The organism is Hymenobacter negativus (genome assembly GCF_017571495.1).
GTDB classification, from domain to species: domain Bacteria; phylum Bacteroidota; class Bacteroidia; order Cytophagales; family Hymenobacteraceae; genus Hymenobacter; species Hymenobacter negativus.
The window spans coordinates 113,744-171,414 of record NZ_JAGETZ010000008.1 but is presented as its reverse complement, the minus strand read 5'-3'; the positions used below and the strand labels follow the sequence as shown (position 1 = coordinate 171,414).

Below are 57,671 nucleotides of genomic sequence, written 5' to 3'. Positions count from 1 at the left end.
CGGCGGTAAACAGCAGGCCGGATAGCAGTAGGAATGGAATGGCTTTCATGCGAAAAGGAGGAATGGGAAAGGTGAAAACGGGATGATATAATGATTACTTGGGAAGCCGGTTAAGTTGACCGCACGCGGGCTCGCAGCGCTACTTTGAGCGTTGAATGGCATCGTGCTGGCAGGCCGAAGCGGAGGTTGGGATATGCTTGTTCTGCTGTGGTTTAGCGGGTGGCCTGGGCCACCAGGGCGGCGGCCGACCGGGCACCGCCCTGCTCCAGCGCGGCAAGGCGGGCGTCGAGGGCATTCTGGCCGGTTTGCTCGGCTTGCAGCTGCTGGCGGAGTTGGGCGTTTTCGGCCTTCAGGGCATCGCTTTGCCGGGCCAGCTCCTGCACGCCCACGAGGGCCATGCCGGCCGGGTCGATGGTGCTCACGCTGGTATCGTTCAGTCCGAGGTGGAGGAGGCGGTAGAAATCCTGGGCCATGGGGCCAAGGTGAATTTCGTCATTCGTGCCCTCGTAAGTCCAGCGCGAGAGGGGCAGCTCGCGGATGAGGCCGAGTACCTGCGCGCCTTCTACGGGCTGGATATTTTCCTTAAGGTTGATGTCGGAAGCATTGGTCCAGGTGCCGCCGTCGCTGAGGTAGGCGCCGTTGCCGTTACTACCGTTGGTGCCCACTTGCAGGGCAAAGGCGGAGCTGCCGATGGTGGAGCGGCCAAAAATCCAGGTATTGGTGCTGGTTCCGAAGGCCATCAGGTTGTTGCCGCCTACCCGCGAGTTGGCCCCGATGGCAGTAGCGTTGGTAATGTTCCCTTGGGAAGCATCGGCTCCAACTCCCAGAAACAGGTTGTTTGAGCCACCCGAGACCGTCGTGCCAGCTTGGTTGTCGAGGGCCGTATTGTCGGCCCCGGTGGCCACATTATGGCCCACCAGAAAGCCCAGCAGCGTGTTGCCTCCGCCCGACGTGCTGTTAATGCCCGCCTGAAAACCCACGAAATAGTTGCCATCGGCGGTGGTGTTGGAATGGCCCACCTGAAATCCGCTAAACTGGTTGTATTTGCTAGTCGTTTTCAGGCCGGCCTGGTAGCCCATGAACGGGTTGTTGAAGGAAATTGTAGGGAGCTTTTTGCCGGCCTGGTAGCCTATCAGCAACTGGTTGTCGGGAAAAGAGGCGGAGCCGAGGGGGTCACCGCCCAGCCAGAATGCGCTATTCGTGTGCAGCCGGGCTTTTTCCTGGCCGTTGATGCCCAGCCGAACTGGCTTCACATCATTCGTAACCAGAAAGTTAGCTATGGAGTCGGTGGCGGCGTTGCCGGTCAGGCTCCAATCACTGCCAGTTGGAGCCGTACCGGTGCTGAGTTTTGTCCAGCTGGGCGCGGCGGCTGTGCCGGCGTTGTAGTAAAAACCCACCCCGCCGCTGATTGCGGCGTTACGGTTGAAGACAAGAAGACCAGTTCCAGGTGTTGGTATTGTGTTTCCATCAGTGAGAGAGGTTAAGGTGACTTGAGGAATGAGTAGACCTTTGTTGGTGGCTCGGATTTCGAGGGCAGCCGAAGCATCCGGCGTAAGGGTGCCAATGCCTACTTGCGCGGCGGCCTGGTGGGCCGCCGCGCTTATCATCAGCAGGAAAAGGCTGCGGAAAATGGTTTTCATAAGGCAGTCGGAAAGAAAGAAGTGGTGGGAATTGAATGGCGTAGCAGCACTTCCGTTTCGGCCGCCTGCCGGCAGCCTTCCGGGCTTAGAACTTGGCCGAAAGCCCGACTTTGAGGTAGGTCTGGTCGTAGCCTAGCTCGGCGAAGGCCCCGATGCTTTCGGTGAAGAAGTAGCGCCCACCCACGAAAAGCCCCGCGGCAAACTCCGTGGCGCTGGCCGAGCCCAGGGAGCCGTAGATGCTGCTACCCGAGAAGGAAACGCCAGCGTGGCGCACACCCAGACCCAGGCCGCCGTAGGCATCAAACTTCTCATTTACAGGGTAATGAAATGCGCCACGCAGCATCACCACGATGTCGGTATACTTCCATTTGTCGCCACCGCCCAGGTCATAGCTGGCACCCTGGTAGGCTACCAGGCCACCCAAGCCCAGCACGCCCGGTCCCAGCGGCATGAAGCCCCGCTCGTACGACAAGCTAATGGCCGGCGATACCGACGAGCTGCCACCAAAAAAGCCAGAGCCGTAGTTATAGCGGCTGCCCAGCCCAATGCCCAGGTTCAAGGCATTGGTGCCCACTCCGAAAGGCCCACTGGGCGAGGATGTCTCCGCCGTGCGGGCGGGCGCTGGTGCTGGGGAGGGCGCAGGTGCTGGCGCAGCAGTACGAGCCGGGGTGGCTGGGGCGGGCTTAGCGACCGGTTTGGGGGCTGGTTTCGCAGCTGGTTTGGGGGCCGGCTTGCGGGTCTGGGCCTGCATGGTGAGCGGCAGGGTGGCTACGCACGCGGCCACGAGTAAAGTGCGGAAAACAATTTGCATTGGGTTGAAAGAAAGAATGATGAAGTAATAAGATAAGTCAATGGGCACGTCAGCATGCGCCATCTTAATGGCAAAACTAAGGTTTGTAAGTCACGAAGTTGAAGGGCCGGTCGGCGGAGCTTCCCGACGAGTCGTAGGTGAATACCCGCAGTTGTAAAGCGCCAATGCTGTTGACCGAAATCTCCCCGCCTACCCCGTTTAGCGTGGCTACGGTGGTGTAGTCTGTGTAGAAATAGCTTTCGTTCGTGATGGAGATATCGTAAACGCCCAGGCTAGCTCTGGTCACGGTGAAATTGGGCGTGCTACCCGCAGTATTGATGGTGGCGCTGGCGTTCACGTTGCCGTAGCAGATGGGCAGCAGGTTGGCCGCACCGGTCTGGGCACGGTTCACTTCATTGGCATTTGAGCCCGACATGGTGATGGTGCCGTCCACATCCAGCCGCGAATCGGGCGAGGTGGTGCCAATGCCCAAGCGGCCGTTGACGAGGCGCATGCCTTCCAGCGAAGCCGTTTTGTTGGCTGTGCCGGTGCCGTTGGTGTAAAATGCCAGTCCGCCCGTGAAGCTACCTGCGTCGATGGAGCGCAGAAACGAGGGCCGCCATTCCGAGGCCGACCCCTCGGGGTCAGAATAGAAATCGAGGCCGGCTGCGCCAAATGCCGCGCTGCTGTGCACCCGCAGCACCGTAGGGCTGCTGGGCGAATACACGTGCAAGGCGCTGGCCGGGGCCGCCGTGCCAATGCCTACCGCCCCGGAGTAGCTGCCCGAAGGCGAGGGGAGAAAGCTGAAGGTCTTGGCACGCAGCTGCATGCGGTCGTCGCCGCCGGCTTCGCCCACGGTCACATAGTCGTTGTCGCCGAACCGGAGCAGGCCATCGTCGGCCGTACTCACCCACGAGGAGGTTTTGCCCAGGTGGCCGTCGCCATCGGCCAGCACGCTCAGGCCGCGGGTACTGCCGTTGCCCAACACCTCATTGGTGCCCAGGTTCAAGTTTTGGGTGGCGGTGTGGTTGCCCAAGTTGTCGCCGCCGGGGCTGAGAAATACCCAGCCGCTGGTGCCACCATAATACCAGAAGCCAGTTTGGGTGCCGCCGCCAGTTGTGCCGTCGGTCTGGTATACCATCAGGCCCTGCGGCGGCGAGGCAATGGCCAAGCGCTGAGCCGCCGTGAGGCGTGGAATAAGTACGCCCGTGTTATTGGCCGGGCTTTGAATGTCGAGGGCTGCCTTCGCATTGGGCGTAGTCGTGCCAACCCCAATCTGGGCCCGGCTGACGCGAGCCAGAAACAAGGCGGCAATGAGGAGTAAGAAAACGAAGATGTTTTTCATAATGCTTGGTATTCAGAATTTTGACTCAGGTTTAGAAGTAGTTGCCCCATCAAGCGCGTCCTTCGCGCATCAATCCCCAATTGGTGGGGGCCGCGGCATCATTGCCGGTGGGGCATTGGCCCATCATCCGGAAACCCAAGCGCTGGAAGAATCCCAGCTGGGCCGGGTGCTGGGCGTCGATGTAGCAGGGGGCATGCGTGGCCTGCATGGCTACCAGTGTGGCCTGGAGCAGGCGGCGGCCCAGCCCACGACCGCGGGCCGTGGGCCGCACGGCCAGGGCCAGCAGGTAGTATTGCGTGGCGGCGGCATGGCTGTGCCGCCGCAGCCATGCTGTGGCCATTAGGTAGTGCCGAAGCCGCTGAAACCCGCTCCAGTTCAGCCGCCAGAGTGCAGTGGGCAGCAGCCCCGTACGCAGCATCTTATACAGGGTGGCAGCTGGGTGGCCCGGCCCCAGCCACACGGCCACCGCGCTGGAATCGGTGTTGGTGTATACCCGGCCGAAGCGGAGGCCGAAACGCAGCAGCTGCTCCAGCAGCCACAGGCGCTTGCTCTGGGCATCGGGGCCGGTGCAGCAGTACGCCAGCACGGGGTGCTCGGCACAGGATGCTTCGAGCAGAGCCGTAGCCCACACCAGGTCGGCAGGTTCTAGGCGGCGGGCGGGCAGAGCGAGCATAAACGTGCTGGTAATGAGGAAAGGAATGGGCAGTGGCTTATTCGCGGACCAGCTTCAGCACCTGGCTGGTACCAGTAGTTGTCACGCGCAGCAGGTACACGCCACTGGCCAGGGCGGCCGTTTCGGTTGCGAACAGGCCCTCGCTGAGGCGGGACGTGGTGTGGTACACGGCCAGCTGGCGGCCCGTGGCATCGGTAAGGGTGGCGGTGAGGGCATTCTCGCCGGGCTGCTCTACCCGGATGTGTGGCCCGGCTCCGGCCGAAGGATTGGGCCAGGCGCTAACCAGCAGGGCCGAAGCGCTTTCCACGGCTACCGTGCGTACCGTTGAGTAGCTAACAGTGCCCTCCTTATCCACCTGGCGTAGGCGGTAGTACAGGGTCGGCACGCCGTACTGCGCCACCTTGGGGTCGAGGAAAGAATAGTCGTGGGCTACCGTGCTGCTGCCCTGGCCCGCCACGCGGCCGGCCGGCTCAAACTCCAGCCCGTCGCGGCTGCGCTCCACGTCGAAGTAGTCGTTGCTTTTCTCCGATGCCGTGTTCCAATCCAGGCGGGCATTCACACCCTCGCGCCGGGCCGTAAAGGCGGTAAGCTCTACCGGCAGTGGCGTGGCCACATCCGACATCGTGAAGCGACCCACCACATCTTCGGTATTGGCCGCCCCAGGGTTGTACTGGCGCGGGTTGGACGCCGAGACGTTGGTAGTAGGGCCATCGGCCTGCGTCCATACCGTATAAGGTGCATCACTCCGCCACGGCGTGGCCTGCGCCATGTTGCGGCCATTATCCAGCGCGCTCAACCAGCTGAAATACATCTTGCGCTTGGGGTTGCCGCCGGCCGAGGAAGCCACCGTCCAGTATACGGCCGCCGACGAATTGCCCCCGACCGTGGTAATGCCCGTTGGCCCGGTCACCCGCGTCAGGGTAATGCTGCCCACGTTGCCCCCACCGGCAGGCATGGTCAGGCCCAGAAAGGGTCCGAAAGCTCCGCCGCCCACGCTACGGGCAGCCATTGTTACGGGTCCCACCAAGCGTGCGCTGTTGGTTTCAACGGGGTCGGTGGCGGTGGTGAGCAGGGTAATGGGTGTGCTGCTGCCAATGGTGACCAGGCCGTTGGTGAGCGTGATGGTGCCGGCCACATTAATAGGAGCGGCTACTGCCACGCCAGCGGCGTTGTTCACCGTCAGGTTCTGCACCGGGAGGGTAGCCGAACCAGTCAGGTTTTGGAGGCCGGCCGCGCCCATGACCCGCAGTTGCGCCGCCGACGTCACGGGCGCAGTCACGATGCCGTTGTTGGTCAGGTCACCGCCAAAATCGAGCTGGCCTTCATTAGTAAGTGTAGCGCCCGTGCCCACGGTCAGGTACGAGGGCATCGCCATGAGTCCACCCGGTCCGATGTACAGCGTTACAGGTCCGGAGATAGTGAGTTGGGCCTGTACTACGGTTGCCGGCAAGCCAATTCCCAGGCCTGTGAGCAACAGAATCCAATAGAACTTTTTCATGACTGGTTATAAAGGCTAAACGATGGCTGATTGATATTGCCAAAGCACGCCTCCCCCCTGTCGAATGCCATCTGCTGGTGTTGCGAATGCGTTAGTGAACGTTGCACCACTTGCGCAAACCGCGCATTTGCTTTCGTTTTTGTGCCATTGCCCCCAGATTTCATTGTCTCAAGCACAAAAAAGCCGGTGAGCAAGGAAGCTCACCGGCAAGGCTTAAGCAGCACTATTTTAGTATTTATCCCCTTCCGGCTTATTGACTTTGTCGCTGGACTTTTCATTATTCTGACGGGCAGTTGCGCTGGGCGGGTAGCCAAATTGCCGGGAGAAAGCGGTGGAGAAGGCCGCCGGGCTCCCAAAGCCCACCTGGTAGGAAACCTCCGCGACCGTGCCGACCTGGGCCCGCAGCAAGGCCCGCGCCCGGTGTAGCCGCGTACCCCGGATGTAGTCGCCGGGGCTCTGCCCGGTGAGGGCTTTTAGCTTGCGGTGCACCTGCGTTCGGCTCAGGCCAATGTCGTTGCCCAACTGGTCTACGCCGAATGCTTCGTCGGCCAGATGCTTCAATACGGTCTCGCTCACGCGCTGCAAAAACTCCTGGTCGAGTGAGGGCAGGCCAGCCACGGCCGCCTCGTGTGGTGACTCCGAAGTGGGCAGGGACGTGGTGGGCTCTACAGTTGCTTTGGCCTCCGCTACGGCTGGTATTCGGTCGTTGTTGCCGGGAGCTGGCACGGGGGTGAAACGCGCCTGCACCCGCTCGCGCAGAGCCAGCAGGTTGCGCACCTGAGCCCGTAGCGTGCGCGGGTCAAACGGCTTGGCCAGGAAAGCGTCGGCCCCGGTTTCCAGCCCTTCGAGCTTGGCTTCGGAACCGGATTTGGCCGTGAGCAGCACCACTGGAATATGGCTGGTGGCCACATCGGTTTTGAGCTGCTGGCAAACCTCGTAGCCGGTTAGGCCGGGCATCATCACGTCGCTCACCACGAGGTCGGGCACTTCGGTTCGGGCCAGGGCCACGCCAGCGGCCCCGTCGGGCGCCAACAGCAGGTGGTAGCCGAGGGGCGCCAACGTAGCCCGCACAAACTCGCGCACTTCCTCATTGTCTTCGATAATGAGCACCACGTCGGCATCGGTGCTGGCGGGGGCACCGACCTCGGGTGGCAGCGCGGGCTCGCTCGCCACCCGCGCCACAAACGACTTGACTGGCAGCCGTGCATCGGCCACCGACAGCAAACCTTTGGGCAGCTGCACCGTGAACGTGGCTCCCTGGCCCGGTTCGCTGGCGGCACTCACCCGGCCGCCGTGCAATGTGGTAAGCTCGCGCACCAGCGCCAGCCCAATGCCGGTGCCCATGCGCTGCCCATCGGTAGCGGCATTGCTAGCCTGATAAAAACGGTCGAACAAATGCGGCAAGTCTTCGGGGGCAATGCCAGCGCCGGTATCGCGCACGGTTATTTCGACGCTGCCCGCCGGGGCATTGGCCGTTGGGCCCAACTCAACGACGGTGACGGTGACGGTTCCGCCAGCTGGCGTGAAGCGCAAGGCATTGGCCAGCAGGTTCGTCAGAATTTCATCCAGCTTGGCTGCATCAAATACCAGCGGAATGGCAGGCGGTGCTTCGCAGGACAGGCATATGGCGCGGCTACCGGCCAGCGACGAAAACGCGGCTACCAACTGCCGCACCGCAATAGCCGCATCCCCCGAGGTGGGCATCAGCCGAAGGGCTCCCGCTTCCAGCTTGCTCAGGTCGAGCAGCTGGTTGATGAGGTTGAGCAGCTTGCGGGCGTTGCGCAGCACCAAGCCCCCACGCTGACGTACTTCGGGGTCCACCGGGTCGGTGGCCAGCAGCTCGGCCGGGCCCAGGATGAGGGTGAGCGGGGTGCGCAGTTCGTGGCTGACGTTGGTGAAGAAGTCGGTTTTCACCCGGTCCATCTCCTGCAGGTGCCGCAGGGCCTGGTGTTCGAGCTGACGGTCGGCCCGCTCCCGCTCCCGGTCGCGGGTGTAGGTCCGCACCCCATAAATCACCAGGCCAAACGCACTTGCATACAACACATAAGCCCACCACCGCCGCCACCACGGCGACTGAATGGTAAAGGCATACGTGGCTGGGCGGGCATTCCAGACGCCGTCATTATTGGCGGCCCGCACCTGAAAAGAGTAGTCCCCGGGCGGCAGGTTAGTATAAGTGGCCGAAGTTGCTTTGAGCGGCCCCACCCAGTCGGGGTCGAACCCGGCCAGCCGGTATTGGTAGCGCACCTTGCCGGGATTGGTCAGGCTCACGCCAATGTAGTCGAACGTGAGGTGGTTGAGCTGGTGCGGCAACGTCAGACCGGACGTTAGCGCAGTATCCTTCAGAAAGATGCGCAGGCCCGCCACCGACGTGCGTGGGGCGACGCGGTTGGGCCGGGCCAGGGCGGGGTTATAGTGCATCAGGCCGTTGATGGTGCCCACCCACAGCTGCCCGCGCTGGTCCAGCATCACGGCATTCTGGTTGGTTTCCTGCCCCAGAAAGCCTTCGGTGAGGCCGTAGCTACGGGCCTGACCCGTGCGAATATCGAAGCAGTCGAGCCCCAGGTTGGTGCCCAGCCAGACGTGCCCCAGGCTGTCGCACTGCACAAAAAACGGGTTGTTGGATTGCAACCCCGTTTGCAGACCGAACGATTGCAGCCGCTTGCCATCATACCGCAACAGCCCGCTGCCAATGCTGCCCAGCCACAAATTGCCCCGCAGGTCCTCGCTGATGGACCCGATGCTGAGGCGCGCCGGCTGCCCGGCCACGGGCTCAAAAGTATCCGTAGCTGGGTCCAGGCGCACAAGGCCCCGGTCATCGGTTCCCACCCAAAGCAGGCCGTTGCGAGCCCGCTTAATCGTCCACAGATTATTGGTAGGCAGACTACTATGCTGCGCGTCAAAAACTTGGATTGCCTGGGTGGCGGGGTCGAATACCATCAGGCCGGCCTGCCGCGTGAGCAGCCAGACGCGCCCGCGCCCGTCCTCGGCTATGCTGGCTACCGACTGCCCGCGCAGGCCCGGGGTTTGGTTGAAGGCCGTCCAGTGGCCGGTGGCGGCGTGGTAGCACAGGGCCCCAGCCTCGGATAGCCCCACCCAGATGTCGCCCCGGCTGTCGCGGAACAGGCAACGCGCAAATGGCTGCTTGCGAAAGCCGGGCAGCGGCAATATCCGCGCTTGCTGCCCAGCCGGCGCGGTTGGCCGCAACACCGTCAGGCCGTTGGGGGTGCCCACCCAGTATTCGCCGGACTTGATTTTCAGGATGCTGTGCACTTCGTTGTTCGGCAGTCCCTGCGCGGTGGTGAACTGGGCAAACCGCTCATCGGGCAGGTGCTGGGCAATGCCGTTGTCGTGCACGGTCCAGAGGCTACCCTCGCGGTCTTCGAGCAGGTCCGCTGCCACGTCGCTGTCGAAGCTATTGCCCACCGCCACGCATTCAAAGCGGGTCCCGGTGGCAGCCATACGGCTCAGCCCGGTTTCGGTGGAGGCCCACACGCGGCCCTCCCGGTCTTGCAGCACGCGTCGCACGTTGGCACTGCACAAGCCGTTTTCCGCCCCGAAGCGGCGCACGCGCCACGCCCGCGAACTGCCGCTCAGACGCAGCAACCCGCCCCCAGTCCCCACCCAAAACAGGGTGTCACTCACCCGAAAAAAGCTATTGATAGTGCCTGTTCGCACGGCGGGCGGCAGGGCCTGGCACAATTGGGGCAGCGGTTGGCCCGTGGTAGCATTCAGTACCGCAAGGCCGGCATCGGTAGCCGCCCAGCACTGTCCGGCGGGGCCGGCTTCCACAAAAGCTATTTTATCAGAAGGCAGGCCCCGGGCCCGGCCGAAGCGGGTAAGGCTGGTATCGCGGGGGCCGCAGCGGAGGCGCAGCAGGCCCTGGCCCTCGGTGGCCACCCACACGGCGCCGCCCGGTCCCAGCCAGATATGGCGGGCGTGCAGCGGCAGCGTGAGGCCTGGCAGGCGGCACCGTCCCACCTGCTCATCGCGCAGCCAGGCCAAACCGCCGTACTCGTGGCCCAGCCACATGGTGCCGTTGGGGGCGGCGGCCACGGCCCGCACGTGGTTGTCGGTGAGATTGCGGCGGCCGTCGAACACCCGAAACTGCTGGCCGTCAAAGACGCACACACCGCCTTGCGTGCCGGCCCACAGCCGCCCGCGCGCATCCTGGCACAGCGCATATACAATGCTCTGAGGCAAGCCATTGGCAATGGTATATTCGCGCAATGCCAGCGTCTGGGCACTGGCTGGCCGGGGCAGCAGCACCCAGGCGAGCACCAGCATCCTCAATAGCCTCTTCAGCATAAACACTTGATGTAAGCCCAAAACAAAGCCCCGACCCAGCCGCTTTGTGCAAGGCACAGTGGTTAAAACTACGCAATATCCGTCAAATGCTGTATTTTGACCTTTGCGTAGCGGCACCATTTTTCTGGCCCCCGACGTTGGGCTTGTCGTATCTTTGAGCCCGCTTGTTTGAAAAGCGCGCCCTCCCACCCTTTTGTTTTCCTCTTTCCGTGGCCGAAATATCCTGTTCCTTTTGCAATAAGAGCAAGCGCGAAGTCGCCGTCATGATTTCGGGCATCAATGCCCACATTTGCGAGAAATGCGTGGGTCAGGCCCAGCACATTCTCAACGAAGAGGCTAAGGCTCAGGACGCTAGCAAACAACCCAAGTTTACGCTTATTAAGCCTAAGGCCATCAAGGAACACCTCGACCAGTACGTGGTGGGCCAGGACGAGGCCAAGCGCGTGATGGCAGTGGCGGTGTACAACCACTACAAGCGCCTCATGCAAAAGCCCTCCGACGACGAGGTGCAGATTGAGAAATCGAACATCATCATGGTGGGCGAAACCGGCACCGGCAAAACCTTCCTGGCGCGCATGCTGGCCAAAATCCTGCAAGTGCCCTTCTGCATTGCCGACGCTACGGTGCTGACGGAGGCCGGCTACGTGGGCGAAGACGTGGAAAGCATCCTCACCCGCCTGCTGCAAGCGGCCGACTACAACCTCGAATCGGCAGAGCGCGGCATCGTGTACATCGACGAAATCGATAAAATTGCCCGCAAGAGCGACAACCCCAGCATCACCCGCGATGTGAGCGGCGAGGGCGTGCAGCAGGCGCTGCTGAAGCTGCTGGAAGGGACCAACATCAACGTGCCACCTCAGGGGGGCCGCAAGCACCCTGAGCAGAAGATGATTTCGGTGAACACCGAGAACATCCTCTTCATCTGCGGCGGCGCCTTCTCGGGCATCGACCGTATCATCAAGAGCCGCCTGAATACCAAGCCGATGGGCTTCGCCAAAACCAATCTGGAGGAGCAGGTCGACACGCAGAACTTCCTGCGCTATGTCACGGCCCAGGACATCAAGAGCTTCGGCCTCATCCCCGAGCTCATTGGCCGCCTGCCCGTGCTCACCCACCTCAACCCGCTGGACCATAAAACGCTACGCATGATTCTGACCGAGCCCAAAAACTCGCTCGTGCGTCAGTACAAGCGTCTGTTCAGCATGGAAAATATCGAGCTCAGCTTTACGGAGGACGCACTGGAATACATTGTGGAGAAAGCCGATGAGTACCGCCTCGGCGCCCGCGGCCTGCGCTCCATCTGCGAGAGCATCATGACGGATGCCATGTTCGAGATGCCATCGGAGAAAGACAGCTCGGAGCTTCAGATTAACCTGAGTTACTGCCGCAGCAAGTTTGAGAAGTCACCGCTACGCCACATGCGGGCAGCGTAGTTTGAGGCCTGATAGTTGGTACTGAGCAGTCAGTATTTGGTAGTGGGAAGTTCGGTTTGGGCCGGGCTTCCCATTTTTGTTGACTTACTTTCAAAAGCCGACTTCCGTTTGGAACACTTCTACGCACTACTCACGCGCCTTGCCTTTCCATGTCTTATTCCTTACAAGCTTTACCAGTTGAGTTCCACCTGACTACTGCTCCGCTGACGCCCAACGAGTTGGCAGGCTTTGAGGCATTGTGCCAGCGGGCTGGTGGTAAGGCTTTGCTGATTGAGCTGGCCCGCGGTCAGCACTGCCAGCAACCGATGTTGAGCCTTATCAAAACGGGTATCGCCCCAGCCGATGCGCTGCTAGAGGCGAGAAAGCTGGCGGAGCAGTTTGGGGATGGTGGCTACCCGGTGCTGCGGCTTAAGCTGGAGGTACCGGCTTGGGGTGCGGCCTGGGCACGCCCGGCCCAGCGTGCCGCGGGCGGCACGTACTACGAGTGGCACGGCCGGGTAAGGTATGAGCGAGAAGCGGCATTGCGGGCCTGGTGTGAACAGCACGCGGTGCACCTCTCCTCCAATGCGTTGCGCCATCGGCCAGATGTCCGTTTCGTTACCCTGCGCGAGTTTGGGCCGGTGGCTCAGTTTGCGGCCCGCGTGGCAGTGGTGCAGGCCGGGCTAGTGGCTAATGGCTGGCACATAGCCAAGCAGCAGGCCGAATTTTGTTTTTTCGACAGCCGGGTATCGCTCGATGCCGGTTGGCTAACCACCTGATTTTAGTTGTCCGTTGTTCGTGTTCAAAAACGGCCCGATGACTAATAACTGATAACTAGTAACTAACACCTCATGACACCAGAAAAACTTTGGACTCCGCGCAATGAAATGCTGGCGCAGGAGGCCTTTATCCGGCGGGCGGCAGCAGTGGGTGGGCCATTTATGCTGAAGGGCAGCTTTGTAACGCGCCAATACCTTGCCCACCCCGAGCAGCGCATTCCGCAGGATTTGGATTGGGTGTGCCTCACACCGGCCCAGAGCGAAGAGCAGATGCGTACGCTGCTCAATGCCTGGGCTACCGCCGTAACCGAGCAACCCGCCACCGACGGCTTCACTTTCCAGAGCTTCCGGGAAAACACGTTCTGGCGCATGATAGAATATGCCATGAGCGACGATTTCCCCACCGTGAACACAGATGTCGGCGTCTGGCTGCCCGGCCATCCTCCTACTACCGAAGCCACCATGCTGAGCATTTCGGTCGACGTAAGCTTCAACCTGGTGGTGGAGCCGCCGCCGGTACCGCTCACCTATCGCCCCCTCGAAGGCGAGACTTTTCTGGTGCCGCGCACCTGTCCCCTGGCCTTACAGGTAGCCTGGAAACTACACCAAACCCTGGTGCGCCCCCGCTACAAAGACCTCACCGACCTGATAGCACTGTTGGCCGTGCCCGCTTTTGATGCTTCCACTCGGGCCGCTGCCCTGCAAGCCTTCGTGGATGAGTGCCACAGCGACCAGGTCGACCCCAGGAAACTTCGTTACTACGCAACCGGAGATGCAGCGGCCGACAGCCGCAAGTTTGGCCAGCGCGAGTCGTCGTGGTTCCATCAGCTGCTAAACTCCGGGGACAAGGCATCTAACCCATTTGGCGACATCTACCTGCAATACGGTCATCACCTAGGGGCAGGTAGCAAGAGTTATACGTCATTGCCTGAGCTATTTGCAGATTTTCAACTAGCGCTGAACCGTGCCGGTATCAACGCAGCGGTGCTTGAGTATCTGCCTTTGCCTACTCCTCGGCCCGCTGAATAAGTCGTTGTTTGCGTCGAACGAGTACCCCGAATTGCCAATTCAGGGTACTCGTTCTAACAACCCAGGCTGGCTCTAAAGCCTTGCAGGCATAGCATTAGCAGCGGCCCAGCCCTTACCTTCGCCCCACTGCCTCCCGTCTTGCGATTTTCAATAGCTGCGCGCATTCTGTTTGTGGCATGTCTTCTTAGTGGGGGAATGCTGAGTGGCGCGCTGACAGCTTGCCGGCCTCAATCAGCCGCACCGCCGCTGCGAGTGAGCATGGTGGGCGATGTGCTGTTGGCGCGCAACGTGCCCGCCGCGCTGGCCCGCGACAGCGCCACCCTGGCCCGCCGCGCCCGCCGCTGGTGGGCCGGCAGCCGCTACGTAATTGGCAACCTGGAGTGTCCGCTCACGACTGCAGAACAGCCGGTTGCCAAGCAGTTCACCTTTCGGGCCGACTTGCGCTGGGCGGCGTGGCTGCGGCGGTTGGGGCTCACGCACGTGTCGCTGGCTAACAACCACACGCTCGACCAGCACTGGTTCGGCTTGCGTGATACGTACCGGGCCGCCAGCACGGCCCGCCTGGGTACACTGGGCTACCAGCCCGATTCGACCGCCGGCTGCCTGCCCACGCTGCTGGGCCCCGATAGCAGCGTAGCAGTGCTGGCGTATTCGGCATTTCGGGTGGGCGTGCCGGGCGAGGGCTGCGTGTGCGGGCGCGATTTCAGTGCATTGTGTGAGCGGCTGGCGGCTTACAAAACGCTGTTTCCGCAACGGGCCGTGCTGGTGTACCTGCACTGGGGCACCGAATACGCGGCCCAGCCCACCGACGGCCAACGGCAGCAGGCTCGCGCCCTCATCGACTGTGGTGCGACGGCCGTGGTTGGTAGCCACCCGCATGTAGTGCAAACTGTGGAATACTACCGTGGTAAACCCATTATATACAGCCTTGGCAACTTCCTGTTCGACCAGCACAGGGCCGCCACCGACCTCGCACTGCAAGTCGATTTCGACCTGCGCGCCGGGCAGGTAGCAACCACCTGCCTGCGGCCCTTGCAGCTGATAAATGCGGTGCCACACGCGGCCAACACGCGGGCAACAGCTAGCCTGCTGGCCCGCCTGCGACGCTATTCCCCCAACCTTCGGTTCAACCCCGATGCGGTGGGTGGCTGGCAGCTCCAATCCAGCATTCTGGCCGCCAAAGCAGATTCTTTACCGGCTTATTTTCAGCGGCAAGTAACAGTAGACGGCCCAACGGGACTCGTGACAGCGCGGCTGCGCTACCTGCCCCACTCCCGGCAATACCAGGCCTGGGCGCGCACGCCCAGTGGCACCGCTACTACAGTCACGCTGCGATTCCCCATCTACGCTCTCGGTGCTGGCGACGTGGACAATGACGGCCGGACCGACCTGCTTCTGGGTCCGGTCAAACCCACACCGCTCGACACTGTCCGGCGGCGGCGCTTGTTTGTTTATTCGCTCGATTCGGCGGGGCATTGGCAGCCGAAGTGGCGCGGCTCCCGGCTCACGTTCCAGTTGCTGTGCTTCCGGGCCGGGCCGGCGGCCGATGGGCGGACGTATGTTCGCACCATCGAACAAGCGCCCGATGGCCTCTACTGCGTTGGACAATACCGGTGGCAGGGCTTTGGCCTGGTGCTCGACCGGTTTTTGGCCCGGCGGCTGTCGCGGGATGCGGCTTACCGCTGCTTTGTTTTGTGATGCTTTTTCTTCTCCTTCTCCCAGCTATGAACCTCCTTTCAGTATGAATCGCAAACTTTTACTCCCGCTCCTAGCGGTAGCCGCGCTGCTGGCGTTGGGCACCGCCTGGTTTTTCTGGCAACGCCATTCAGCCAATCCGTCTGCTACCGGCCCTGCTTCGGCGGCGCTTGTGGCCCCGCCCGGCACGACGCTGCACGACAATGGCTTCGGCGAGCAGGTGCCCGTGCAGCTCACGGAAGACAAGGGCGAGCTGGCCAAAATATACGCCCGGCCTTACATCAAGGAATATTATGAGGGCTACGGCGAAACCAGCGAAGGGGAAATACCGAAGCGCGCCCCGCTGCCGGCCTTCGACTACAACCAGCCCCTGGCCGGGAAGTCCTACCTCGACCTCATGCTGCTGCGCAACACGCTTTACGCCCGCAACGGCTACTGTTTTATGAATGCCACACTCCGGCGCTATTTCGATAAAACAGCCTGGTACACTCCATTGTGGGACGAAGGGACTGATTCGGCGGGTGTCGTCACGGCGCCGAAGCTTATTCCAGTGCCGCTCAACAAGCAGGAAGTTGCCTTCGAGCAGAAAGTTCTGGCTCTCGAAACCAAGCTTCAGGCTGGCCGCCTGACCAAACAGGGCGGCTTCTCGATGATTAACCCCGACTTCATCACCAACCAGCGCGAATTTCTGTTGCCGCCAGCGCTACTCAGCACCCTCACCCGCAGCAACTTTGCTGTGGTACCCACCCGCGAGGAGCAGCTGTTTTACCTCTACGACAAGGGCGAATATGCCTTCACGCCCGCTTTTGTCACCACCGATTTGTTCCTGCAGCTGCTGCACAAGTACCTGAACGGCATTCTCAGCGACGTGGAGGAAAAGCGGCTGGGGCCCATTGTAGCCGACATGCTGCGCCAAGGCAACGCCCAGGCCCGCACCCTGGCCCAGCAAAGCCAGCTGCCCGCCGCCCACGATGCCGCCGAATGGGCCGCAGCCTACTACGCGGTGGGCCATGAGCTGCTCACCGGCCAAGCCGCACAGGTACCTGCCACTTACGCCACCGATGCCCGGACCGAAGTAACTGAGGCCACTGCGGCGGCCGGCAAGGGTTCGGTTCTATTGCAGGATTCCCTTTTTCAGTACCAGGCGCTGAAGCCCCGCGGTATGTACACCCGCAACGATACCACCAAGCGCTACTTCCGCACGGTGAAATGGCTGAACTCCGCCCCGGTTTTTCTTGATTCCGATGCGGGCCTGCTGCGGGCCGTGGCCCTAGCCAAGGCGCTGGCCGGCAATCCAGCCGCAACCCGCGGCTTCCAGCGCTTCACACAGGTGCTGGATGTGCTGGCCGGCGACGAGGACAACCGCTCGCTCACTAACTTGCTCAAGCTGCTGGGTAGCCCTGCCTACGCCGGCAAAACCCTTGACCAGTTGGCCACGCCCGCCGTACTGGCCCAGTTACGCCCCGCGCTGCTGGCCACTGGCACCGACCGCATTCGGCCCAAAGGCGTCACCGCTCACGCCCAGGATGCCCTCGACCGCCCTACCCTCCTTTTCACAGCCGGCCGCTACACCTTCGACGCGGAAATTCTCTCGCGCCTGACGGAGGTGCTCAACCGCAAACGCCCCTTTCCAAAAGGGCTGGACGTATTTGCCACTTTCGGCAACCACACCGCGCAGGACGTATTACTGAGCCACTACCACGAAGCCGCCCAGTGGCCCGCCTACCCCGACACGCTCCGCCAGCTGCAAAAGCAGCTTGCCAAGGCCCCGGTCTGGGACCGCAACCTCTACACCAAGACTCTGCAAACCCTGCTCAGCCTCAATGCGCCCGCCCCGGCTACCGTAGGAACCCCGCTATTTGCGCGCACGCCAGCCTGGCAGAAGCGCAACCTGAGCACTGCCCTCGGCGGCTGGGCCGAGCTCAAGCACGACCTGCTGCTGTATTCTGAGCAGCCGATGGCGGCAGAAATGGGCGACGGCGGTGGCGGCCCGCCCGAGCCCATCATTCTAGCTTACGTGGAGCCCAACCTGCCTTTCTGGGAGGCGGCCCTGGGCTTGCTGGCATTTCAGGACCAGGCTCTTACCAGGCTAAAAGTCAATACCGAGCACTTGTCGGGCCTCAATAAGGAGATGCGTGAGAAGATTACCAAGCTCCGCACCATTGCCCAGCAGGAGCTACGCGGCGAAAAAGTAAGCACCGACTACATGGCCGAAATGGCCCAAATCGGCGGCTGGGCCGAGCAGCTGACGTTCAACATCCTTAAAACCGACCGGCTGCCCGACCGGGAACGCCACGTTGGCGTGGTGGCCGATGTGTACGCTTTCAATGCTGAAGTACTGGAAGAAGCAGTAGGTGCCGTTGATGCCCTGTACACTGTAGTCGATATTAATGGCACGACCGTGGTGGCCGTCGGTCCGGTATTCAGTTACTACGAGTTCCGCAGCCAAAGCCGCCTCACCGACGAGGAGTGGCAGGCCAAATTGAACACCTCTCCCCCGCCCCGCCCTACCTGGCTACAGGAGCTACTCGTGCCAGTAGCCAAGCTCAACACAAAGAGCGACCGGTAGACAGACGCTACCACCCACAAAAAAGGCCCGCCAATTGGCGGGCCTTTTTCTTATACAACCGGGAAGCTCCCGGCCAGACTCAACCTTATTCCACTACCACGCGCTGGATGCTGGGCGCACGGCCGTCCATCTGCACGGTGAGGAGGTAGGTGCCACTGGCAAGGTTGGCCATGCTCAGGTCGGTGGTGCTACCGCTAAAGGTGCGGGTAGCTACTGTCTGACCCAGCACGGTGCGCAGGGTAGCGCTGGCCTTGGTAGCCGCAGTCGTCAGGGATACGTGCAGGGTGCCTTTGCCAGCCACCGGGTTTGGCCACACGCTGAACTCGCTCTTGTTGGCGTTAGCAGAAGCTGATACAACCGTTACGGTGAACGTGGTACCGGTGCTAGCACCTCCAGGAGTGGTAACTACTACCGGCCCCGTGGTGGCGGTGGCAGGCACCGTGAAGGTGATGGTAGTAGCATTCACTACGGTGAAGCCGGTGATGGCTACTCCGTTCAACGTCACGGCAGTAGCACCCGTGAAATTGGCACCGGTGATGGTTACGACCGTGCCAGCCGGGCCGGTAGTGGGGCTCAGACTGGCCACCGTGGGGGCGAGCGGAGCGCAAGTCGTGCTCAGAACAAACGTCCCGGTTGCGCCCTGATAGCCCGTCACGAAAATGCGGTAGGTAGTACCTAGAGTCGTGTTGAAGGTGACTGACGAAGCATATTGACGCGGAGCACAGGTTACATCGTCATTGGCTGTTACGCAGACGTAGCTGCTGCAAGTGCCAGTGTAAACAAACAGCTTGGTATCGAAGGCAGTACCTGCGTTGCAGGTCGATATCGTAACGCTGGCACCCGTGCCCACCAGGGTATAGAATACGCCACCGCCATCAATAGCGATGCCATTGCAGGTTGCCGTGGGGTCGCCGAAAGCGGTGGCGCCCACGAGGGTACCGGTCACCGGTGTGCCGCAGGTCAGGGCGATAGCATCAGCACATAGGTCGTTGGCCACCGTAGGAACGGTGAAGTTGGTGGTCGAAGTGCCCGGGCCACCCAGGCCGGTTACCGTGATGGGGCCGGTGCTGACGCCAGCGGGCGCCGTCACCGTAATCTGCGTGTTGGAGTTGACGATAAACGTGGGCGCGTTAACCCCATTGAAGGCCACAGTCGTAGCCCCAGTGAAGTAATTGCCCGTGAGCACTACCACCGTGCCCGCGCGGCCATAAGCCGGCGTAAACGATGTGATAACTGGAGCCGGAATAACCGTAAAGCTACCCGTCGAAACACCCGAACCCGTGGGCGTAGTTACCCCAATTACCCCAGTCGTAGCGCCGGTGGGCACCGTAACTGTAATCTGAGTAGCCGAGTTTACCGTGTAGGTAGGCGCGCTGATGCCATTGAAAGTCACCTGCGAAGCCAGCGTAAAGTTGGTGCCGGTGACAACGACTACCGTACCAACGGGGCCGGTAGTAGGCGTAAAGCTCGTGATGGTAGGCGGGGCGCCAACGACGAACGGCGTAGCCGAAGTAGCCATACCCGTAGGTGCCGTAATGGTGATGGCACCTGTAGTAGTGCCAGCGGCCACCGTAGCCGTAATCTGCGTAGCCGATACTACCGTGAAGCTGGCAGCAGCCGTACCGTTGAAGGCCACGGCCGTAGCGCCCGTGAAGTTCGAGCCCAAGATGGTTACCACCGTACCCACCGGACCACCGCCGGGCGTGAAGCTGGTGATGGTAGGTCCAACGGCGGGCGGTGTGATGGTGAAGTTGGCGTTCGAAATGTCGAAGAAGTAGTTATCAGCTGCTTCCACCATGATGCGTGCCTGGGTCTCGGCCGTGGTGGGGCTAGGAGCTATCACAATGGCCGAGCCGTTGTTGGGCACGTTGGTGGCCAGCGTGGTGGGATAGGTCAGGCCGCCATCAAGGCTGAGCCGGATGTTGACGAGGGCGCAGCTTACAGGCGCAGCAGTAGTGTTGGCTACGTTCCAGGTCACGGTTTGGGCGGCGCCACCTATCCAGCTCACAGCCGTGTTAGGAAACTGCACCACAAACGGACCAGCGGTGCTAGTCACGCCCATGTTCACCGTTGAGCTATAGCTCACGCCACCAATCACGCCCACCGTGCCGCTGTGCTCGTCGCGAGCTGTGCAGCGGAAGTTAAGCGAGCGGGTTACCGTGGGCAAACGCTCCCCGATAACGGTGGTATTATTCACCAGGTCGCTCAGACGGGGGAAGTAGCGCGTGCCAGTAGTCAGGGGCACAAATGAGCGGAACAACGGCACGTTGTTGTTGGCCGTCTGGGCAGACGTCGGCGACTGTTGCGTGCCAAGGTCCAGTTCTTCCCACAGATAGGTTAGGGCGTCACCATCAGCGTCGGTGGCAGTGGCGGTCAGCTTGAATGGCGTGCCGATGGGCAGGGTTTTGCCGCTGGCCGGAGCCGTTACCACAGGAGCCGTGTTGCCGGTAGCCGAGGTGGTGCTGCAAGTGGTGCCATCAATAAAAGCACGCATTTCCTGGTAGCTACCGGTGTGGAAAATAGCATCGGAATGCGCCTGCAGGTCGTTGGTAGTGTTGCAAATACCTGCATAAGCCATAATGGTCGAGCCCGAACCAGGCTCCCAGGCCGTAGCAGCGTTGCGGTTGCCACCGGCGCAGCTGCCATCGTTGCCATTGAAAGGGTGATTACCACCGAACTGGTGACCCATTTCATGAGCTACGTAGTCGATATCAAAGGCATCGCCTACGGGCGAATTAGTCCCGGTTTCGCCCTGTGCTTTGCGGGTCGAAGAGCACACCACACCCAAGCCGGCCAGGCCGCCGCCGGCGGTGCTTACCACGTGGCCAATGTCGTAGTTAGCCGAGCCAATAATGGCGTCGATGTTGCTCTGGTTCTGCGTAAGCAGGGAGTTTGGGTTGCTGTTGGTGTAGGCGGTGGGCGGCTGGGTACCGGTACCACTCAGGAAGTCCAGCAAGTTGTTGTTGGCTACCAGCACCAGACGCACGGCCAACTCCTTTTCATAAACGCCCACTACCCGGTTGACGGTAGCGGCCTTAGCAGCCATTACCCCCGCAGCAGTGTTACCATGGAAAACTGCATATTCTGCTGTGTTGGCCAAGGCTAGGCGGTAAGTACGCAGCTGCGGGCCGGTGGCCAGCACCAGGTTACTGCTGCCCGAAGCGGCAGTCACCAGACGAGCAGCTGCGGCCTGCTTGTCGGCGGGCGTCAACTGATAGTCGCAGGACGAAGGTGCACCAGCCGCCGCCGCCGCCCGGTTCATATCCGTTTTGTAGAACGCGAGGTAGTGCCGGGTGTCGTTCCGGGTCACGGGGTCGATATAGAAGCTTTTGCCATTGCCCGTCAGCACCTGGGCGTGGAAGCCCTGGGGCGAGAGGTCGAGGCGTACCGAGGCCGAAGCATCGTCGAGGCCGATGCCGGCGTAGGTTTTAATATTCGGGAACTGCGCGGCCAGCGCGGGCGCCATAATGGGGGCCTCACGCAAGGCAAAGCGGCCGGTGCTACCGTCGGGCAATGGCAGGGCCAGCACCAGCGGCGCAACATCGGCCCGGTTTTCGAGCGGAGCGGTGGCCAGCGCAGCGTGCAGGCCGTTCACATCCAGCGTGAGTGGCCGCGAGTGAAACAGCGCCGACGATAGTGGGGACGTAGCTGCCGCGCTACGGGCTTCCGCATCGGCCTGAAAAAACGGCGACGAAGCCCGTTGTGCCTTAGCACCAAGGGTCAGGCCCAGAGCCAGCAGCAGGGCTCCGGCCCGGCCACGACCAGAACCGGCTGCCGCGGATGCCGCCAGCCGAAGGGCGGCGGGCCAGCGCGAGTATTGTTGTGTCATTAAGAAAGAATGAGTTGAAGTGAGATTGTAAATTTAACAGAAAACCCTAAGCGTCGGCTATTACGTCGCCCAATCCCCCGCCTTTATCGACAAGCTCCCGCTCCTTACCGCTCCAAAACTCACCAGACCCTTCGCTACTGAAACAGGCATGAAAAAGCCCCAATGCTGCACATTGGGGCTTCTCATCACTATACAAACGTGAATACGAACTAAAAAAGAGGTATTGGCAACCCGTTTTCTAGCTGGCCCGCAGGTATTTCACCATTAGCTCGGCCGTCTTTTTAGCAGCCTGCTGCTGCCCAAGCTTCTGGCGCAACTCGGCATAGCCACTTTTGAGGCGGGCCATATAATCCGGGTCGGTCAGCAGATTGCGAAGCTCATCAAGCAGGTTGCGGGCATTAAACTCGCCTTGGATGAGCTCTTTCACCACCTCACGGCCCACCACCAGATTTACTAGGGAGATATAGGGCACCTTGATAACCATTTTGCCAATGGCATAGGTGATGGCGCTGGTGCGGTAGCACACAATCTGGGGCACGCCGAACAATGCCGTTTCGAGGGTGGCCGTGCCGCTTGTCACCAAGGCAGCTTTGGCATGGCTCAGCAGGTCAAATGTTTGGTCGAAAACGAAGCGGATGTTGTTGCGGTGGAAGTGCTTGTAGTAGTTGGGGTCGAGGTTGTTGACACCCGCCACCACAAACTGATACTCCTGAAAGCCGGGCAAAATGGCAATCATCTCGTGCAGCATCTCCTCGATTTCCTGCTTGCGCGAGCCCGGCAGCACGGCAATAATGGGCTTCTCTCGGTCGAGGCGGTTGCGCTCAAAGAAATCGGAAGTTGGCTTGAACTCGGCCACGGCATCGGCGGTGGGGTTGCCGGCGTAGTCGACATCGTAGCCAAATTTCTGGTAGAACTCCTCCTCGAAGGGCAGGATGACGAACATCTTGTCGACGTAGGATTTCACCTGCTCGACGCGGCTCTGGTTCCAGGCCCATATTTTGGGCGAAATATAATAGAACACCTTGATGCCGTGCTCTTTGGCAAACCGAGCCATGCGCAGATTGAAGCCCGCATAGTCAACCAAAATCAGTACATCGGGCTTAAAAGTCAGGATGTCCTGCTGGCACTGCTTGAGGTATCCGCGAAACTTGAGCACGCTGGTAGCAGCCTCCAGAAAGCCCATGATGGCCAAATCCTGGTAGTGGCGCACCAGCTCGCCGCCTTCGCCCTGCATCATATCGCCGCCCCAGTAACGAAACTGCGCGGCGGTATCCTGCTGGCGCAGCTCGCGCATGAGGTGAGAAGCGTGGAAATCGCCCGAGCGTTCGCCGGCAATGAGGTAGTATTTCACTTTAGAAGTTTTGAGGGTTGAATGTTGAGTTTTGAATTGAGGGGTTACTTATCAGATGATGGCTGCTTGTTCGGGATGGCCCCACAACTCAACATTCAACCCTCAAATTTCAAAACTTCTACCCGCCGTAGTATTCCACAAAGTTGCGCGGGGTTTCGTATAGCTTGACGCAGTGGAGCTTAGCGCCGGTAATAGCAGGCAATTCGCGCTCGATGATTTGCCAGAAGGCGACGGCCAGGTTTTCGGTGCTGGCCATCTGGCCGGCCATGAAGGGCACGTCGAGGTTGAGGTTTTTGTGGTCGACCTGGTCGGTGATGTGCACGCGGAGCAGGTCGGAAAGGGCCTTTAAATCGACCACGAAGCCGGTTTCAGGGTCGGGTTCGCCCTTCACCGTCACGATGAGGTCGTAGTTGTGGCCGTGCCAATTGGTATTGGCACAGGGGCCGAACACTTCGCGGTTGCGCTCCTCGCTCCACTTGGGGTTGTAGAGCTTGTGGGCGGCGTTGAAGTGTTCCTGGCGGCTGATGTATATCATTCTGATTTTTAGCTGTTAGCTGTCAGCTATTAGCCATTAGCTTTTCAATAAGCTCCGTAAAGCGGAGCTAACAACTGTCAGCTAGTAGCTAACAGCTTAATTATTTTTCCGCAGCAAATATACGAAGAAGGGTACCCCAAACAGGGCCGTGACCAGGCCCACCGGCAGCCCGGCCGGTGGGTAGAGCACGCGCGCCAGCAAGTCGCAGGCCAGCAGGAAGGCACCGCCGAGCACCGCGCATATCAGTATATTGTAGCGGCCCGTGGTGCCCAGCAGCCGGCGCGTGAGGTGCGGAGCCAGCAGCCCCACGAAACCCACCGGCCCGCATAGCGCCACCACCCCACCCGTGAGGCCGGCCGCCAGCAGCACCAGCAGCCAGCGCAGCCGCGCCACGGGCAGCCCCAGCGCAGCAGCCCGCTCCTCCCCCAGCAGCAGCAGGTTCAAATCTTTTTGCAGAAAGGCCAACACGAATAAGCTGATAACCAGCGCCGCGGCCGGATATGGCAGCACGTCCCAGCCCGCCCGCTCAAAACTACCAAACGCCCAGAACACCACGCTCCGCAAGCTGCCCTCGGGCGACGCCAGAAAGGTGAGCAGGCTGCCGATGGCCGCCGCCAGCGCCCCCACTGACACACCGGCCAGCAGCAGCGGGGCGGGCAGAATCCGGCCCCGCCGCGTACCCAGCGCCACCACCAGCAACGTGGCCGTGAAGGCCCCGGCCAGCGCAGCCACCGGCGGCAGGTACACGCCCATCACCGTGAGCGACGGCACCAGTACATAGGAAGCAATAGCGCCCAGCGAAGCCCCCGAGGCCGTACCCAGCAGGTACGGGTCGGCCAGCGGGTTGGTGACGAGGGTTTGGAGCAGGTAGCCGCTCACGGCCAGGCTGGCGCCGGCCAGCAGCGCCAGCAGCAGCCGCGGCAGCCGCAGCTGCACCAGCACTAGCTGGGCGGGGTCGGCGGGGTTGTAGTGCCAGAAAGCATTTAGAATGAAGCTATACGATGTAGCATAGCTCCCCACCCGCAGGCCCAGCACCACCAGCGCCAGCGTGAGCAGCAGGCCTGCTATGAGCCACAATACGGGGCGACGAGTTGGCATCAGCGGGCAGGGGGCAGCGAATTGCCGAGGCGCGGCGCAAGCAGTTCCCGCAGCTCGCGCACCGATTCTACTACCCGAGGGCCGGGCCGTTCCATAAGGTTTCCGGTGATGGCAAAGACGCGGTGGTTCTTATAGGCATTGATGCGCTTCAGCTCAGGATAGTTTTTGAAAAACGTGCTGTCCAGCTTCTCAAAGCTGCCGCCGAGCAGCACGTCGGGGTTCAGCTTGAGGATGTACTCGCGGGTCAGGGCTGGGTAGGGCTGTGGGAAGGTTTCGGTGATGGCATTCTGGCCACCAGCAAAGTGGATTTCGTCCGTGAACAGCGTATTCTGACCGTAGCAATAAATAGGGTCAATCCAGGTGATGGCCAGCACCCTGGGCTCATTGCCATCGTAATCTTCTGGCTGTAAGGCATGCATGCGCTGACGGAGCGAATCCGTGAGGTGTTTGGCTTGCGCATCGCGCCCGAGTATTCGGCCCACTTCATCAATGCCTTTGAAAACATCCTCTACGCGGCGGTAGCGCTGATAATACACCGGAATACCCAGTTTCTGGAGACGCTGGGCGTCATCAACGGAGGTGATGCCTTCGGTGGTGAAGACCACATCGGGCTTGAGCAACACCAGCTTTTCCAGGTCGAGCGGGTAGTTGTTGACAACGGGCTTGCGGTAGACGCCGGCGGGATAATTGTCCTGGGGCACGCGGGCCACGATGGTGGCAGTATCGGCCACGGCGAACAGGATTTCGGTCATGCTGGGGGCTAGGGCCAGCACGCGGCGCGGGTGCGCGGGCAGCGTGAGGGTCCGGCCCATGCCGTCGCGCACCTGCACGGTGGCTTTTTGCTCAGACTCGGATTGGCAACCCAGCAGCAAGGCCAGGGGTAAAAGCAGTAATCGAAAACGCATGGGGCAAAGGTAGAACCGGCACTGCGTGGCCCGAGTACTGCGGAATTTCATTTCGCCCCGCGCAACAAGCGTAATCCTAAGGGCGCGGGGCCGGATTGAAAATTCGCGGTACTCGTTCAGCTAGCCGGTTTACCTTTGCCGCATCCCAACTCCGCTCCCCATGATAGTAGTCACTGGTGCGGCCGGCTTCATTGCCAGCTGCCTTGTTTCCCGCCTCAATGCCGCCAATTTTAACGACATCGTGGTGGTGGATAATTTTTCCATCGAGAAAAAGCTGCCCAACATCGAAGGCAAGAAGCTGCGCGAATACGTGGACCGCGAAACGTTTTTCGACTGGCTCGATGCCAACCACGAGCAGGTGGAATTCATCTTCCACCTCGGGGCCCGCACCGATACCACGGAGATGGACCCGGCCGTGTTTGATGTACTTAACCTGAACTATTCCAAGCAGATGTGGCAGGCCTGCGTGCGCTACAACCTGCCGCTGGTATACGCCTCCTCGGCCGCGACCTACGGCGACGGCACCCTGGGCTACACCGATACCGAAGAAGCACTATTTCCGCTCTACCGCCCCCTGAACCCCTACGGAGACTCGAAAAACGACTTTGACAACTGGGCTCTGCAGCAGGAAGAAAAACCGTATTTCTGGGCTGGGCTGAAGTTTTTTAACGTGTACGGGCCCAATGAGTACCACAAGGGCCGCATGGCTTCGGTCATCATGCACGCCTTCCACCAGATTCAGCAGTCAGGCTCGATGATGCTGTTCAAATCGCATAACCCCAACTACACCGATGGCGGGCAGATGCGCGATTTTGTGTACGTGAAGGACGTGGTGGAAGTGTGCTTTTTCCTGCTGAACCACCGCACCCACTCGGGCATCTACAACTTGGGTAGCGGCACGGCCCGCACCTTCCTGGACCTGGCACTGAACACCTTCAATGCCTTGGGCCGCACGGCGGATATTCAGTTCAGAGACACGCCGGAGGACATCCGCGACAAGTACCAGTACTTCACCGAAGCCGATATGAGCAAGCTGAAAAGCATTGGCTACGACCGGCCGTTTACACGGCTGGAAGACGGCATTGCTGACTACGTGCAGAATTATCTGGTGCCGGGCCGGTACATGTAGCAAAGCGTAGAGACGCATTTGGCGTGTACCGTCTGTCATCAGTTCTACTATCCCAATCCTTCCATCTGTGATTCCACCCGCTCGTCCTGTCATTACCGTTGTGGGCGGCGGCTTCGCGGGCACGGCCCTGGTGTTGCAATTGCGCCAGCAGCCGGCCCTGGCCCACGCCGAAATTCACTTGGTAGAGCCCCGCGATATTCCTGGCCCCGGCCTAGCCTACAGCGCCCGGCGGCCCGAGTACCTGCTCAACGTGCGCCCCGGTGCCCTTAGCTTGTATCCCGATGCCCCCGACCACTTTGCCTCCTGGCTGGCAGGGCAACCCGAATGCGCCGCCGGGGTACCCGAATTTGCATCCCGCAGCACCTATGGGCGCTATTTAAGCCAGGAGCTGACGGCTGCTTTGGCAGCCCCTGCTTCCAGCACTGGCCCTTTGCGCTGGCACCAGACCACTGCTGTAACCGCCCCGCTCCGGCCCGATGGCCGCCGGGCTGTGCAGCTGGCCAATGGAACTACCCTGCTGAGCGACTGCGTGGTGCTGGCATTGGGCAACTTCCCCCCGCCCCCACCCGCCGGGCCCGACCACCGCTACCTCCACCATCCCGCCTACCACACCGACCCGTGGGCTATTGGCAACATCCGCCGCATCGGCCCCGACGACTCCGTACTGCTCATCGGCTCGGGTTTAACGTCAATTGACGTGCTGCTGGCCCTACGCCAGGATGGCCACCGCGCCCCCGTGACGGTGGTAGCCCGCCACGGCCGCTGGCCCAGCGCGCACGGCCCCGCCACGCCATCCTACCCCAACTTTTACCCCGAAGTGGCAGGAGCAACCACCGTAACGGACGTGGTAGCAGTATTCAAGCGGCACCTGCGCTACGCCGCGGCGCAAGGAGTCAACTGGCGGGCAGTGCTGGATGCCTTGCGGCCGGATTTGGGGCGCATCTGGGCGGCGTGGCCGTTAGCGGAGCAACGACGGTTTCTGCGGCATTTGGCGGGCTTGTGGGCCGTGACGCGGCATCGCAGCCCACCCGGTAACGCCGCAGCCGTGGCCGCCCTCACCGAGGCTGGGCTGGTACAACTGCACATCGGCACGGTGCGTGAAATCATCCCCGATGGCGACGTCTTGCGGGTACGGGTGCGCCCCCACGGCACGGCCGGCTGTTGGCACACCGCCCAGCACGTAGTGTGCTGCGCCGGCCCGCTGCTCGACTACGCCCGCATTGCCGACCCGCTGGTGATGCACCTGCGCGATGCCGGCCACCTCACCGCCGACGCGCTGCACCTAGGCCTGCTCACCGACGCCCACGGCGCCCTGCGCGGAGCCGATGGCCGGGTTTCCAGCACCCTGTTCACGCTGGGTCCCAGCCGCCGGCCGGCTTATTTCGAATCGACGGCCGTGCCAGAAATCCGACAGCAAGCGGCTGCGATGGCAGCGCATTTGGCTGAGAAGCTGGGATGAAAAAGAAAGGCCCGAATTAAAATTCGGGCCTTTCTTTTATGGCTATTGAAAAATGTAGAGACGCAACACTTCGCGTCCGTTCGACATTATGCAGCCATGCGCTCATGGGCCGGGTATAGCGGCAGCAATGGCGTGGTATCAGTGAAATAGGAAGCAGCGGCCGGCGCGATGACAGCCGTGTCATTATCGTGGCGGCGCAGGGCGCGCATCAGCAGGTAGCGGTATTTTTCAGCGTCGGCCAGGGCCTGCTCTACGGCTTGCACTGCGTCGGCGTAGGCCACCACGGACTGCAACTCGCGCCGCGGACGGCGGGCTTCAAAGACGTGGTTATTGAGGTATTCGGCGGCGGATTTCATGGCAAAAACGGGCTGGTTTTAACTGGATTCTCAGCGCAGTTAATTAACCTTAAGAAGCCCATTTTCATTCCCTTTTGGCCCAATTTTAACACTATTTATTGCGTAAATATTGTTTTGAAAATCAATGGCTTGCGAGACAGGATACAGCTCTTTTTCGGCGGCAGTTTCAGACAATTTTTAACACGACTTTGCCGAACTGCGCACCAGTTTCGAGGCGGCGCAGGGCGGCTTCGCCTGCGGCCAACGGAAAAACTTCATCTATCACCGGAACGAGCTGCTTTTCTGTCACCAGCGCCAGCATATCGGCAAAATCTTGCAGCGAGCCCATGGTAGAGCCCAGAATGCTGAGCTGCTTCCAGAACACCTTCGCGGGCGGCAGGTCGGGGATGTTGCCCAGCGTGCCGCCGTAGAATACAATGCGGCCACCGGGCGCGGCGGCATCGAGCAGGGCGCCGAAAGCGGCCCCGGCCGCACTGTCGATGATGACATCGAACGGCCCGCCGGCTTGCTGAATGAGGGTTTTTACCCAGCCCTCGGTGTTGTAGCTGATGCCGCCTTTGGCCCCCAGGGTCTGGGCGCGGGCAATTTTCTCTTCAACGCTGGATGTCACCCACACCTCCGCACCCCGGGCGGCACAGAACTGCACGGCCGTGCCGGCTACGCCGCCCCCCACGCCCGTCACCAACACCCGCTCGCCGGGCTGCACCTGCGCACGCGTGGAGGCGACCCGGTAGGCCGTGAGGCCCGCCAATGGCAGCGCGGCACCCTGCTCGAAGCTCAGGTGCGTGGGCAGCGGGAATATGTATTCGGCCGGCAGGTTGATGTATTCGGCAAACGTGCCGGGGTCGGGCATGCCCAGCACCACAAAGTCCCGGGCCTGGGCGCGGGGGTTATTGCCCCAGCGCAGGCCCGGGTAAATGAGCACGCGGGCCCCCACGGCCGGCGCATCGGCTGGTACGCTGGGGCCGTGCGCGGCTACTTCGCCCGCGCCGTCGGCCCCGAGCGTGCAGGGCAGCCGGATGCCAGCATACTTGCCTTCCTGAATAAATACGTCGCGGTGATTGAGGGCCGCAGCGTGAAGTTTTACCAGGATTTCACCAGGTCCGGGCGTGGGCGTAGGCAGCTCGCGCAGCACGGCGGGCTGGTGAATGGCATCAAGTTGAAGGGCTTGCATTGGGGCTGGGCGGGGTTTTGGAAGAGTGGATAACTTCTGTCGGCCTGGGTAGCGTGAAGGACCTTATGACATCATAACAGCTTGCAGTGTTTTCAACGGATGCGGGCGTGAGAAGGCCTTCGTGCTGCTTACGGATGAAAGAAGCCATACACTGCTCCAACCTTCCGAGTAAGATGTCGTTCAAAACAGGGGCTGAGTTACCCTCGGGCCCGAGTAGCTTAATAACTAACTTCTCAATTTCATGCAAGAAACCCATTCGCTCGAAAAGGTGCTGAATACGCAGCAAAAGAAACTCGCTTTCTTTCAAAATCTGGTGCTAGTAGCGGCGGCCGATGGCCAGCTAAGCCCAGAGGAAAGTGACTTTCTGTTGCAAATCGGCAACAGGCTCGGCCTGAAACCGGAGGAGGTGATGCCCATTGCCGATAACCTCGGTGTGCTGAGCTTTATTCTGCCAGCTGATGGGCTCCAGCGCACCCTGGAGCTGCAAACGCTGGTGCAAATGATGCTGCAGGACGGCCAGCTGGACGCCCGCGAATACGGCCTGTGTCAGGAATACGCCATGCGCGTTGGCTACAGCAAATCCATTCTCGACGACATGGTGAGCCAACTGGCCGGCGGCCCACCCAATCCCTACCCCAACCCACCTACGGTGAGCTAAATCCCTTGTTGTGAAACACCCAGCAAGTGGGTGCGGCCTACTTCTGAAAAAGCCCGTTGATGAATGTCAACGGGCTTTTTTGATAAACGTCAAAGGAGGTGGGAGAGACGGAGCCAGACCTTTGTATTGTCGGAATAACAAATCCCAACGGGGGCGACACACCCGTTTACCCTCTCAAAATCAACCTCGTGATTTAGCTCATTTTTATTACGGGCACCAGCACTGGCTTTGGCAAACTGATGACTACTACCCTGGCTGCCGCCGGACACACTGTAGTGGCCGGCATGCGTGGCGCTACTACTAAAAACGCAGCCGTGGCCTCGAAACTATCGGCCCTGCCCAACGTGGAAGTAGTAGAGCTGGACGTGACCAGCGACGAATCGGATTGGCTCTGCAGGTTGTCGAGGTGCAGCATGTGACATTTCTGCGGTAAATGATGCACATGGCGCGGTTCTGGACGTTTACTGAGGAGGCGCGACATACTGCGCCTCCTCTTTGTTTTGGCCGTTGTTTGGCCCCCTACGAGCAAAACCGGGTTGTTTTGCGCGCCCAACCGTATGTGTTTGCGCCCATGTTTGCCGTCTTTGCTCAATATCTCCAGCAGCACGCCCCTTTTACGCCCAATGAAATTGCGCAAATCGAGGCGGTGAGCGTGGTGCGGTCGGTACGCAAGCGCCAGTACCTGTTGCAAGCCGGTGATATCTGGAGCTACAATGCCTTCGTAGTCAATGGCTGCCTGCGCACCTACTCCGTGGATGCCAAGGGCGCCGAGCACATCCTCAATTTTGCGATGGAAAACTGGTGGATAGGCGACCGGGAAAGCCTCACAACGGGCCACCCCTCGCGCTACAACATTGAGGCCATTGAAGACTCGACGGTGATACTGATTAACAAAGAGGACTTTGACCACCTGCGCCAGCAGATTCCGGCCTTGCATGAGTTGGTCAACAATATCCTGCACCGCAGCTTTCTGGCCTCGCAAAACCGGATTCACTCGGCCATCAGTTACTCAGCCGAGGAGAAGTACCGCGAGTTTCTGTTGAAATACCCGGCCATTGCCCTGCGCATTCCGCAGCACATGGTGGCCTCTTACCTAGGAATGACGACCGAAACGCTCAGCCGCATCCGGCGACATATTGAATGAAGCCGAAGGTGTCGGTCGTAATTACTCGCGCACCAAACGCTTAACGATAACGCCCTCCAAGGCCCGCAAGCGCAGGGTGTACACGCCCGCCGGCAGCGCCCGCAGGTCCAGCACTTCGCGCACCGCGCCCTGGCTCACCAGGGCCGTGCGGGCCAGCACCACCTGCCCCAGTACGTTGACCACCTCCAGGGCCACCGCGCCCTGCGCCCGCAGGCCGGCCAGCGCCAGCGTCACGGCCCCGGCCGTGGGGTTGGGGTAGAGCTGTACTTGAGCCGCCAGCGCCCGCGCTTGAGCCGTGGCCAGGGCAAAGGGAAATACGGCCTGGGAGCTGGTACAGCCCAGGTTATTGGTCACACTCAGCCGCACGGCCGTCCCCGCGCTGGTCCCGGCCGGGTAGCGGTGCGGCGGCGGGGCGGGTCCGTCGTAGCTGGTGCCGTCGCCGAAGTCCCAGTGCCAGAGCGCCAGCTGCGCGTAGCGCGGCCCGGCCGAGGACAAACTCACGAAGCGTAGGCTGTCGCCCCCGGCCGTCGGCGCGTAGCCCAGCACCGCCTGCGGCGGCTCCCGGCACAGGTCGGCCAAAAACGGCGCGCCCGCGTTGGCAATGTGGGCAAAATAATCTTCGTATACCGGGTTGGTGCTCGTGCTGGTGAGCCGTGTCCCGCCCATGAAGTAAGCCGAGCTGTCGGCACTGCTCACCCAGGTGGCCAACCCGGTCAGCCGCTGCGAGCCAGGGCCGCCGAAGCGGTAGGCCCAGAACCAGCGCGGCACGCCGGCCGCCGTGTAGCAGTTCAGCTCCACGCGCACTTGCCGCGCCGCCGCGTCCACCCGCCCGCCCCCGAAGAGCACGGCGCCCCGCGTGGTAGGCTGCACAAACCCGAAGGAGTCGTAGTCATTGCTCGTGTTGGGCTGGGTATAGGTCCATTGCGGACGCAGCAGGCTGTCGAGCTGCACCAGCTGGGCATCGTTGTTGCCGCCCGGCAGCAGGCGCCGCACCCCGCCGATGACGGCCCCGCCCCCGCGCGTGTTCAACACCTTCGTGGCGGTTTCCAGCTGCGGACTCACCCCGAAGCGCACCGTGCGCAGCGTGTCGCCCTGCGGGCTGAACTGCACCACCCAGTAGTCCAGCCGCGGCGAAGTGGCCCCGCCCGTGTAGGGCGTGCCGTTGTCGGCCGAGCCCGCGGCCAGGTACGAGCCATCGGGCCGGGCCACCAGCCCGGCCAGGTAGCCCACCCCGCCGTAGCCCCGGCTCGGCCAGGTGCGCTGCCACACCACGGCCCCCTGCCGGTCTAGCTTCACCGCCCCGGCGTAGGTATAGGTGGCCGAGGGCGTGCTCGCCGCCGCGTTCACCGGGTTGGCCAGCACTAGATAGCCGTCGGGCACCCGCAGCAGGGCCGTGGCATCCACCGCCGTGCCCACCGGGTAGAGCGGATACGACCACTGCCGCCGCACCTGCCCCAGCGTGTCTAATTGCGTCAGCTCGTACGTGCGGATATCTATGCCGGGTTGCGGCCCAGGCACAAATCGCATGCTCAAATACGTAATGCTGTAGTCAGGCTCAAGAACCGCATCCACGAACCGGTCGCCGCCCTGGGATGGGTTTCGGTCCAGTCGTCGGTAGCGCACCGTATCCCCTAAGGCCGTGCTTACCACTAGTGTCAACTCGTCTTTACCAGTGAGAAGTGTTCGAATTAAAGCATTGCCACAGTGCACGAAACGGCGGCCGGGCAACTCAAACGATTTGCCAAAGGTGTTTTCAAAGCGCGGTAGGTTCTTGTGCTCGGCCATGAGCGCGGGCTGGGCAATAGCATCTACGGCCACCGCCAACTGCCAGCACCCGATTATTATCAGGTGCTGGCAAATGAGAAGCAGGCGGCTCATTGCACAAGCAGGTTATGGTGGGCGACGGGCTGGCCGTCTACTTCTAAAGCATAATGGTAGCCCCCTGGCCGCAGCTTACTCACGTTCACTTCCACGGTATGCTCCCCGGCCGGCACTACCTGCCGCTGCACCACCGCCCCCGAAAAATAATCCCGGATAACCAACTGGACATCCTGCTTTCCGATGGGGGTGCGGTAGCTCACTGAAGTGGTGCCCGCACAAGGATTCGGCACGTTCTGCGCCAGGAACACGTCTTTCAGGACACTTGCTGACGAACTATTGGGTGTCGAGGGCCCTGTTGACCGCCCTTGCAGGCCATACTGGTAGCCCTCGGAAGCGCAGTCGTTGCCAACAATGGAGCCCGCAGTGGCCGTTAAAACGACGTTCGAATTATAGACATAAACCAATGCCGAAGAATTCACGACAATCGTTGGTACGATGCCGCTAAAGGTCGAGTATGTAATCTGTGCGTTCGTGGGTGAATTGTAGATATGGTAGAAAGGCGCGGCGGTGCTGGATGGCCCCTCGAACTTGTTCTTCTGCAAGCGGTAGATAGGGGAGCCGTTTGAAGCGATGCCCGACGTCATAAAATCAATCTGGTCGCAGGCCCCACCCATGCCTTGGGCCTGACAGTAGTCGCGCACGATGCCGTAGCTCGTGCCACTCACGTTGGGCTGGCGCAGGAACGTATTGCAGCTCACTGTGGCCGTACCCACACTGCTCGCGGTGCGCGGCTGGCTGTTGGTGAAGTACAGCCCATACACGCAGTTTTCGAACAAGTTGTTCTTTACCTCCCCATCTTGCTGCGTCGAGCCGCTCATGTAGGCGATGTGCAGGTTGCGAAAAATATTCTCCTTCAGGATGCCGCCGCTGATTATCACGCCGTATTGGGGGTATTGGTTGGGTATCCGGGTCTCGAAGCTAGTGAGCGGCACGGGCTGCGTAAACATATTGCCCTGCAGGGTAAACGTACCTCCTGACGTAGGACCGAAAATGCCCACGCACACGCCCTCGCGCAGCAGGGAGTTCGGGCCTTCTACCGCCAGGTCCGTGTTGAAGACGCCCCGCATCTGCGGGCTGTGGCTCGTGATGACTTCGTTGTTGGCCGTCGGATAAATGAACTGGTTCAGCGTGAGCTGCGTGGCGGACGTTAACGCATCACGGGCATAGATGCCCGCCACGTAGATGTCCCGAAACACGCTGTTGGTAGCGATGAACGGAGCCGAGGTAGGCACCCACACCCCAAACAGAGCCAGGCTGAGAATGGTAGTACTCATGGTCAGCGCCGAGCAGTTGCCGGACAAAGCCAGATGGCGCAGGCTTACGTGCAGGTCCTGGGCCGATACGTACTGCCAGGGCGCCAGCATCTGGCGCGGGTCGGAGTCGAACTGACAATGGTCGATGACGCCGGCAAAGGCCGGCGCACTGGCCGAGGTCGGTGCCTGCACCTGCACCCCCTGGCCGTTATGCAAAAACGCGACGTAGCGGAGCTGCAAGGTCGGCTGCGCGAGCGCAGGCGCGCTGCTGCTGAGCACCAGTCCATTGCGGCTATGGCTGATTTCGGAGTAGGGCAGGCTGGCTGGCTTCTGGGCGACCACGCCCCGGCTGCTGGCTTCGGCCACAATGCCGCTCCACATCTGGTCGCAGAGGGCCGTGAGGGTGCCGCCCTGCAGGTCCAGCCGGGCGTTATTGCGCAGCGTGAGCTTCACATTCGGCCCGAACAACAGACGCGTACCTTGCGGAATTGTAAAAATGCTGGTCGTAAACTCCGTATCCTGGTTGAACACGTAGGTCTTGCCCGCCACGAAATTGTAGCTGGCAAAGCTGGTGCCGGCCAGGCTCATGTTGGTGTAGTTGCCGCCCAGGCAAGCCAGGCAGGTGGGCCGGTTCACCGCCACCAGCACCTGCCGCGTAGCCTGGCACCCGCTGGCCGCCGTGCCGGTCACGGCATAAGTCGTGTTAACCGTGGGAGTTACCGTTACACTCGTCCCGGTCAGGCTGCCCGGCTGCCATTGGTACGTGGTACCGGCCGGGCCGCTGGCCGTGAGCGTTACGGGCTGCCCCAGGCAAGTGGCGGCCGGGGTGGGCACCGTGAAGGCCGGCGCATTCAGGTTGATGGTTACCGTAGCGCAGGTTTCACAAGGAATGTTCGGGTTGGTGCTGGTATTGCATAGCTGAAGCGGGTAAGAAGAGACGCCGAACGCACGCAGGTTGGCCAGCCGGAGGAAATAAAAGTTTGCTGTACCATTGAAACTTCTTCCTACCACTGATTGGGCCGGGTTAGCGGGGTCCTTCCAGCTGTAAGTCGTATTCAGGTTGGCAGGGGCATTGGGGTTGCGAATACTCCCGGTGGCACTGGTTAAATCGAACCAGTCATTGGACAGGTAGCCAGCGCCAGTCCCAGCCCCACACACGGTTATTGAATTACTCAGCAGCTGAATGGTTGCCGCCGGATTAATGGTCTGGATGAAGCTCCAGGTGACCGGCGGGCAGCCATTGTTTAAATCGACCTGCGCTTGGTACACAATAGAAGCGGTGCCGGTAGGCGTCTCGCTGTAGTTTTCTGTATTCGCGACCAGCATACCGTTACGAAACCATTGTACACTAGCCCCGGCCAAGCTTGAATGTACCGCCATCGCGACGGCATCGCCCGAACACAGAGGAGTCGTGCCCTGCGTATTCACCGTCGATGCAGTAAACGAAACGGTTTGGCTCAGCAGCTCACACATATCCTGCTCACATTTATCGAAATTGCCCAGGATGGCAGGGTTCACACCAAGGATGGTTCCGGGCTGAATGGTGAGCTGGGCCTGCCGGGCATAGCTGAACGTTGCCCCGGGCTCCACGCACAGATAGCTGTCATCGTCGGTTCTCAGCCGGCAGCCGTCCAGCAGCACGGGCACCGGGTCGATGTGCAGGGTGGCGCCAGCGGTCAGCACTGCGTTTAGCCGGGGAGAAGTGAACCCGCCGCCATTGCGAATGCTGATAAGGCCGCTGTTGTCGCCGTCGCTGCCATCGCCGCCTAGCCACAGGCGCAGGTCGTTGGGGCATTCCAGCCGGTCACTGGTGGCGTAGTTGCCAATGGTGCCATTGTCGAGCACCAACTCACCGCCCCTGCGCACCACTATTTTGGCCTCCGGCCCCACAAAGCCAACCCGGCAGCGGATAGTCAGGGATGCCCCCGGCTCGATGTATAGGTTGCCGCGCAGGTTGTGGGCGCTGCTCCATACCTCCACCTTACCGGCCTTAATGGTGACGTCCTCGCTGGCCGCATGCTGGCAATAGTCCGGCACCAGCATATTGTCCAAGTAGGAAACAACGCTCCCCCCGCTTTGCAATAACTGCAAGCCCATTCCGTTATGACCCAAAAAATAGTGCATTTTACCAATCTGGCACTGCGAGAGCGAGAAGCCCGGCATGCCGGCGTTAGCACCGGGCGGGTCCATCACATTATTGGAAACCACGGTGCTGGTGCTGGCGGGTCCGTAAAAGCATTGCAATCATCCGACCCATCGACGTGCCACAGGCCCAGGCAGTGCCCGAGTTCGTGGGCCAGCACCCATGTGGCATACCTGAAACCCGCCTCGCTCAATGACCAAGCCGGATGTTGCTTGATGTCCCAGTACAAGCCCCGGCAATACATATAAGCGCCGGGCACGCCGCTTGCAACCCCTCCGGTCCCGTAGCGGGTACCCATTTGACCGTACTGGTCGAGCCGGGTACTGGCAATTCCCGGGTGCTCCCCGAGAAAGATGTGCAGAATATCCGTTTTCTGTGATGCCGTTAGTGCGGTGCCGCTGGCATCCTGGCTGGTACTGCTGTTGGTAATAAAGGTCGTGTAGAATCCTTTTCTGCAGGCGTCATTATTCACACTAGGGTCTGGATTACTCCCACAGCCCCAGGGGTTATTATCTGTTAAGTTCCAGTAAGCGGAGTTTCGGTAGTAGCGAATGCCTTCGAGCTGAAACCGAATGCGCGTATCGGCTCGCGGCGCGGCAGCGGGCACCACCGCTAGGTTGGTCATGGTACTCACCAGTCGCTCGTCAAGCTGGCCGTAGATGCCGTTTAGGCCTCGTATCGTTCGGCTTGGAGTACCCGTGCTAATAGGCCAGCGTGGCAACCCGTTAACCAAGCCTCGCAGCAGCACTTCATCAGCCCCGCCATCCTGGGCGGGCGACTGCCAGTTGTCATTGCCGTTATCATCCTGAAAAACGTGAAACATAATCCGAACGGTTTTGATAGGCATTTCGGGCAAGTCATGCTCGACCTGAAAGCCAGGCGCGTATTCCGGAAACTGCATGCAGCTACTATTACCCACCACCAGCCGCTGCCCGATAGTCAGCGCACCAGTACCCGTTGCGTTTTGCGCAGGCGCATTGGGCGAAAGGGTGTAGCACTGAATTTGGGTTTCTGGCCCCAACACCTGTGCGTAAACAACTGGCCCGTAAAGCCAGCTTATAAATACCCACAAAAGAGCAAATAACTGGTTTTTACCAACTATGAATTTTAATAAACGTGAAATAGACTCTGTCAGGTAAGTGTTGCCCATAAGTAAGTGTGGAAAAAGTGAAGGAATAAGGCATTGCCAAGGTATAGCAATTATGCTGCGATTCAAGCGCCCATTTCACAAATAATTTTCTATCCTGCAAGCCAGTCATTAATCGACCTCCCAATTTTCTTTCGCATTAGCCGGGTCCGTATACTCATCGGGATGCCGAGTGATATACCTACTCATCGGCCGCTCAATACCTGTATGCAGCAGAGCAGGGCGCAGTCAATTTCTTGCTTCCGTTCAATTTCTGCTCACCTACTCTAGGCCTACTCCAAACAAAGTGTACACCTACTGTACACGCCTCCCAGACCGAACAGCTCGCTGCCATCCCGCCAAAACAATATTTCTCCGGCTCTCGCCTCACCGCTGTCCTTCTACGTGTTTTCTCAGCCCAATCAAAGCCAGCGGGCCAGCCACGAACAACCCCGTAGCCAGTCCGCCGAGGTGAGCCGCATTGTCGATGTTGCCGGTGATGCCCGACAGCAGGTTACTCAGCACCAGGTAGAGCACCAGGCCCAGCATGGCACGGCGGTCCGATTTATCGAGCACCAGCTTTTTGCCCACCAGCAGCACTAGCAGCAGGCCGTAGAGGCCGAAAATAGCTCCGCTCGCCCCCACGGAGTTGATGCCGCTGGTGTGCCACCACAGGCTGGCCAGGCTGCCGCCAATGCCGCTGGCCAGGTACACCAGCGCCAGGCGCAACGGCCCCACCCGGTCTTCCACCAACAGGCCCAGCAGCCAGAGAGAAAACATATTCAGGAGCAGGTGCGAGAGGCCGGCGTGCACAAACAGGCAGGTGAACAGGCGCCAGGGCTGGCCGTGCAGCGTGAGGTCGGAGAGGTTGGAGCCCCAATGGGTGAGGTCGCGGCCGGTGGGGTTGGAGGCCGAAACGCCGCTGAGCACCATCAGCCCGAAGATGAGCAGGCAGGTATCAATCAGCAGCGGGGTGGCCAGGAAGCGGCGCGATGGGATGAACAGGCCCCGCGCCAGCTGCCCGAACAGCTGGCTCCAGGTTTCGGCCTCGGCGGGCGGCGGTGGCGGGGCGGGACGGGCAGGCTCGGGCAGCAGCTCGCGGCGGCGCAGCTCGGCTACAGCGGCGGCGCTCACGGCCGGGCCGTAGCGGGCGGCATTCTGGGCCAGATACAGCAGCTCGGCTTCGGGCTTTTGGGCGAAAAGCTGGGCGGCAAGGGCGGCCGTGGAGCCGGGGGCAGGTTCGGGAGTAGGTGCTTCCATTGCAAGCAGACGCGGCAAGGAGCGCGCCAGCTTGCCCAACCGGCCACTTTGCCAGATGTTGCCCGCAGTGAAGACTTGAACAACCCAAAGGAACGTCATGCGCGCCGGCCGTTATCCGGAACGACGCGATGACAGATGCCTCTCCTACAACGTCACCCGACGCACGATGGCAACGTAGGGCTCGCCCGTGACCGGCGACTTTGGCAGCAGGCCGGAGAGCAGGTCGTTGACATCGGCAGCCCGTTGGCGGGTTTTGCTGTTTTCGTAGCTCTGCGGGTTGTTGGCTACCAGCAGCAAATCGGACAGCGCTTCCTGCTGCTGCCGGCCCACGCGGCTCATTATGTCGAGGTGGCTGGTCATGGCCGGGCCGAATTTGTAGCTGTACACCGTGGCTTTGTTCAACTGCTGCCAGGCAACTTCAGCGGCTTCGACGTGGCCCGGCAGGGCGGTATCGAGCTTGCCTTGCTGGGCTTGCTGCAGCAGGTATTCGGTCTGGGTTTCGGCCGTCCAGAAGCGCTTGGCCAGCTCGCGGTACTGCCGTAGGGGCTGGCCGGCTTGGGCAGCAGCGGCCCGTTCGGTAGCGGGCACGTGCTTAAGCTGCTGTTCGATAATGGCCGGTACATCGAAGGTTGGCACAACCGAAGTGGCTACTTCGGTGAGTTCCGGCGGGTTTTTGCGGGCTGGAGTGGCTTCGGCCGCGGGGTCCGCTTCAGTTGCCGGGGCTATATCAGCTGCCGGAACTGAATCAGTTACCGGAGCCACATCAGCCACCGGAGCTACGCTGGTGACCGGACTATTTTTCTGCTTCACGTAGTAGAAGCCGCCCACACTCAGGGCCAGCACCACGGCCACACCCATTACCACCGGGAAGCCGGGCAGCCCGGAAGCAGGGGCAGCTTTGGATGCGGGCTGGTAGCTTGGGGCCGGTGCAGGCGCGGCGAATACGGGAGCTGCGGCGGGTGCGGGAGCCGGCTCAGGCACGGAGGCTGCGACGGGCGCGGGCGGCACGGGCCCCACGCCCCGGCGGCGCAGCTCAAGGCGGGCTTCCTGCACCAGCTCGGGCTGATAATAGCCAGGGTTGTCAACGAAAAACTGTAGCTCGGCGTCGGTTTTCTGGTGGTAGAAATCGGTGGGGGAATCGGACACGGTATCGAAGGAAGCAACGGCCTGTCCACTGGAAGGCCGGATTGAATGAAGGAAAAGACAAATGCAGCCCCAAGATGGCACACGGCGCGCAATTGGGCTGCGCCCAACCACCGGGCCGGCTGGCCGTACAGCAGGAAACCGCCACCGTGGTGGCTTTCCCTTCATCAACTTCGGCCACTGCCCCGGCAGGCCGAAGCTTACTTCCCTTTCCCATGCCCACGCCCGAACAGAACCCCACCGACCCCCGTCCCGACATGGCCAACAGCGCCGCCTCGACGCCCAGCCAGGAATCGGAAAACGATGCTACGGTGAACGCCACCCCCGACACGGCGCCCGATGAACAAGCCAGCACCGGCACTACCATCCCCAGCAGCACTCAGCAAAATATGGGCGACGGCGCGGGTATCCGCGGTGACTACGGCGACGCCAGCCAGACCAATGGCCTCGAAGGCGGCCCCGATACACCCGACCAACCGCTGACGGATACCGAGCTAACAGGCTCCTGAGTAAGCACGGCTTCTGGCTCGACCAGGGCCATGCTCATCCGAGAACAGAAAAGGCCCGCAAACCAGGTTTGCGGGCCTTTTTGTTGAATGCCGGGGTATAGTTAGACGGCAGTGTTCCGTAGCTGAATCTGCTCGATGAGCACGTCGATTATCCGGAGCATTTCGTCGTGGGTCGATTCCTGGTAGGATTGTGCGGCTGCGCTATCGGACTGCTCTTCCCAGCTGGCCAGCGAGGCCAGGGTTTCCAGCCGCAGTATCGAGGTTTCGATGCGCTCGTACACCGCCGTCCAAAGCTGCTGGTTCCAGAGGGGCTGCTGCACCAAGTGTAAGCGCAGGTCGAGCAGGCTCATGACTACTTTGCCCATGCGTTCCAGCAGGTCGCCTTCTTCGGTGCGGAAGCGGCGGGCTTTGTGGTCAATCACGCACAATACGCCGATGGCGTGGCCTTCGGGCGTTCGCAGGGTGGTGCCGGCGTAAAAGCCCAGGTTGAGCTTTAGCACCAAGGCTGAGTCGATGAGGTCGCAGGGCTTGTTGTGCAGGTCTTCGTACACGCTGACGCCCTCGTCCAGCATGGCCACCGAGCACAGGGTTTCCCAACGGTTCACGCGGTCCATGGAGGGGTCGAGGCCGTGGTTGAGGCCGAAGCGGACCTCTTCTTCCTCCACAAAGGCAATGATGCCGATGGGCACGTTGAAGAGCTTTGCGGCGAGGCGCACAAGTTCCGTAAACGTCTCATCCTGCATGGTATTGAACAGCTGGTACGGGCGCAGGGCCTGTAGGCGCAGCTCTTCATTGAGCGGGAGTAGATTGGATAGTTCGGCCATTAGATGGGTAAAGCTTCAGCGTTTGAATGAGGTATCAAACTGGCCTTCCTTCTGTAAAATTACGCACCGCTCCAGGTATTTGGCGAATAGTCAGGCGATAATTAGGGATGCTGTCCTGCTTTTGGAGAGTTGGGAGCTGACAAGCGGATGGAAGGCAATGCCAGGGCGCGACCCGCAAATTGGCCCGCATCGCCCAGCCGAAACGGCCCGCCTAAACGCACCGCCCGGCCGCTGCCTGCGGCGGAGCCCGGCGGTGCGCCGTAATTTGCGGCAATTATCCCTGCTATCGTCTTTGCTTGATGCTCCGTTCTCTTGCCGCTGGCCGGCTTCTATTGGTGCTGTTGCTGCTGGGCAGCGGCGCCTGGCTGACTCCCTCCCAGGCCCAAACCACCCCCGACGCTGCCGAGGTGGTGGAAGCCCTGCCGCCCCCCAAGCGCGAGCTGCGGGCCATGTGGATTGCCACCGTGGAGAACATCGACTGGCCCAACCAGCGCGGTGAAACGCCCGACCAGTACCGCCGCGAGTACCGCCGCCTGCTCGATGCCGGCCAGCGTGCCGGCCTGAACGCGGTGTTCGTGCAAATCCGGCCGGCTTCGGATGCCTTTTATAAGTCGGACCTGGAGCCCTGGAGCCGCTGGCTGACCGGTACCCAGGGCAAGGCCCCGGCCGACGGTGTCGACCCCCTGCCCTTCCTCATCACGGAGGCACACCGGCGCGGCATGGAGTTTCACGCCTGGTTCAACCCCTACCGCGCCAGCATGGACTCCGTCACGCGCCGCCTGGCCCCCAACCACCCCTACCGCCAGCACCCGGAGTGGTTTCTGCGCTTCACGGGCAAGCTGCTGTACAACCCCGGGCTGCCGGAGGTGCGCGACCACATCACCCGCGTGATTCTGGACGTGGTGCGGCGCTACGATATTGACGCGGTGCATTTTGACGACTATTTCTACCCCTACCCCGAGGCCGGGCAGGTGCTGCACGACGAGGCGGCTTTCCGGGCCTTCAACCCCGACAGCATTGCCAAGATAGGCGACTGGCGGCGGCGCAACGTGGACATTCTTATCCACGATTTGCACGACAGCATTCAGGCCACCAAGCGCTGGGTGAAGTTCGGCATCTCGCCCTTTGGGGTATGGATGAACAAGTCGAAGGACTTCCCGCAGGGCTCCGACACGCGGGCCGGGCAGCCCTCCTACTCCAACCTGTATGCCGACACCCGCGGCTGGCTGGAAAAGGGTTGGATTGACTACATCGTGCCGCAGCTATACTGGAGCACCAATTTCCGCCTTTGCCCCTACCCCGTGCTGGTAGAGTGGTGGGCCAATAACAAGTTCGACCGCCACCTCTACATCGGCCACGGCACCTACCGCATGTTCGAGAGCACCCGCTCGGACACCACCTGGCGCAACCCGCGCGAGCTGCCCCGCCAGATTCGCCTCAACCGCAGCTACGAGGGCGAGGTAAACGGCAGCGTGTTCTTCTCGGCCAAATCGGTGATGCGTAACCCCCTGCACACCACCGACACCCTCACCCAGGACCTGTTCCGCTACCCGGCGCTGGTGCCCACCATGCCCTGGAAGGACGCCCTGCCGCCCCTGCCCGTGACCAACCTGCTGCTGCGCCGCACCGGCCCCACCGTGACGCTAAGCTGGCAATCCGGCCCGCCCGCTACCGACGGCGACGCGGCCACTTACTACGTGCTCTACCGCTTCGAGGCCAACGAGGCCAGCTCGCCCAACGACCCGCGCCGCATCCTGGCCCTGCCGCGCCCGGCACCCGGCTACCCCGCCACCTACGTGGATACCACCGCCGTGCCCGGCCAGGCCTACGCCTACTACGTGACGGCCGTGGACCGCATGCACAACGAGGGCCGGCCGATGCGCGTCATCACCACCGGCCAGGCCGGGCCCGAAATTGCCCAGGGCCAGGCGCCCGGCGGCACCAAGCCGGTGGCCGCTGCTCCCATAGCCACCCCGGCCGCCCCGACCAAGCCCGACCCGCGCTTCACCCTGCCCAACGGCGGCGAGAGCCCGGACAAAGCCGCGCCCTTCACCAAGGTCAAGGTGAAGGAGAAGCCCAAGAAGCGCGGCTTCTTCGGGCGGCTGTTTGGGGGCGGGAATTAGTACCGCTCTTCCGACCGGGCCTCGCTCAGATTCAACAAAAATTCGCAGCAGCGCCGGAAGGGTGCTTGCTCGTTGCGGGGACTTTGGCGAAAAACCACTTTATACTGGTCTGGCTCGTGAGCTTCCAGTACCCAACTAGACCCGTCCGTTAGGTGGATGGGCTCGCAGCTGGGCAACTGCCAGAAACCAGCTTGCATGAGCAACTCACGAAACTGCTGAACCTGGGCGTTGCTCAAGGTGACCGGCTTTCCCGTTATTATCTCCAATGGTAGCTTGGTGAGCCTAAGGTCCTCCCGTGTGCTTTTGGCGCTTCCCAAGAAAGAGGCCCTTCTTTCTTCGTCTTTCTCTTCTCGGGCGAGGCTTTCTGCTTCAGCAATACGCTTAAGGGTCTGTTGTTCTTCCGCCAATGAAAGAGTCTTAAACATGAGATTCTTGCTTAGAAGCTGCGTTCTCAGGATCCCACCGGCCTCCGACAATGCCAACGTGAGCAGGACCGGCCGGTCAAAGGAACGCGACCACAAAAACCGGTAGATGGCGTGGCCCGGGTAATAGTTGTATAACACCGGCGCGTTGAAGGTACCCAACTCCTTCGAGGCATCTTGGAATTCACTTTCGCAACCTCCCAACTGCCTCATCAGCGAATCCGGGCTGGTATTCACGCTGGCGCTGGCCGGGAAGTAGCTAATGGCCGAGTCGTGGGGCACCCCAACAGGTGAGGAAATGGCCGCGTTCTGCGGGTAAGCGCTGGTGGATGCATCCGGCGTGGAGCAACCACTCAACGCCGCGCATGCAAGCAGGTAGCAGCGGGTATGGTTCATCAGCGAGCAATACTTGGGAGATGTGAGTCCAAGGGGAACGCTCGATAATACTGCCTATTGTCCGCATCTACAATGCGCGCCAGCAAGGCGAAACCGCTTACCCTATTGCCGAAAACCGTCGCAACGTATTGCGATGCCCATTACCACACTGCTCACGGGCATCACAATACGTTGCGGGCCTATGCACCACACTGCTCACAGGTACTGCAATACGTTGCGGGCCTATGCACCACACTGCCCACGGGCATCGCAATACGTTGCGGGCCTATATACCACAGTGCCCACGGGCATCGCAATACGTTGCGGACCTATACACCACAGTGCCCACCCAGCCAGCCACATGTGGCGAGCCAGGTGGGCACTCTCGGTAAGGCGCTTGCCGCAAGCGGCGCTACAGCGCCTTGATGTTCAGGCTTACCACCACATCCGTCGTGGAAGTGCGGTTGATGCCCGCCACCTGCACCACGGCATAATGGTCGAGCCCGCGCAGCTTGAGGAGGATGACATCGCCCACCACAATGTTGTCCAGCGTGGTGACCTGAGCCGTGGCCGCAGCCGTGTTGTACAGCTGCCGAAGGTTGTTCAGGTTGGCGTTGGTGTAAGCAGCGGCCGTGGAGCGCACCAACCGGGTGCCCGTGCTCAGGCTGCGGAACTGCACCGCATTGCTGGCCGTGCTACTGATGGTCAGGTCCTTGCTGGTGGCAGGGGCGGCGGCAGCCACCGGGGTGAAAGTGGTTAAATCCAGCGCGGCCAGGTCGCCGCCCGCGGTGCCGGTGTAGGTGAGGGAGAGGGCGCGCACGGCGGCCAGTGGCGTGGCCGTGCCCAGCGTGATGGGCGCGGCCGTGACCGAAGCAGTGCGGAAATTGGGCGTGCCCAGGTAGCGGCTTTTGGCCTCGAAGCGGAACACCACGTCCTGGCCAGCGGTGCCGGCGGGCAGGGTCAGGTCCAGGTTCACCGTGGTAGCGGCCCCCGTCTGGGTGCCGGTGGCGGGAAGCTTCTGGCGGGCAAACCGGCGCTCGGGGGCCGTGCCCACGCGCACGTAGGTCACGAGGCTATCGAGGTTGTTGAAGAGCACGGCGGTAGCGGCGGGCGGGGCGGCCGGCCGCTCGGGGTAGGCGTTGATGCCGTTCTCATTCAGGAGCACGCTGTAGCGCACCACGTCGCCGGGCACGAGCGAGGCGGCAGCCGGTGCCGTCACGTTGCTAACCGATGCGATGCGCGCCGTGGGCGTGGCCGCCGCTATCCGAATGGGCACCGAGCGCACCTTGGTCAGCCCATTGGCACTCGCCACCACCGCCGAGAAGCGCACCCGCGCCTGGTTGGGCGCAGGGGGAATCACAAGGTTCACCACCAGCGTATCGACAAATTTGCGGCGCGAATAGACTGCCTGCGTGCCGGGCAGCGTCTGCACCACCACCGAATCGGAGGCGGGCTCGATGCGCTGGAAAATGCGGATTTCCTGGATGGGCGCGCCCTGCGCGGCAAACTGCAATTCAATGGGCACCGTTTCGCCCACCGCGTACTTGGTGGCGTTGCCGAAGGCATTGGTGAGCAGGGTGGGAAATTGGTCGTCGCTGCTCACGGCATAGGGCCGCTCTTCGTTTTTCTGGCAGCTGGCCAGCAGCCCGCCCGCTACCGCCAGCACCGGCAGCAGCCAGGAGATATATCGTTGGGTGTTCATGATGTCAGGTTTTTATTAGTGAAACGGTAGCGATGCTGCGGCCATCCCTACTGGTCCCACCACATTTTTTGGGTGAAGAACTTTGGGCTGAGGCCGTTGATGCCGTCCGGGCCCGTGAGGGCCTGCAGGCGGGCGTTGTTGTAGAGCACCTCGGTAGCGCCGGGCAGCAGGCGGCGCGGAAATTGCCCGCCCGCGTCGGAGCTGGCCCCGGCCGGGAACACCAGGTTGGGGTAGATGTCGGGGCTGAAGTCGTAGCGCCGCATGTCGGTCCAGGATTCCGGGTTCAGGAACATGGCGATGTACTTCTGCTGCATGATGGCGCGGGGCACGTTGGGCGTGGCGGGCGACGCCAGGTCGGCCTCGGTCTGGGCCACGGCGCCGCTGGCCAGGTAGGCCGTTATCTGGGCCGGGGTAATGGCCGGGAACGTGACCGTGGGCGTGCTAAACGTGCCGCCGGGCCCAATCTTGGTCATGTGCGCCTGGATGCCCTCGCGGTAAGCGGCCAGCGCCACCGACTTTTGGTTGGCCAGAAACGCCGCCTCGGCCTTGATGAACTGGAGCTCGTGATAGGTGATGACGTCCATGTAGCCAATGTCGCGGGCATACCAGGAGCTGTAGAAGTCGGTCAGCGTCGTGGTGCTAGCCGGTCCCCCACCCCGGCCGGGGTCGGCGCCGGTGCTGGTAGCCGTGGCCATGATAGGCAGGCGCGGGTCGACTACACCCGGGAAGGTGGCACCGTTCAGGAATTTGATGAAGTTGGCCCCGTAGGTGTAGGTAGCGAAGTTGTTGCGCGTCTGGCCGTAGTAGTTGGTGGTATTGGCCAGCGGCGACACCAGCGTTTGGAACTGCAAGATGCAGTCATCGGCCGAGCCCCGGAAGCCCTTGCTGACGTAGTCGAGCACCTTGGCGGGGTCGTACTTGCCGCCTTTTTTGGTGAGGTGCTGCTGCTGACGGGCCTTGAGCGACCACGCCAGGCGCACCCATTTCGTGGGGTCGCCCTTGTACAGAATGTCGCCGTTGGGGCTGGGTGAGGTCGAGTAGAAAGGGCGCATATTGGCCGACGCCGGCTTGCTCATTTCCGTGATGCCCTCGTCCAGCAATTGGTCGATGTCGCCGTAGAGCTGCTCCTGCGGGTCGTAGGCCGGCGTGTAGTTTTTGTCGCCCTGGAAGGCCTCGCGGTAGGGAATGTCGCCCAGCATGTCGGTGGCGTGGGCCAGAATCAGGGCCATCATAATCTTGCCCGCCCCCACATAATAAGCCGAGCCCTCCTGCTGGGCCAGCTTAATCATGGGCCCGATGTTGCCGCCCACCAGGAAGTAGGTGTTGTTGAAGGTGGCCGTGCTGAAGGCGTTGGTGAAGAAATACTGGTCGATGCCGCCCGCATTGGCCGAGCGGGCCGCAATGTTCTGGGTAATGGCCGCCACCCGCTGCTCGGAAGCATACTGAATAGCCAGCCCGTTGCTGATGATGCTTGGCAGCAGGAAGTTGGGCGTGGTTTCGGTCGGACTGTTAGGGTCGGTATTTTTATCGAGAAACTTCTCGCAGCTGGTCAGAGCCGGCGCAGCCAGGGCCAGCCCCAGGAGCATAAGTAGCTTTTTCATATAAGTCAGAGGAAAGTCAGAAGGAAGAAAAGGAAACGGCCCACGTGGGAACCTCACCCCCAGCCCCTCTCCCGTGGAGAGGGGAGCCTGAAGCCAACGTCGTGGGTGGACAATTGGCTCCCCTCTCCACGGGAGAGGGGCTGGGGGTGAGGTAAGCAGGCACGCGGCATAGCCTCCAAGCGTTAGAAGCTGGCCCGAATGGCCATATCCACGCCGCGGGTGGCGGGCACCCCGCCGTAGTCGAAGCCGCCGGAGCCGCCGCCGCGCACGCCCGAGCCGGCCGCTGCCACTTCGGGGTCGGTGCCGGTGTAGTTGGTGAAGAGCAGCAGGTTGCGGCCCGTCACGCTTAGCTCGATGCCTTTCACGATGCCCGAGGCGCCTAGCCACTTTTTGGGCAGGCCGTAGCTCAGGGTCACGTAGCGCAGGCGGGCCCAGCTCACGTCTTCCACAAACATGCCGCCAGCCGCGCCCAGAATGTCGCGGTAGTAGCCTTGGGTAGCTTCTACGGCCTTGGTGTTGGGCACGTAGGTCACGTTGCCATTGGCCGGGTCGGTCACGGCTACCACGCCGTCAATCACAATGTTCTTGGAGCGGTCGAGGGTGCGCTCGCTCATGCCAATGCGGGTGGCGTACTGCGCGTTGCCGTTGTACACCTTGCCGCCCTTGCGGAAATCCCACAAAAAGGTTAGCGTAGCGTTTTTATAGGTCAGCGTATTGGTTACCTGGGTGGTGAAGTCGGGGGCACGGTTGCCGAGGTAGGTAAAGGCGCCGTTCACCGAGGGGTAGCCGTTGGCGTTGATGAGCACCTGGCCGTTGGGGGCCCGCACCAAATCGGTGCCGGCTATGCCGCTGATGGGCAGGCCAGGGAAGGCCCCGCCCTGCACATAATCTGTCACGGAAGCGTCGGCCTGCGCCACGATGCTCAGGCTGGCGGGTAGCTCGGAGCTGTTGCGGTTGGTGAAGAAGTTGGCGCCAATGTCCCAGGTCAGGCCGTTGGCTTGCTTGATGGGGGTGCCGCTCAAGCTCAGCTCCAGGCCCTCGTTGGTTACGGTGCCGCCGTTCAGGTACTGGAAGGTGAAGCCGGTGGCCTGGCTCACGCGCGGGGCAATGAGCTGGTCGGTCGTCACCTGGCGGTACACGGCGCCGTCTAGGCGCAGGCGGTTTTTGAGGAACTGCAGGTCCAGGCCTACCTCGTAGCTGCGGGTTTGCTCAGGGCGCAGGTTGGGGTTGGCCCCGAAAAACGCGTTGCGCAGGCCACCCCCGATGAAGTTGTTGTTGGTAAGTGCTGGCACCACGCGGTACGGGCCCGTATCCTTGCCCACCTGCGCAATGGAGGCGCGCAGCTTGCCGTAGCTCAGGATGGGGTTGGTGTCGAGGTTGAGGGTGCGGGAAAATTCCCAGCCTACCGCGGCCGAACCGTAACCGAAGCCTTTACCGAAAATCTTGCCCTCATCGGGCCGCGGCAGCGTGGAGGACTGGTCGTAGCGGCCCGACAATTCCACGGTCACCTGCCGGAACAGGTCAAGGTTGACGCGGGCGAAGTTGCCGATGATGGACCGCGTCGAGTAGCGTTGCAGCTCGTTGCGGTTCACCGTGTTGTTCTGGCTGATGAAGGTGGTGTTCAGGAAAATGGTGCCGATGAAATCATTGGCCTTGTTCTCGTTCAGCTCCAGCGAATTGCCGAGCAGCAGCGAGCCCTGCACGTTTTCGCTGAACTTGTGGGTGAAAGTGGCCAGCAGGTTGGAGTTGATTACTTGGTTGAAGTTCACGGTTTCGGCCAGGCCGCCGTCCTGGTTGCCCACCTGCGAAGTGCCCACAGCCCGCACCGAGCGGGTGCGCTCCTGGTAGAAGTCGTTGCCCAGAATGTAGCTCAGCGCCAGCCAGGTGGTGGGCTTGTAGCCCAGCGACACGTTGCTGATGAGGCGGTTGGTGCGGTCAGACTGCGGGTTGCGCTCGGCGCTGAAGTAGGGATTGTCGGGGTCATTGGCCGCGGTGGAAGCGCCCAGCAGGCGACGGCGGGTGCCGTCGGGGTTCTCAAAAATCCGGGCGTCGTCGTTGCGCGGCCAGTTCAGCAAGCTCAGAAAAAAGCCGCTGGGCTGCAGCGAATTACCAAAAAGGCCCTGCCCCTGAAACGGCCGCTCCCCGCCCGAGTTGATGTAGTTGGCCGACGCTGAGGCGCTGAGCTTGGCCGACAGCTGCGCCGTGCCCGACAGCCGCACCGACGTCTTGTCGTAGCTGCTATTCGGCACGATGCCGGTCTGATTCAGGTTGGAAGCCGACAGGAAAAAGGTGGCCTTGTCGGTGCCGCCCGACATGGTGAGGTAGTTCTGGAAGGCTTTGCCAGTGTCAAAAAAGTTGCCCAGGTTGTCGTACACCGTTTCATTGGCCCCGAAGCGCGGCCCCCACGACGTGCGGACGGTGGGGTCGAAGATGCCGCCCGTGCCCTGCTTGTACTGGCCCTGTAGCTTGGGCAGGCGGTTCACCTCGTCCAGCGAATACTGGGTGCGGTAGGTGATGGAGGTGCGGCCCGTGCTGCCCTTCTTGGTGGTGATGATGACGGCACCGTTGCCGGCCCGCAGCCCGTAGAGGGCCGATGCCGCCGGGCCCTTCAGCACCGTGATGCTGGCCACGTCCTCGGGATTGATGTCGGAGGCGCGGTTTGTGGTGGCCGACGAGCGGCCCAGCTGGCCGTTGAAGCCCGAGCCGCCGCCCGGTACGGTGGACTCGGCAAACGAGGAGTTATCCATAATCACGCCGTCGATGACGAACAGCGGCTGGTTGTCGCCGTCCAGCGAGTTGCCACCCCGGATAACGATGCTCGCGCCCTCGCCCGGCGCGCCACCCGAGCTGGTGATGGCCACGCCCGCGACTTTGCCCTGCAAGGCGTTCACGATGTTGGGCTGGCGCGTGTCAACAATCTCTTCGCCGCTCACTTGCTGAGCCGCGTAGTTCACTTGCCGCCGCTCCTGCTTGATGCCGAGCGACGTCACAATGACCTCATCCAGCGCGGCGGTGCTTTCTTTCAATGCAACATCAACACTGCCGTCGGCACCCACGGCTCGCTCCTGCGAGGTGTAGCCGATGAAACTGAACACCAGCGTAGCCCCCGGCGCGGCCTGCACCGAATAGCGGCCATCAGCCCCGGAGGTGCTGCCGGTGGTGGTGCCTTTCACCAGCACCGTCACGCCCGGCAAGGGGCTTTGGTCGGTGCCCGACGTGACAGTGCCGCTAACCGTGCGCAGGGCCTGGGCCCAGCCGGGAGGTGCCAGCAGCACGCCCAGCAAAAGCAGGAGTAGCCAGTACGTTTTTTTCATAAGGGAAGGAAGTTTGGTGAGAGAAAGCGTGGGGATGGGGTCGTATATGGTTTGCCTGGGACCGGTTACGCACTGGTAGTGGGCGTGCAGCCAGTGAAATCAGTCTGCGTCGTTCAACTGTAGCAGGCTAGGGCCTACCTACGGTTGAGGCAATGCCGGGAATACCTCAAAGTAGCCGACCATCTGACTGGCAGCTTGGGCTGTATGATGAGTAAAAAATGAACTTGGGGCGTCAAATGTGCGAAATATTCGGGTAATATTACCCCAAACGTTTGCAGAAAAAGTGCATCTTGCAGCTCAAGCAATATCTATGTTAATTTATTGGCATTCCAGCATCAGTCATATATTATTGAGGTCAATACCTATTTTTTAGCTATTTCCGGTTCGTTCTTGCCGGCTGCCTCCCCTTCTCTTTCACACCTTGCTCCTATGATTCCTGAACTTGCTCATTTGCCCGCCACGCCGGGTGCCCACCTGCCCGTCAGCATCTATTCTGATTCGGAATTAGCCTCCGCCGCCGTCGCTGGTCAGATTGCCGACCTCATCCGCACCCGCGCCGCGGAGGGCCGCACCTGCGTGCTGGGTTTGGCCACCGGCTCCTCTCCCACCCGCGTGTACGAGGAGCTGGTGCGGCTGCACCGCGAGGACGGCCTGAGCTTCCAGAACGTCGTCAGTTTCAACCTGGATGAGTATTATCCCATGGCGCCCGACTCGTTGCAGAGCTACGTGCGTTTCATGCGGGAGTACCTGTTCGACCACGTCGACATCCGGCCCGAAAACGTGCACATCCCCGACGGCACCGTGCCACCGGAGCAGGTGGCGGACTTTTGCCAACGCTACGAGGAGCAGATTCGGGAAGCCGGCGGCATCGATTTGCAGCTGCTGGGCATCGGGCGCACCGGCCACATCGGCTTCAACGAGCCCGGCTCCGGCCCCACCTCCCGCACCCGCATGATTACCCTGGACCATGTGACGCGCACCGACGCGGCTTCGGACTTTTACGGCGAGGAAAATGTGCCGCGCCGGGCCCTGACGATGGGCGTGGGCACCATCCTGGAAGCCCGCCAGATTGTGCTCATGGCCTGGGGCGAAGGCAAGGCTGCCGTAGTGAAACGCATGGTGGAGGGCGAGGTAACCGACACCGTGCCGGCCACTTACCTGCAGCGCCACCCCGCCGTACAGGTGGTGCTCGACGAAGCCGCCGGAGCCGAGCTCACACCCCGCAAAACGCCCTGGCTGCTTCACCTGCCCTGCAACTGGCACGATGCCGCGCTGGTCCGCAAAGCCGTGACCTGGCTGGCCCGCACCGTTGCCAAACCCATTCTCAAGCTCACCGAGGAGCATTACAACGAGAACGGTCTTTCGGAGCTGCTGGCGCAATCGGGTCCGGCCTACGATATCAACATTCGGGTGTTCAACGAGCTGCAGCACACCATCACCGGCTGGCCCGGCGGCAAGCCCAACGCCGACGACACCTACCGCCCCGAGCGCGCCGAGCCCTTTCCCAAGCGCGTACTCATCTTCAGCCCCCACCCCGACGACGACGTGATTTCCATGGGCGGCACGCTGCTGCGGCTCGTGGACCAGGGCCACGAGGTGCACGTCGCCTACCAGACCTCGGGCAACATTGCCGTATTTGATGACGAGGCTATTCGCTTCGCTGATTTTGTGGCCGACTACGACCAGGCCTTCCACCTGCCCGCCGATGAACCAGCTGACAACCTCTACCACCGCGTGGCCGATTTCCTCAAAAACAAGCAGCCCGGCCAGGTCGACAGTGCGGAAGTGCAGCAGATAAAGGGCCTCATCCGGCGCGGCGAGGCCAAAAGTGCCTGTCGCCTTGCCGGCATCCCCGATGCCAACGCGCACTTTCTGGATTTACCGTTTTACGAAACGGGCCGGGTACGCAAAAAGCCGCTGGGCGATGAGGACATCCGCCTCACGATGGAGCTGCTGAATCGCATTCAGCCCCAGCAGATTTACGCCGCCGGCGACCTCTCGGACCCACATGGCACTCACCGCGTGTGCCTGGCTGCCATTTTCGAGTCCATCCACCGCCTCAAAGCCTCCGGCACGCCGTGGCTGGATGACTGCTGGGTATGGCTCTACCGCGGCGCCTGGCAGGAATGGGACATCGACCAAATCGAAATGGCCGTGCCCCTCTCCCCGGCGGAGCTCACGCGCAAGCGGCGCGCCATCTTCAAGCACCAAAGCCAGAAGGACCGCCCCCTCTTCCCCGGCGCCGACCAGCGCGAGTTCTGGCAGCGCGCCGAGGCCCGCAACCGGACCACAGCCAAGATTTATGACGAGTTGGGACTCCCGGAGTATGAGGGTATCGAGGCCTTCGTGCGCTGGGAGTTTTGATGCCGGAACGATGCCCCAGCACGTCATGCTGAGGATAGCCGAAGCATGACGGCATTTATCCGATAGCCTTAGCCATACCACCTTTTCCCACCATTAATCCCTTTTTGTATGCCGAAATCTTACCGAAACCAGCTGGCCCGATGCCTGGGCGGGCTGCTGTTTTTTTTGCTGTGCGTGGGGCCGCTGCTGGTGCAGGCCCAGGACCAGCGCTACAACCTACAGGGCCGGGTGACTGATGCCGCCGGGCAGGGCATACCGGGCGCCACGGTGCTACTGGGCGGCACTACTACCGGGGCCACATCCGATGCAGATGGAGCTTATAACCTGACTGCTACGCTGGCCCCGGGCAGCTACACGCTCACATTTTCGCTGGTGGGCTACAAGACGGAAACGCGCCCGCTCCGGCTGGGCACCGATGCGACCGTGACCACTGACGTGGCCCTGGTCGAAGCCCAGCAGAAGCTCGATGAAGTGGTGGTGGTGGGCTCGACGGTGACCGTGAACCGGCGCGAACTGGGCAACGCCATCAGCACCATCAAGGGTGAGGAACTAACGCAAAGCGGCTCGGGCGGCGTGCTGAACTCGCTGCAGGGCAAGGTACCAGGCGCGCAAATTACCCAGAACTCCGGCGACCCGGCGGGCTCGCTGTCGGTGCGGCTGCGCGGCATTCATACGCTGGCGGGCAGTTCCGACCCGTTGTATGTAATTGACGGGGTGATTGTGAGCAACGCCAGCACCAACGTGTCGCAGCTGGCGCTGGCCAATGACATCGGGCAGGCCAACGCGGGGCAAAATCGCCTGGCTGACCTCAACCCCAACGACATTGCCAGCCTCAACGTCATCAACGGAGCGGCCGCGGCGGCCATCTACGGCTCGCGGGCGGCCAACGGGGTGGTGCTCATCACCACCAAGCGCGGGGTAACGGGCGCGCCGCGGGTGAGCGTGAGCACCAGCGTGACGATGAACGAATTGCGCAAATCGGTGCCGGTGAACACCTATGGCAAGCAGTTTGGGGCCGATACCTATCTCACCAGAAATACAAATGGGACCATCGCAACCAATGCTTTTCGTTTATATCCCATTGGCCCGGCAGCGCCCCTCATTGGAGCCAATATTCCGGTTCCAAACCTCACTACTACTACCATCACCCGTGCTGGCGTGGCTACCCCGTTGGCTACCAACCTCGTGGACGTACCGCGCTACAACTACTTCGACCAGATTTTCCAGAAGGGCTACGGCACCGACAATAACGTGTCCATTGCGGGCGGCTCGGAGCGCACGCAGTACTACATTTCGGCGGGTTATCTTAAGAATCAGGGCATCATCAAGGGCACCGATTTCACGCGCTACAACCTGCGGGCGCGGGTCGACCAGCGCCTGACTGATTGGGCCAAAGTGTCGGCCGGGTTGAGCTACATCAACAGCTTTTCGAACGAGAAGGCCAATGGCAACGTGTTCTACAGCCCGATTAACTCGGTGAACATCACCAACAACATCTACGACATCACCCAGCGCGACATCAACGGCAACCTGCTGGCCGTGGAACCCACCCGCGTGAATCCGCTTTCGACCATCGAGGACATGAAATTTACGCAGGGCGTGAACCGCACCGTGAGCGACGTGCAGGTCAACCTCACGCCATTTAAGGGCTTCTCGCTCGACTATGTAATTGGCGTTGACGCCTTTTCGCAGGTGGGCCAGGGCTACATCCGGCCCTACCCCTACCAGGCGGCGGCCGGTTTGCCAGCGGCCCGCTACCCGCTCGGCTTTGCTTCCAACGCCAATAACGCAGCTGTGCAGCTAAACTCCGACATCAACGCCGGCTACGAGGTTTCCTTCACCGAGGACCTGAAGCTGAACCTGCGCGCCGGCTACAGCTACCAGTACAGCCAGCAGGAAATCACGGCCACCCAGGGCCAGAATCTGGCCCCATTCATCACCACCGTAAGCGGGGCGTCGAATACCACCGTGACCTCGGCCTACAACCTCGACCGGTTTTCGTTGAGCGGCTACTACGGACAGGCCACCATCGGCTTCCGCAACCTGGCGTTCATTACCGGAGCCGTTCGGCGCGACCAGGCCACGAAGTTCTCGCCGGCCCAAACCAACCAGGTGTACCCTAAAATCAGCGGTTCGCTGGTGGTGTCAGACCTGGGCTTCTGGCAGGATGCCGCCTACGCCAACACCTTCAATACCCTGAAGCTGCGGGCCAGCTACGGCGAGGCCGGCAACCTGGTCACACTGCCCACCTACGGCCGCTTTTATCAGTTCAACCCCGTAGGCTTTCTGGGCAAAAATACCCTCACACCTAGCACCCAGCTGGCCAACCCCGATGTGAAGCCCGAGCGCAACGCCGAGTTGGAAGGCGGCGTGGACTTAGGCTTTCTCAAGGACCGTATTGGGCTAGGCGTGACGGCGTATTATCAGAAAATCGATGACCTGCTACTCTCGCGTAACCTTGCGCCCTCGTCGGGTGGGGCCACTATTTTCAACAACGTGGGCCGGATGGAAAACCGGGGCGTGGAAATTCAGCTGACCGTAGTGCCCGTGAAAACCACCGATTTCACCTGGGACGTGACGGCCATCTATAACCGCAACCGCAACAAAGTGCTGGACCTGCCCGGCTCGAACGGCAGCACCCAGGCCATTTCCGTCGACAATGCAGCCGGCGCGCCGGTGTACCTGCTGGCCGGGCAGCCGGCGGGCGTGTTCTACGGCTCGGGCTACGCCCGCACTTCCGATGGCGAGTTGCTGCTCACGCCCCAGGGCTTCCCGCAGGATGAGCGCGCCATTGGCCAGGCTGTGGGCGCTACAGGCTTCACGCCTGCCCGCGACGGCAACGGCCAGCCCAGCTACGCCACCGGCTCGGCCATTGCCAACCTGATTATTGGCGACCCGAACCCGAAATGGACCGGCTCCATCAGCACCAATCTGACCTACAAGAAACTGAGCCTGCACCTACTGGCCGATGCCGTGCAGGGCAACAACGTGTTCAATGCCGACAAGCGCACGCGCCAGGGCGTGGGCCTCGGCGATTTGGCCGAGCAAGAGCTGCGCGGCACGCTGCCTCGCGGCTACATTTTCGCCATCTACAACACCCAGGAATTCCGGGTCGACGACGGCTCCTTCGTGAAGCTGCGCGAGGCGGCCCTGAGCTATACGCTGCCCACGTTCAGCAAGCTTATCAGCAACCTGACCGTGTCGGTGGTAGGCCGCAACCTGATTTCGTGGGACAACTACAACGGGTTCGACCCCGAAACCAGCGCCGGCGGCTCCAACGACTTACTCCGCGCCATCGACTTCGGCAACGTGCCTATCCCGCGCACCTATCAGCTCAAACTCTCGGCTTCGTTTTAGCCCGTTTTCACCATGAAAAAATATACCATACTCGCGGCATTGCTGGCCCTGTCGCTCGGCAGCTGCAATAAGGAATACCTGAACCCCAGCTCGGCCAGCCAGCAACAGGTCGTGACTTCATCCGATGGCCTGATTACGCTCTGCAACGGCTTGCAAGCCCGCTACAGCACAGGTGGCCTGTTGAGTGTTATCTACAACTCGGTGGCGGCTGGCGGGCTCACCACCAGAGAGTTGAATATTCTGAACGTGGGCAATATTGAAGAATACAACGTGAGCCTAGGCGCTGGCAACGTCACTAACAGCAACGGCGTGGTGCGCAACCTCTGGACCCAGGCCAACCTGGTGAAAGCCAACGCCGACCTGGTGCTGGCCAATGCCAACAATGCCACGGACCTGGGTACCCGTAGCGGCATTGTGGCCTACGCCAGCGTTTTTCGGGCGCTATCGCTGGGCACGCTGGCGCAGTTTTTTGAGCAGGCCCCGCTGACGGTGCAGGAAAACGCGCCCTTCGTGCCCCGGGTGCAGCTGCTGCAAAACGCCGTCGCTCAGCTCGAAACGGCCGCCACCCAGTTGGCCACCAATCCCGTTTCGGCCGATTTCAACGCTAAGATTGTGCCTGGCATCGACCTGGCCAACACCATTCAGGCGCTGATTGCGCGCTACAGCCTGCAAGCCGGCGATTACGATAAGGCCCTGGCTGCGGCGGCCCGCGTCAACCTGACCAGCCGCTCGGTGTTCAACTTTGACGACAACACCCGCAACCCGATTTTTGAAGTGGCTTTCGGCAATCGCAACGTATTCGAACCCTCCAACGTCAACCTGGGCCTCACCGGCGCACTCGCACCCGAAGCCGGCGACCAGCGCATCCCCTTCTATATCCGCACCACGCCGCCGCCCC

Annotated in this window: 39 protein-coding genes (2 of these 39 running past the window's edge); 15 read left to right on the top strand and 24 right to left on the bottom strand. The window is 61.4% G+C overall.

Features of this window, described 5'->3' with window-relative positions; all coding sequences use genetic code 11:
* The 7 genes from J4E00_RS17240 to J4E00_RS17210 form a co-directional block, all read right to left on the bottom strand.
* On the bottom strand, positions 1-49 hold the beginning of the coding sequence (locus J4E00_RS17240) for a lipocalin family protein (protein ID WP_208176434.1). It extends 482 nt beyond the left edge of the window; only the first 49 of its 531 coding nucleotides appear in the window; the start codon lies at positions 47-49; its stop codon lies off the left edge, out of view.
* A gap of 163 nt (positions 50-212) precedes the next feature.
* Positions 213-1,640, bottom strand: coding sequence for a tail fiber domain-containing protein (locus tag J4E00_RS17235; RefSeq protein WP_208176433.1), 1,428 nt, complete (start codon positions 1,638-1,640; stop codon positions 213-215).
* Positions 1,641-1,725: 85 nt separating this feature from the next.
* Positions 1,726-2,451, bottom strand: coding sequence for an outer membrane protein (locus J4E00_RS17230; protein ID WP_208176432.1), 726 nt, complete (start codon positions 2,449-2,451; stop codon positions 1,726-1,728).
* Positions 2,452-2,527: 76 nt separating this feature from the next.
* The gene (locus J4E00_RS17225) at positions 2,528-3,775 is read right to left on the bottom strand and encodes a hypothetical protein (RefSeq protein ID WP_208176431.1); all 1,248 of its coding nucleotides are present in this window, start codon (positions 3,773-3,775) and stop codon (positions 2,528-2,530) included.
* A gap of 49 nt (positions 3,776-3,824) precedes the next feature.
* A complete protein-coding gene (locus J4E00_RS17220) occupies positions 3,825-4,448 on the bottom strand; it encodes a GNAT family N-acetyltransferase (protein WP_208176430.1) in 624 nt (207 codons plus the stop codon).
* Positions 4,449-4,485: 37 nt separating this feature from the next.
* A complete protein-coding gene (locus J4E00_RS17215; protein ID WP_208176429.1) occupies positions 4,486-5,946 on the bottom strand; it encodes a T9SS type A sorting domain-containing protein in 1,461 nt (486 codons plus the stop codon).
* A 228-nt stretch (positions 5,947-6,174) separates the two neighbouring features.
* Positions 6,175-10,254: a two-component regulator propeller domain-containing protein gene (locus J4E00_RS17210; RefSeq protein WP_208176428.1), complete on the bottom strand. Its 4,080-nt coding sequence runs from the start codon at positions 10,252-10,254 to the stop codon at positions 6,175-6,177.
* Between the two features lie 209 nt (positions 10,255-10,463).
* On the opposite strand from J4E00_RS17210, the gene clpX reads away from it, so the two are divergent.
* From clpX to J4E00_RS17185, 5 genes are all read left to right on the top strand, one after another.
* Positions 10,464-11,687 (top strand): ATP-dependent Clp protease ATP-binding subunit ClpX, encoded by a 1,224-nt coding sequence (clpX, locus tag J4E00_RS17205; RefSeq protein ID WP_208176427.1) that lies wholly within the window; start codon positions 10,464-10,466, stop codon positions 11,685-11,687.
* Positions 11,688-11,836: 149 nt separating this feature from the next.
* Positions 11,837-12,445, top strand: coding sequence for a hypothetical protein (locus tag J4E00_RS17200; protein WP_208176426.1), 609 nt, complete (start codon positions 11,837-11,839; stop codon positions 12,443-12,445).
* 72 nt (positions 12,446-12,517) lie between these two features.
* Positions 12,518-13,474, top strand: coding sequence for a nucleotidyl transferase AbiEii/AbiGii toxin family protein (locus J4E00_RS17195; protein ID WP_208176425.1), 957 nt, complete (start codon positions 12,518-12,520; stop codon positions 13,472-13,474).
* A gap of 171 nt (positions 13,475-13,645) precedes the next feature.
* Complete coding sequence (locus tag J4E00_RS17190; protein WP_208176424.1) at positions 13,646-15,172, top strand: CapA family protein; 1,527 nt, start codon at positions 13,646-13,648, stop codon at positions 15,170-15,172.
* 43 nt (positions 15,173-15,215) lie between these two features.
* Positions 15,216-17,738: a DUF3160 domain-containing protein gene (locus J4E00_RS17185; protein WP_208176423.1), complete on the top strand. Its 2,523-nt coding sequence runs from the start codon at positions 15,216-15,218 to the stop codon at positions 17,736-17,738.
* A gap of 85 nt (positions 17,739-17,823) precedes the next feature.
* Here the strand turns inward: J4E00_RS17185 and J4E00_RS17180 are convergent, their stop codons facing one another.
* The 5 genes from J4E00_RS17180 to J4E00_RS17160 all read right to left on the bottom strand — a co-directional run bounded on the left by J4E00_RS17180 (position 17,824) and on the right by J4E00_RS17160 (position 25,456).
* Positions 17,824-21,567, bottom strand: a complete 3,744-nt coding sequence (locus tag J4E00_RS17180) for a reprolysin-like metallopeptidase (RefSeq protein WP_208176422.1) — start codon at positions 21,565-21,567, stop codon at positions 17,824-17,826.
* Positions 21,568-21,805: 238 nt separating this feature from the next.
* Complete coding sequence (gene lpxB, locus J4E00_RS17175) at positions 21,806-22,918, bottom strand: lipid-A-disaccharide synthase (protein ID WP_208176421.1); 1,113 nt, start codon at positions 22,916-22,918, stop codon at positions 21,806-21,808.
* Between the two features lie 118 nt (positions 22,919-23,036).
* Positions 23,037-23,453 carry a 6-pyruvoyl trahydropterin synthase family protein gene (locus J4E00_RS17170; protein ID WP_208176420.1) on the bottom strand — a complete coding sequence of 139 codons (417 nt, stop codon included), beginning with the start codon at positions 23,451-23,453 and terminating at the stop codon, positions 23,037-23,039.
* Positions 23,454-23,549: 96 nt separating this feature from the next.
* Positions 23,550-24,551 (bottom strand): FecCD family ABC transporter permease, encoded by a 1,002-nt coding sequence (locus J4E00_RS17165; protein WP_208176419.1) that lies wholly within the window; start codon positions 24,549-24,551, stop codon positions 23,550-23,552.
* Positions 24,551-25,456, bottom strand: a complete 906-nt coding sequence (locus J4E00_RS17160) for an ABC transporter substrate-binding protein (protein WP_208176418.1) — start codon at positions 25,454-25,456, stop codon at positions 24,551-24,553. The genes J4E00_RS17165 and J4E00_RS17160 overlap by 1 nt, the downstream gene beginning before the upstream one ends.
* 160 nt (positions 25,457-25,616) lie before the next feature.
* Here J4E00_RS17160 and rfaD point away from each other — a divergent pair, with 160 nt between their 5' ends.
* Positions 25,617-26,585 carry an ADP-glyceromanno-heptose 6-epimerase gene (gene rfaD, locus J4E00_RS17155; protein ID WP_208176417.1) on the top strand — a complete coding sequence of 323 codons (969 nt, stop codon included), beginning with the start codon at positions 25,617-25,619 and terminating at the stop codon, positions 26,583-26,585.
* Between the two features lie 67 nt (positions 26,586-26,652).
* Positions 26,653-28,044, top strand: coding sequence for an FAD/NAD(P)-binding protein (locus J4E00_RS17150; RefSeq protein WP_208176416.1), 1,392 nt, complete (start codon positions 26,653-26,655; stop codon positions 28,042-28,044).
* Positions 28,045-28,130: 86 nt separating this feature from the next.
* Here J4E00_RS17150 and J4E00_RS17145 read toward each other — a convergent pair whose 3' ends face one another.
* Both J4E00_RS17145 and J4E00_RS17140 read right to left on the bottom strand, forming a co-directional pair.
* Positions 28,131-28,400, bottom strand: a complete 270-nt coding sequence (locus tag J4E00_RS17145) for a hypothetical protein (RefSeq protein ID WP_208176415.1) — start codon at positions 28,398-28,400, stop codon at positions 28,131-28,133.
* A gap of 166 nt (positions 28,401-28,566) precedes the next feature.
* Positions 28,567-29,574, bottom strand: a complete 1,008-nt coding sequence (locus J4E00_RS17140) for a zinc-binding dehydrogenase (RefSeq protein WP_208176414.1) — start codon at positions 29,572-29,574, stop codon at positions 28,567-28,569.
* Between the two features lie 241 nt (positions 29,575-29,815).
* On the opposite strand from J4E00_RS17140, the gene J4E00_RS17135 reads away from it, so the two are divergent.
* The 3 genes from J4E00_RS17135 (at position 29,816) to J4E00_RS17125 (ending at position 31,376) form a co-directional block, all read left to right on the top strand.
* Positions 29,816-30,232, top strand: coding sequence for a TerB family tellurite resistance protein (locus J4E00_RS17135; protein WP_208176413.1), 417 nt, complete (start codon positions 29,816-29,818; stop codon positions 30,230-30,232).
* 200 nt (positions 30,233-30,432) lie between these two features.
* Positions 30,433-30,651: an SDR family NAD(P)-dependent oxidoreductase gene (locus J4E00_RS17130; RefSeq protein WP_317196642.1), complete on the top strand. Its 219-nt coding sequence runs from the start codon at positions 30,433-30,435 to the stop codon at positions 30,649-30,651.
* Positions 30,652-30,803: 152 nt separating this feature from the next.
* A complete protein-coding gene (locus J4E00_RS17125) occupies positions 30,804-31,376 on the top strand; it encodes a Crp/Fnr family transcriptional regulator (RefSeq protein WP_208176412.1) in 573 nt (190 codons plus the stop codon).
* A gap of 21 nt (positions 31,377-31,397) precedes the next feature.
* Here J4E00_RS17125 and J4E00_RS17120 read toward each other — a convergent pair whose 3' ends face one another.
* The 5 genes from J4E00_RS17120 to J4E00_RS17100 all read right to left on the bottom strand — a co-directional run bounded on the left by J4E00_RS17120 (position 31,398) and on the right by J4E00_RS17100 (position 40,185).
* On the bottom strand, positions 31,398-33,254 hold the full coding sequence (locus J4E00_RS17120; protein ID WP_208176411.1) for a T9SS type A sorting domain-containing protein: 1,857 nt from the start codon (positions 33,252-33,254) through the stop codon (positions 31,398-31,400).
* Positions 33,251-36,718 carry a hypothetical protein gene (locus J4E00_RS17115; RefSeq protein ID WP_208176410.1) on the bottom strand — a complete coding sequence of 1,156 codons (3,468 nt, stop codon included), beginning with the start codon at positions 36,716-36,718 and terminating at the stop codon, positions 33,251-33,253. Before J4E00_RS17115 ends, J4E00_RS17120 begins: the two co-directional genes overlap by 4 nt.
* A complete protein-coding gene (locus tag J4E00_RS17110) occupies positions 36,700-37,725 on the bottom strand; it encodes a hypothetical protein (RefSeq protein ID WP_208176409.1) in 1,026 nt (341 codons plus the stop codon). The genes J4E00_RS17115 and J4E00_RS17110 overlap by 19 nt, the downstream gene beginning before the upstream one ends.
* A gap of 441 nt (positions 37,726-38,166) precedes the next feature.
* Positions 38,167-39,138, bottom strand: a complete 972-nt coding sequence (locus J4E00_RS17105; protein ID WP_208176408.1) for a rhomboid family intramembrane serine protease — start codon at positions 39,136-39,138, stop codon at positions 38,167-38,169.
* Positions 39,139-39,183: 45 nt separating this feature from the next.
* Entirely contained in the window at positions 39,184-40,185 is a 1,002-nt protein-coding gene (locus tag J4E00_RS17100) for a hypothetical protein (RefSeq protein WP_208176407.1), read from the bottom strand.
* 212 nt (positions 40,186-40,397) lie between these two features.
* Between J4E00_RS17100 and J4E00_RS17095 the strand changes: the two genes are divergently transcribed.
* Positions 40,398-40,691, top strand: a complete 294-nt coding sequence (locus tag J4E00_RS17095) for a hypothetical protein (RefSeq protein WP_208176406.1) — start codon at positions 40,398-40,400, stop codon at positions 40,689-40,691.
* A gap of 101 nt (positions 40,692-40,792) precedes the next feature.
* Here the strand turns inward: J4E00_RS17095 and J4E00_RS17090 are convergent, their stop codons facing one another.
* On the bottom strand, positions 40,793-41,515 hold the full coding sequence (locus J4E00_RS17090) for a GAF domain-containing protein (RefSeq protein ID WP_208176405.1): 723 nt from the start codon (positions 41,513-41,515) through the stop codon (positions 40,793-40,795).
* A gap of 299 nt (positions 41,516-41,814) precedes the next feature.
* On the opposite strand from J4E00_RS17090, the gene J4E00_RS17085 reads away from it, so the two are divergent.
* Positions 41,815-43,638, top strand: coding sequence for a glycoside hydrolase family 10 protein (locus J4E00_RS17085; protein WP_208176404.1), 1,824 nt, complete (start codon positions 41,815-41,817; stop codon positions 43,636-43,638).
* Here the strand turns inward: J4E00_RS17085 and J4E00_RS17080 are convergent.
* The 4 genes from J4E00_RS17080 to J4E00_RS17065 all read right to left on the bottom strand — a co-directional run bounded on the left by J4E00_RS17080 (position 43,635) and on the right by J4E00_RS17065 (position 51,052).
* The gene (locus tag J4E00_RS17080) at positions 43,635-44,456 is read right to left on the bottom strand and encodes a hypothetical protein (protein WP_208176403.1); all 822 of its coding nucleotides are present in this window, start codon (positions 44,454-44,456) and stop codon (positions 43,635-43,637) included. The genes J4E00_RS17085 and J4E00_RS17080 overlap by 4 nt on opposite strands.
* Before the next feature lie 391 nt (positions 44,457-44,847).
* A complete protein-coding gene (locus J4E00_RS17075) occupies positions 44,848-46,137 on the bottom strand; it encodes a hypothetical protein (protein ID WP_208176402.1) in 1,290 nt (429 codons plus the stop codon).
* 47 nt (positions 46,138-46,184) lie between these two features.
* Positions 46,185-47,738: a SusD/RagB family nutrient-binding outer membrane lipoprotein gene (locus J4E00_RS17070; RefSeq protein ID WP_208176401.1), complete on the bottom strand. Its 1,554-nt coding sequence runs from the start codon at positions 47,736-47,738 to the stop codon at positions 46,185-46,187.
* Between the two features lie 182 nt (positions 47,739-47,920).
* Positions 47,921-51,052, bottom strand: coding sequence for a SusC/RagA family TonB-linked outer membrane protein (locus tag J4E00_RS17065; RefSeq protein WP_208176400.1), 3,132 nt, complete (start codon positions 51,050-51,052; stop codon positions 47,921-47,923).
* A 429-nt stretch (positions 51,053-51,481) separates the two neighbouring features.
* Here J4E00_RS17065 and nagB point away from each other — a divergent pair, with 429 nt between their 5' ends.
* From nagB to J4E00_RS17050, 3 genes are all read left to right on the top strand, one after another.
* Complete coding sequence (gene nagB / locus J4E00_RS17060) at positions 51,482-53,416, top strand: glucosamine-6-phosphate deaminase (RefSeq protein WP_208176399.1); 1,935 nt, start codon at positions 51,482-51,484, stop codon at positions 53,414-53,416.
* A gap of 108 nt (positions 53,417-53,524) precedes the next feature.
* The gene (locus J4E00_RS17055) at positions 53,525-56,773 is read left to right on the top strand and encodes a SusC/RagA family TonB-linked outer membrane protein (RefSeq protein WP_208176398.1); all 3,249 of its coding nucleotides are present in this window, start codon (positions 53,525-53,527) and stop codon (positions 56,771-56,773) included.
* 12 nt (positions 56,774-56,785) lie between these two features.
* Positions 56,786-57,671, top strand: the 5' portion of a protein-coding gene (locus tag J4E00_RS17050; RefSeq protein ID WP_208176397.1) for a RagB/SusD family nutrient uptake outer membrane protein. 446 nt of this gene lie beyond the right edge of the window; the window shows 886 of its 1,332 coding nt (coding positions 1-886); it begins with the start codon at positions 56,786-56,788; its stop codon lies beyond the right edge, outside the window.

What these genes read in the sequence shown, in the direction of transcription:
- J4E00_RS17235 (WP_208176433.1), bottom strand. Translation starts at nt 1,640, where the DNA reads ATGAAAACCATTTTCCGCAGCCTTTTCCTGCTGATGATAAGCGCGGCG.
- J4E00_RS17230 (WP_208176432.1), bottom strand. Translation starts at nt 2,451, where the DNA reads ATGCAAATTGTTTTCCGCACTTTACTCGTGGCCGCGTGCGTAGCCACC.
- J4E00_RS17225 (WP_208176431.1), bottom strand. Translation starts at nt 3,775, where the DNA reads ATGAAAAACATCTTCGTTTTCTTACTCCTCATTGCCGCCTTGTTTCTG.
- J4E00_RS17220 (WP_208176430.1), bottom strand. Translation starts at nt 4,448, where the DNA reads ATGCTCGCTCTGCCCGCCCGCCGCCTAGAACCTGCCGACCTGGTGTGG.
- J4E00_RS17215 (WP_208176429.1), bottom strand. Translation starts at nt 5,946, where the DNA reads ATGAAAAAGTTCTATTGGATTCTGTTGCTCACAGGCCTGGGAATTGGC.
- J4E00_RS17210 (WP_208176428.1), bottom strand. Translation starts at nt 10,254, where the DNA reads ATGCTGAAGAGGCTATTGAGGATGCTGGTGCTCGCCTGGGTGCTGCTG.
- J4E00_RS17200 (WP_208176426.1), top strand. Translation starts at nt 11,837, where the DNA reads ATGTCTTATTCCTTACAAGCTTTACCAGTTGAGTTCCACCTGACTACT.
- J4E00_RS17195 (WP_208176425.1), top strand. Translation starts at nt 12,518, where the DNA reads ATGACACCAGAAAAACTTTGGACTCCGCGCAATGAAATGCTGGCGCAG.
- J4E00_RS17185 (WP_208176423.1), top strand. Translation starts at nt 15,216, where the DNA reads ATGAATCGCAAACTTTTACTCCCGCTCCTAGCGGTAGCCGCGCTGCTG.
- J4E00_RS17180 (WP_208176422.1), bottom strand. Translation starts at nt 21,567, where the DNA reads ATGACACAACAATACTCGCGCTGGCCCGCCGCCCTTCGGCTGGCGGCA.
- J4E00_RS17170 (WP_208176420.1), bottom strand. Translation starts at nt 23,453, where the DNA reads ATGATATACATCAGCCGCCAGGAACACTTCAACGCCGCCCACAAGCTC.
- J4E00_RS17165 (WP_208176419.1), bottom strand. Translation starts at nt 24,551, where the DNA reads ATGCCAACTCGTCGCCCCGTATTGTGGCTCATAGCAGGCCTGCTGCTC.
- J4E00_RS17160 (WP_208176418.1), bottom strand. Translation starts at nt 25,456, where the DNA reads ATGCGTTTTCGATTACTGCTTTTACCCCTGGCCTTGCTGCTGGGTTGC.
- rfaD (WP_208176417.1), top strand. Translation starts at nt 25,617, where the DNA reads ATGATAGTAGTCACTGGTGCGGCCGGCTTCATTGCCAGCTGCCTTGTT.
- J4E00_RS17145 (WP_208176415.1), bottom strand. Translation starts at nt 28,400, where the DNA reads ATGAAATCCGCCGCCGAATACCTCAATAACCACGTCTTTGAAGCCCGC.
- J4E00_RS17140 (WP_208176414.1), bottom strand. Translation starts at nt 29,574, where the DNA reads ATGCAAGCCCTTCAACTTGATGCCATTCACCAGCCCGCCGTGCTGCGC.
- J4E00_RS17135 (WP_208176413.1), top strand. Translation starts at nt 29,816, where the DNA reads ATGCAAGAAACCCATTCGCTCGAAAAGGTGCTGAATACGCAGCAAAAG.
- J4E00_RS17125 (WP_208176412.1), top strand. Translation starts at nt 30,804, where the DNA reads ATGTTTGCCGTCTTTGCTCAATATCTCCAGCAGCACGCCCCTTTTACG.
- J4E00_RS17120 (WP_208176411.1), bottom strand. Translation starts at nt 33,254, where the DNA reads ATGAGCCGCCTGCTTCTCATTTGCCAGCACCTGATAATAATCGGGTGC.
- J4E00_RS17105 (WP_208176408.1), bottom strand. Translation starts at nt 39,138, where the DNA reads ATGACGTTCCTTTGGGTTGTTCAAGTCTTCACTGCGGGCAACATCTGG.
- J4E00_RS17095 (WP_208176406.1), top strand. Translation starts at nt 40,398, where the DNA reads ATGCCCACGCCCGAACAGAACCCCACCGACCCCCGTCCCGACATGGCC.
- J4E00_RS17090 (WP_208176405.1), bottom strand. Translation starts at nt 41,515, where the DNA reads ATGGCCGAACTATCCAATCTACTCCCGCTCAATGAAGAGCTGCGCCTA.
- J4E00_RS17085 (WP_208176404.1), top strand. Translation starts at nt 41,815, where the DNA reads ATGCTCCGTTCTCTTGCCGCTGGCCGGCTTCTATTGGTGCTGTTGCTG.
- J4E00_RS17080 (WP_208176403.1), bottom strand. Translation starts at nt 44,456, where the DNA reads ATGAACCATACCCGCTGCTACCTGCTTGCATGCGCGGCGTTGAGTGGT.
- J4E00_RS17075 (WP_208176402.1), bottom strand. Translation starts at nt 46,137, where the DNA reads ATGAACACCCAACGATATATCTCCTGGCTGCTGCCGGTGCTGGCGGTA.
- J4E00_RS17070 (WP_208176401.1), bottom strand. Translation starts at nt 47,738, where the DNA reads ATGAAAAAGCTACTTATGCTCCTGGGGCTGGCCCTGGCTGCGCCGGCT.
- J4E00_RS17065 (WP_208176400.1), bottom strand. Translation starts at nt 51,052, where the DNA reads ATGAAAAAAACGTACTGGCTACTCCTGCTTTTGCTGGGCGTGCTGCTG.
- nagB (WP_208176399.1), top strand. Translation starts at nt 51,482, where the DNA reads ATGATTCCTGAACTTGCTCATTTGCCCGCCACGCCGGGTGCCCACCTG.
- J4E00_RS17055 (WP_208176398.1), top strand. Translation starts at nt 53,525, where the DNA reads ATGCCGAAATCTTACCGAAACCAGCTGGCCCGATGCCTGGGCGGGCTG.